The sequence below is a fragment of the Collinsella sp. SGI.184 genome (assembly GCF_050313415.1).
In the GTDB taxonomy this organism is placed as follows: domain Bacteria; phylum Actinomycetota; class Coriobacteriia; order Coriobacteriales; family Coriobacteriaceae; genus Collinsella.
The window spans coordinates 1-57,671 of sequence record NZ_JBNPLJ010000012.1; the positions used below are offsets into that span (position 1 = coordinate 1).

Below are 57,671 nucleotides of genomic sequence, written 5' to 3' on the forward strand. Positions count from 1 at the left end.
CCCCGCACTACCCTGACAATCTAAAGTAGCTAAAAAAGCCCCGTCCCAAATTGACTACTTAGTGGGAGGAGAAGCGTGATTGGCGGCCGAAGGATAGGGCGGTGTCGCCGAACTTGTCTCGGACTGCGTCGATGGCGACGGAGAGGTCACGGCGGTCGCTGGATTGGGCTCCGCGGTCGTCGACTTCGCAAAACAGGTCGGTCTGTATGCCGCCTTGATGATTGAAGTCACTCATGCCTATGCCGGCAAGGCGTACATGCATTCCTTCCTGCCAGATGTTGTCGAGCAACTCGATCGCTACCGCCACAAAGATGTTCTCGTCGTCGGTGGGATGGGGGAGTCGTCGCTGTGCCGAGCGACCGCTGCCGTACGAGTACTTAAGTTTGAGCGTCACCGTGGCGCCGGTAAGCCCCTGGCGGCGCAGGCGACGTCCGACGGATTCGCCCAATAGTGCAATCGCCGCTTCGATGTCCCCGCGCTCGGTCAAATCTTTCGCAAAGGTGCGCTCATTGCTTACCGACTTGACCTCACGCTCTTCATCGAGGCTCGTGACTTCGGAAACCTCGAGCCCCAACGCACGCTGGCGCATGCGCTCGCCGTTAACGCCAAAAATCGCAGACAGTGTGGATTCCGGTGCGCGCGACAGCTCGCCCAGCGTGTAAATCCGCATGCGGCGCAGCCGCTCCTCGGCCGAGCGCCCGATACCGCTCATGGCAGAAACAGGTAACGGTGCCAGAAAACGCTGCTCAGTTCCCGGGCGTACGACCGTAAGCCCAAACGGCTTGTCTCGCTCGCTTGCAATCTTGGCCACCGTTTTGTTGCAACCGACGCCGATGGAGCAGGTCACCCCCAGTGCCGCCACGCGATCGCTGATGCGTCGTACGACGAGCAGTGGGTCCTCGGGCGCAAAGCGGCCCGGCGTGATGTCGATAAAGGCCTCGTCAATGGACACGCGCTCAACGCGTGGTGTCTCGTCGGCAAGAATATTCATGACCTGTGCGCTGACCTCGTGGTAGCGGTCGAAATGCCCGTGTGTCCAAATGGCCTGCGGACAGAGGCGGCGCGCCTCGGCCGAGGGCATGGCGGAGTGCACGCCAAGGCGGCGTGCCTCGTATGAGCAGGTGGAGACGACGCCGCGCGATTCGGCGTCTCCGCCAACGATAAGCGGCTTGCCGCGCCACTCGGGATGATCGAGCATCTCCACGCTCGCAAAAAACGCATCGAGATCCATCAGACCCACCGCCGGACCCGTCCAGGGCGGCGGCGTGACGCCCGCAGTATCCTCATAACCGTATGTATGTTCGCATCTTTTCATGGCATGAGTATACCGCGCAGCTCATGTGGGGTGCGTGGATGTGCTTGCAAATCGCGAATTCTTGTCTAAGATATGGATTTGCCTTCGACTACACCGAAGAAGTTGGTCTCACGGACTTCACCTGCCCGCGTCGATGGCGTATTATATTCAACTGTTTGTTTGTAGTTGCAGCCTAAAGCTGCTTGGTTGGAGGAGTTTCCTTTGGCAGTCAAGATTCGCCTTGCTCGTCACGGCGCTAAGAAGCGTCCGTACTACCGTGTCGTCGTCGCCGATTCCCGCGCCCCGCGTGACGGTCGTATCATCGAGGAGGTTGGCCGCTACAATCCGATGACCGCCCCCAAGACCATCAACCTCGATCTCGAGAAGATTGCTGACTGGCAGTCCAAGGGCGCTCAGCTCACCGACGCTGTCGCCGCCCTGGTCAAGGCCGCCAACGAGGGCGAGAAGACCGAGACCGTCGTCAAGAAGTCCAAGAAGCAGCTCGCCAAAGAGGCCGAGGCCGCTAAGGCTGCCGCTGAGGCCGCTGAGGCCGCTGAGGGCGCCGAGGAGTAAATCGTGCCTGAGGTTGACGCTGCACAGCTCGAGGGTGAGGCAATGCTCTCAGATCGCATCGCCGATCTCGTCGAATATCTCGTTGTTCAGATCGTCGACGACCCGGATTCCGTGAGCCTGGAAGTTATCGATGGCGACGATGCCTCAACTATTGAGGTTTCGGTCGCCGAGGATGACGTAGCTAAGGTCATTGGCCGTCGCGGCCGTACCATCAAGGCCATTCGCACGCTCGCCCGTGCACTGGCCGCTCGCCTCGACACTTCCGTCGAGGTAGAGGTTCTGGGCTAGGACCTTGAGGTCCCAGTACAAAAACATCGCCCGTGTGGTTAAGCCGCATGGAAGGAAGGGGGAGGTCCTCGCGCAGCCGCTGCGGGGGCTTCCTTCTGTATTGGAGCCGGGTATGCGTGTCGCCCTGACGCCACCGGCGCTCAAGCGTGACCGCTTTTGCACGGTTACATCCGTTACCGATACGGGCGATGGCGATCTGGTTTCGTTTGAGGGCATTGACGACTTGACGGCCGCCGAGGGCATCACGGGTTGTTTCGTTCTGGCGAACCGTGATGACTTTGAGCTCGATTCACTTGATGCCGCCTATACCGACCTTATGGGTCGAGAGGTGGTTGACGAGCGCTTTGGGTCGCTCGGAACGATCGTTGAGATTATGTCGACGCCCGCCAACGACGTTTGGGTTGTCGAGGGTGATCGGTATGGCGAGGTGCTGATTCCCGTGATCGAGCAAGTTGTGCTCGATCTTCCCGATCGGGGAGCAATATCCGTCCACGTTATGGACGGCTTGATCGATATGGACAAGTAGGGAGGACAACATGCTGATCGAGACCCTTTCGGTCTTTCCCGAGATGTTTGAGCCCGTCATGTCCACATCGATTTTGGGCCGCGCCCGCAAGGCCGGCCTTTTTGATTTTAAGGCGTATAACCTGCGCGACTGGACGCACGATCGCCATCGTACCGTCGATGACGAGCCGTACGGCGGCGGTCAGGGCATGCTCATGAAGGTCGAGCCTATTGCCGAGGCAATCGAGGCCATTAGCTCTGAGGGTCCCAAGCCCACCGTGGTGTTCTTTACGCCCTGCGGTGAGCCTTTTACGCAGCATGTAGCCGAGCGCCTGCTCCAAAGCGAGCGCCTGCTGTTTGTGTGCAGCCGCTACGAGGGTGTCGATGAGCGCGCGTATGCCTATGCCGACGAGCGCCTGTCGATCGGCGACTATGTGCTCACGGGCGGCGAGCTGCCTGCTATGGTTGTTGCTGACGCCGTCGTGCGTCTGATTCCCGGCGCGCTTGGTGACGAGATGAGCAACGTTGACGAATCATTCTCGACCGCCGAGGACGGAGGCCTGCTCGAGTACGCGCAGTACACCCGCCCCGCCGAGTTTAACGGCGAGGGCGTGCCTCCCGTGCTTGTAAGTGGTGACCACGCCAAGGTTGACGCTTGGCGCCGCAAGAACGCCATCGAGCGCACCTGTCGCTGGCGTCCCGACTTAATTGAGACGGCGCGGCTTACGCCTAAGGAACGCGCGTATGCGCAGGAGATTTTGGACGCTTCGTATTCGCAGAGCGAGGAGTGAGAATGGTTCCGTCGCAGCATTCCATGCTAAAGGGCGCGTTTGAGTGGGTCGTGATCGTCGCAATCGCGCTCGTGGCCACCTTCTTGATTCGCACCTTTGTGGTCGAGCCCTTTGTGGTTCCCACCGGTTCCATGGAGCCCACGATTGAGATTGGCGACCAGATCCTGGCGCAAAAGGTGACGCTTGAGCTCGGCCAGCCTGTCAAACAGGGCGATATTGTGGTGTTCCACAACCCCGATGGCACCTCTGAGCATGATGTGCTCGTTAAGCGCGTTATCGCTACGGCCGGCCAGACGGTCAACCTGCAGGACGGCAAGGTGGTCGTTGACGGCCAAGCGCTCGACGAGGACTATACGACAGGCATGAGCTGGCCACTGTCGGTCCAGGCGCCTGGTGCTCAGGTGAGCTATCCCTACACCGTCCCTGATGGGTGCGTGTGGGTGATGGGCGACAACCGCGAGAACTCAGCCGACTCACGCTACTTTGGTCCGGTCGACCGTTCGGACCTGATCGCCGTGGCGCTCGTGCGTTACTGGCCGCTCAACCGTCTGGGCGCTATCGACTAAAAACCGCTATAGTACAGTACCTAACCGTGTAATCGTTTCGACGAGGGGATATTAGAGGCATGAACGCTTCATCGCTTTCCTTCCAAGACATCATCCTGCGCCTCCAGCAGTACTGGGGCGAGCAGGGCTGCGTCATTATGCAGCCCTATGACTCCGAGGTCGGTGCCGGTACCTTCCATACCGCGACCACGCTGCGCTCGCTCGGTCCTGCCGAGTGGCGCACCTGCTATGCGCAGCCCTGCCGCCGTCCCGCCGACGGCCGCTACGGCGAGAACCCCAACCGCATGCAGCACTACTATCAGTTCCAGGTGCTCATCAAGCCTTCTCCGGTCAACGCCCAGGAGCTTTACCTGGGGTCTCTTGCCGCCATTGGCCTGGACCCCAACGACCATGACGTTCGTTTTGTCGAGGACGACTGGGAGAGCCCGACGCTCGGCGCCTGGGGCCTTGGCTGGGAGGTCTGGCTCAACGGCATGGAGGTCACGCAGTTTACGTACTTCCAGCAGGTGGGCGGCATCGAGGTCGACCCCGTGCCCGTCGAGATCACCTACGGCCTGGAGCGCATCGCAATGTACGCCCAGGGCGTCAACTCCGTCTATGACCTGGTGTGGAGCTACCTGCCCGACGGCACGCCCATGACCTACGGTGACGTGTTCCTGGAGAACGAGCGCGAGTTTAGCGCCTACAATTTTGAGGTCGCTAACGTCGAGATGATGCGTCAGAAGTTTGACGACTACGAGGCCGAGTGCCACTCCTGTCTGGAGCGCAAGCTGCCGCTGCCCGCATACGACTGCGTCATGAAGTGCAGCCATGCCTTCAACCTGCTCGATGCCCGCGGCGCCCTGTCCGCAGTCGAGCGCGCCAACTACATCCTGCGCGTCCGCGCCGTCGCCAAGGCGTGCTGCGAGGCCTATATGGCCGAGGTCGCCGGAGTTAACGAGAATGCCGACCAGGAAGGCGAGGTGGCGTAAGCCATGGCAGACGCTAAGGATTTCCTGTTTGAGATCGGTACAGAGGAAATGCCCTCCGCACCGCTGAACAATGCCGTCAAGCAGCTTGGCGATATGATCGCCAAGGGCCTCGACGAGGCCGGCCTGGCCCATGGCGAGGTCCGCGTGATCTCGAGCCCGCGTCGTCTGGCTGCGCTCGTGACCAACGTCGCCACCGCGACCGATGAGGTCCACGAGGTCAAGCGCGGCCCTGCGGCAAACATTGCCTTCGATGCCGACGGCAACGCCACCAAGGCCGCCCAGGGCTTCGCCCGCAAGTGCGGTGTGGCTGCCGAGGACCTGATCCGTCGCGAGGACACCGACGGCCGCGAGTACGTATTCGCCGAGAAGAACATTCCCTCCGTGCCGGCTACCCCTATTCTGACGGCCCTGTGCGAGAAGACCATTGCCGGCCTGCAGTGGCCCAACTACCGCAGCCAGCGCTGGGGCCACGAGCACGCTACGTTTGTGCGTCCGGTCCGTTGGATCTGCTGCCTTTTGGGCGAGGACGTTGTGCCCGTGACGTTTGCCGATGTGACGAGCGGCAACACCACGCGCGGACATCGCGTGCTGGGCGCCGGTGACCATGTTGTCGCCAGCCCCGCCGTCTACGAGCAGGTGCTCGAGGACGCCGGCGTGCTCTCTGCCGAGCGTCGTCGTGAGGCCATCCTTGCCGGTATTGCCGAGGTCGAGGCCGCTCGCCCTGGCTGCCATGTCGACACGCCCAAGAAGGTTTTCGAGGAGGTCATTAACCTCTGCGAGTGGCCGACGGTGCTCGTCGGTACCTTCGACGAGGAGTTCCTCAAGGTCCCGCACGAGATCATCTGCGAGTCCATGCTCACCAACCAGCGCTACTTCCCGATCTATGACGGCGAGGGCAAGCTCACGCGTGAGTTCGTGGTCGTCTCCAACAGCAAGCCCGAGAATGCCGATCGTGTGATCGACGGCAACGAGCGCGTCGTGCGCGCCCGTCTGGACGATGCCAAGTTCTTCTACGAGGAGGACCTGAAGATCTCCCTCGACGAGTTCCGTGAGCGTCTGGCCAAGGTTGCCTTCCAGGAGAAGCTCGGCAGCGTGCTCGCCAAGTCCGAGCGCATTGAGCAGCTCGCGCTCGCTATTGCCCGCGAGGCCCATCTGGGCGCCCACCTCGCTGCCGATGCCGCTCGTGCCGCGCACCTGTGCAAGGCCGACCTGGTTTCCAACGCCGTCGTCGAGTTTACGAGCCAGCAGGGCGTGATGGGTGGCTATTACGCGACTGCGATGGGGGAGAACGACGAGGTCGCCCACGCCATTCGCGATCACTATCGTCCCCGCTTTGCCGGCGATGAGCTGCCCGAGGGCACCGCTGGCTGCATCGTGGCCTGTGCCGACAAGCTCGATACCATTGCCGGTATCTTTGCCATCGGTGAGCCCCCGACCGGCTCTTCCGACCCCTACGCGCTGCGTCGCGCCGCTATCGGCATTATCAACATCCTGCGCGATCGTCTGCCGATCGACCCCACGACGCTCATCGACTTTGCCCTTGAGCTCTATAGCGAGCAGGGCATCGAGTTCGACGCCGCCGAGGTCGCCCAGCAGGTCCGTGACTTCTTCCACGGCCGTCTGGTGAGCATGGCCCGCGACGAGAAGATTCCGGCGGATACCGTCGCCGCCGTCTCCGCGGTGCACATCATCGCTCCGTCCGTCTTCTTCGCCCGCTGCGCCGCGCTCGACGAGGCTCGTAAGAACGATGCCGAGACCTTCGACAACCTGGCTACTGCCTATGCCCGCGCCGCGCACATCTCCAAGCCCAAGCTGGGTATGGAGTACGATCGCAGCCTGATGGGTGAGGCCGAGCTCGCGCTTGCCGATGCCTCCGAGGCTGCTCAGACCGCTGTCGATGGCGCCCTTGCTGCCGAGGATTACCCGGCCGCATTTGCCGCCCTTGCCGCCCTGCGTGCCCCCATCGACCGCTTCTTCGACGAGGTTATGGTCATGGACAAGGACGAGCAGCTCCGCGATAATCGCCTTAAGCTGCTCAACCGCTTCGAGGCCGTTTTCTCTGGCATCGCCAACATCGGTGAGCTTGCCCGCAAAAAGTAAGCCAGCCTGCGCATAAGCGCAAAAGGAGCCCCGCATGGATTGCCCGGTCACCGCACGTCCCACCGTTATCGTTATCTCCGACTCGCTCGGTGATACCGCTTGTGAGGTGGTGCTTGCGGCGTCCGGGCAATTTGATGAAGGGGCTTTTCGTCTCTTGCGCTTGCCCAAAGTGAACTCTGTGGAGCAGGTCAAGTCGTTTGTGGGCCCGCGCGTCGATGCGGACCATCGTGATATCGCCGTGTTCCACACTATCGTCGATCCGGCGCTTCGCGCCCGCGTGCTCGATTACCTGGGTATGCTGCATATTCGCTCTGTCGACCTGATTGGTCCGACCCTTGCCGTGCTGTCGTCGCTCATCGGTGTTCCGCCCAAGGGCGTTGCGGGCGTTATTCACAAAACGGATGACCGCTATTTCCACCGCATTGAGGCTATGGAGTATTTTGTTGAGCACGATGACGGGCGCGGTTGCGACGACCTTTCGGGGGCCGATATCGTGCTGCTGGGCGTGTCGCGTACGTCCAAAACGCCGCTGTCGATGTATTTGGCCTATCAGGGTTACAAGGTCGCAAACGTTCCGCTGGCGCACGGCATGGAGCCGCCGAAGTCGATTTACGAGGTCGACCCGATGCGCCTGTTCGGCCTGATTTCGACCGTTGACGTAATTTCTGAGATTCGCGACAGCCGCTTGGGCGATGACTACGCTCGCGCCGTCGCCGGCTCCTATGCCGAGCCCGAGAGTGTGCGCAGCGAGCTTGAGGAAGCCCGTGCCCTCATGAAGCGCCTAGGCTGCTTTGTGGTGCGTACCGACGGTAAGGCGATTGAGGAGAGTGCATCCGAGATCATCGGTCATTTGGAGGAAATCCAAGAAGCTCGAGCCCGTCGTGCCGCTCGCCGAGCCCAACAAAAGTAGCTAATTTGGGACGGGGCTTTTTTAGCTACCCCGGCTGAGGCCGCGAGCTTTTTGGCCGATTGCCGACGGGGTAGCTAAAAAAGCCCCGTCCCAAATTAGCCACTTATGGTAAAGCGATTTAGCAAAGTTCTTTCAGTTGACCTGCAAGTCTCCTACACTGGTATCTTCATAAGGTAACCACCTTTATCTACCGTTTACCGTCAGTTTTACCACGTTTACCAAACCTCGCACCCTCTACGCAAGCACTTCCAATACCCGCCGTATAGTACCCTCACGGCTCGCATCCGGCGGGTCGATTCGTTACCACGGTCGTGCGCGACAGCGCATGGAAGGGGAGTATCGTGAGCGATTGCAAGAGGGTTTACCGTTTTGGAACCGACGCCCAGGGCACCTGTGTCACTGAGGGCGACAAGTCCATGAACTTCGTGCTTGGCGGCAAGGGTGCAAATCTTGCCGAGATGAGCCGCATCGGCCTGCCGGTTCCCGGTGGCTTTACCATTACCTGCCAAACCTGTGTCGAGTACTCTGGTGCCGGCAACGTGTGGCCCGAAGGCGCACTCGATGAGATTGTTGCCGCCGAGGCCGATCTCGAGGCCCGCTGCGGCAAGAAGCTTGGTGACGCATCCGACCCGCTGCTCGTGTCGGTTCGCTCGGGTGCTCCGTTCTCCATGCCCGGCATGATGGACACGGTCCTCAACTTGGGCCTTAACGACGACTCCGTTCTGGGCCTCATTGCCCAGACGCAAAACCCGCGTTTTGCCTGGGATAGCTACCGCCGCTTTATCCAGATGTTCTCCAACGTCGTTATGGGTGTCGATGCCGACTTGTTTGAGAACGCCCTGACCCAGGCTCGCTTGGTCGCCGGCGTTCGCGTCGATTCCGAGCTTTCGGCCGAGGACCTGCAGGAGCTCGTCGAGACCTTCAAGGGCATCTTCTCCGAGAACGTCGAGGCTGCCCTGTATCCCGAGCTCGAGGTTGTCGACGGCAAGCCCGTCTTCCCGCGCGATCCGGAGCTCCAGCTGCGCCTTGCCATCCAGGCCGTCTTTGGCAGCTGGATGAACGAGCGCGCCTGCATCTACCGCAAACAACATGGCATTTCCGACGAGCTCGGTACCGCCGTCAACGTTCAGGCCATGGCTTTTGGCAACAAAGGCGAGACCTCTGCGACCGGCGTCGCCTTTACGCGCAATCCGGCCGATGGCACCAAGGAGTTCTACGGTGACTTTTTGGTTAACGCCCAGGGTGAGGACGTCGTCGCCGGCATCCGCAACACTGAGCCCATCGCCGACCTCAAGACCACCCCGGGCCTCGAGTCCGCTGGTGAGGAGCTCGAGCGCGTTTTCCTGACGCTCGAGGATCATTACCGCGATATGTGCGATATCGAATTCACCATCGAGCAGGGTAAACTTTGGATGCTTCAGACCCGCGTGGGCAAGCGCACCGCTACCGCCGCGCTGCGCATCGCTATCGAGATGGTCGAGGAGGGCCTCATCACCCGCGAGGAGGCCGTGAGTCGCATCGATCCCGCGCAGCTCGACCAGCTTCTGCATCCGCAGTTCGACTCCTCCAAGAAGTACGAGGCCCTGGCCTGCGGCCTTAACGCCAGCCCCGGCGCCGCCGTGGGCGAGGTCGTGTTCTCGAGCGACGATGCCGTCGCGCGCGCCAACGAGGGCCACAAGGTCATTCTGGTTCGCTGGGAGACCAACCCCGATGACTTGAAGGGCATGGTCGCTGCCGAGGGCATCCTTACCAGCCACGGCGGCAAGACGAGCCATGCCGCCGTTATCGCCCGCGGTATGGGTACGCCCTGTGTCTGCGGCGTTGAGCGCTTCCATATTGACGCCGCCGAGAAGGTCGTGCGCATCGAGGGCAGCGATCGTGTGCTGCACGAGGGCGACATCATCTCCATCGACGGCACCCAGGGTATCGTCGTCGATGGCGCCGTCGATCTGGTCTCCGCCGAGCTCACCGGCGACCTGGACACCATTCTGTCCTGGGCAGACGAGATTCGCCTGGACGAGACCGACGGTCACGCCAACCACGTGCGCGTCAACGCCGACAACCCCGAGGATGCCGCGCTCGCACTCGAGTTTGGCGCCGAGGCCATCGGCCTGTGCCGCACCGAGCACATGTTCCTGGGCGACCGCAAGAACATCATCCAGAGTTTTATCCTGTCCGACGACGAGGCCGTGAAGCAGCAGGCCCTGGCCGACCTGCTCAAGGTTCAGACCGAGGACTTTCTGGCGATGTTTAAGACCATGTCCGGTCGCGATGTGGTCGTTCGCCTGCTCGATCCGCCGCTGCATGAGTTCCTGGATAATCCTCGCGAGCTCGAGGTCGCCATCACCAAGAAGGAAGCCGCCGGCGCCAGCGAGGAAGAGCTTGCCACCCTGCGTGCCCGCCTGCGTCGAATCGACGGCATGGTTGAGTCCAACCCGATGCTCGGCTTGCGCGGTGTGCGCCTGTCCGTTGTCTTTGGCGATCTGCCGCTCATGCAGGTTCGCGCCGTCGCCACGGCTGCCGCCCGCCTTATCAAGGAGGGCGTCGACCCGCGCCCCGAGATTATGGTCCCGCTCGTTTCCATCACAGCCGAGCATGTCCAGACCCGCGAGGTCATCGAGCGCGTGATCGCCGAGGTATCCGCCGAGGAGGGCGTCGAGCTCAATATTCCCGTGGGCACGATGCTCGAGCTGCCGCGCGCCTGCATGGTCGCCGACGAGATCGCCCACCATGCCGACTTCTTCTGCTTTGGCACCAACGACCTCACCCAGACAACCTTCGGCTTCTCGCGCGACGACGCCGAGGCCAAGTTCATCCCGCTGTATATGCACAAGAAGATCCTGAAGGATAATCCCTTCGAGACCATCGACGCGGCGGTGCTCGAGCTGGTGCGTATGGCCGTCGAGAAGGGTCGCGCCGCCAACCCCGATATGCACTTTGGCGTGTGCGGCGAGCACGGTGGCGACCCCAAGTCCATCAAGGGCCTGTTCAACGTGGCCGATGTGGACTACGTGTCCTGCTCGCCCTATCGCGTACCCCTCGCACGACTGGCTGCCGCCCAGGCCAAGCTCGAGGCCAAGCGTTCCGCTTAACTGAGTCGCGTTCCGTTTGCGCCTCTTACGCCCCCCTTCGCGCCGCCGCACCCCCTGTGGACGCGGCGGCGTTTTATATTGATTCTATTGGTTCAATACATTGGCAACTGACGGGAGGACTGCGATGAAAAACCTCACCAGGTATTTGCAACGAGCGCGTCGGGGAGCACAGATGACCCTGTGCTGGGTGGTCGTTGCGGTCACGGCGCTTTGCGGGATGCCGACGGCCGGTTTTGCCCTTCAGGATGAATCGCGCGACAAGCTTTATGGCGACGTGGTCAACCCGCTCACCATTACGGTCAATGATCGCGACTGCACGTTTGTAGATATCGATGACGGCAAGCTCGAGGGCCGTACCTCGATGTACGACAACGTCTCGTTCTATACGGCCGCCGTCAAAAAGGTGTTGCCCAACTGGGCATCGCTTGCCTATAACATCCTTGGCTATGGTGGAGGCGACGACTCCGGGGACTTTTTGTACTGGGACCACGCCGGCAAGGGCTTTGAGAAGGACTTCGGTAAGGGTCACTACATCTATCTGTATGATGCGCTTTCGGGCGGCAACGGTGAGCATTCCGACGGCGCCGACAAATCGAAACAGAGTGGTCTGACATCGGCAAAAAGCCTCAAAGCTGTCTACGATCGCTTGACCGACGATATCGCCGGCTGTATCGGTCACAAGCTGACGGGCTCCGATTTCCGTGAAAACGTGCCGCTCGACGGACTGTCGAAAGACACGACTGAGCAGGACGTCATCTATGCCACCATTGCTTGTGTCGACAAGCTCGGCGGCACCTATCAGTATGATTTCAATGGCTTTGGCATCGCGTTCTATAACTTTAGAGTTCAGCAGCTCAACAGCATGAACAAGCTTAACTGCGCGCCCGAGGACGCGCCGGGCTATTCCTTTGTCGATTCTAAGACTGAGCAGGAGCTCGTTACCTCGGCACTTAACGTCGGCTATGAGGACGCCTCGCAGAGCATCACGCTCGCCCGCGGTACCGAGGAGACGGTCGGCACGAGCACTTCTGAATCCTCATCGTATTCCAAAGGCGGCTCGTGGGGCGCATCGGTGAGCCTCAAGGAGTCGCTGGGCGTGCCCGCAACAGCGAGCGAGGAGATCGAGACTTCGTTTTCGGCCGAAACCACGATGTCCCAGTTGTGGGAGGCGAGCAAGACCGAGGAACAGTCGATCACCACAACGGACAATCAGTCGGTCACCGTCGATATGACGATCCCTGCGCACACGCAGGTCAATAGCAAGCAGACGAGTTCTACCACGACGCTGTCCGAGGACTATGACCAGCCGGTGGGCGTGACGTTCGACGTGATTATCTTTAACATGAACGGCGAGTGCTACGACGACAACGCCGCCGTGCAGGAGTTCCATACCGCCGGTTATGACCAGCGCTCGTTCTACACCACCTTTGGCGATCAGTCGACCGACGCCGTGCAGAACCTGTTCCTGCGCTCAATCGCCCATCGTGGCGACGACGGCTACGATACCACCGCCGGAAACGTTACGAGCTGGTCGCATCGCACCAACAACCACATGGTGCGCGCCATCGATTGGAATTCTGTCCTGGCCGATCGCGAGGTGCCTTCGCGCAACGGCGGCGCCCCGCGCACGTGCAATGTGCTCAACGACATGGCAGCCACCTACCCCATGTCCATTACGGGTTCCAATCTGTCGTTTGAGTCGGTGACGGTCGATACGCAGTTGGGTACGCCGCAGCCCATTAAGCCCATTTCCAAGATTCTCGTATCGCTGCAGACCGATAAGACCCGAAGGCTTACGGTGGGAGACGAAGACCCCATCTCTTCCTATCGCGTGCGTGCAAGGGACGAGGACGATGTTGACTATTACGGCTTTGTGAAGTCGTCGGGCGACTGGCGCGTGGTCGATAAAAACGGCAAGAAATGCAAGTCCGACGTCATCGAGATCCAGACCGATCCTGTCACCCACGAGCAAGTCGTGGTGGGTAAAAAGGCCGGCACCGCCTACGTAAAGTACTTTATCCCCGAGGACACCTATGTGGACGTTAACGGGCATGTTTCGACCAATGACGAGATCGACGCCGCGGCCTACAAATATAAGGTAAGCGACGTGGCGCCCGAGTCGTTTAACGGCAGCATCAAACTCGAGGGCTCGGCACAGACCGTCGTCGGAGTCGAGGAGAATCTCAACGGCATCGACGGCCTAACGGCTACGGTCTATGACACGACGGGCAAGGAAGTCGATAGGGTCTGCAGCTGGGAGGCCCAGGAGCTCGAGAGCAAGGGCATTTCGGTCGCGACGGACGGCACGATGACCATCTCGCAACCGGGCACCTTCCATGTTCGCGCCTTTATTGACGGCGTGTATTCCGATTGGGCCGAGGTCATCGCCGCACCCGCACCGGTCGACCCGATGACGACCGTGGTCGAGACACCGGTGAGCGTTACGTCCGTTTCTTCGGGGGATTCTTCGGCAACGACGGATAGCGCGGCTCCTGCCCAGGGAGAGCAGGCGGCTTCCGATGCGAACGCGGCCGAGCCTGCTCCGGCGAGCGACGATGCCGCTGCAGTGACTGACGACACCGCGCCCGCTGCCGCAAAAGATGCCTCGCCGATTCCTACGGGCCTCGTTACCGTTTTGACCGATATCTGCCGCTACGGCATCGATCACGGCCTCATCGGCACATCAAACAAGGAAGAGATGACCAAGCAGGACTTCGACATCTTAGGCATCCTGTACCTGATGGCAGACAGCCAGGATCTGGTGCCCCAAGCCGCCGAGGATGCGATGAATGAATGGGCTCATGACAACTATAATGACGAAGAGCTTGCCACCTGGAAGCAGCATGCGCTTTCGGTGCTGCTCGAATACGGTTATATCGCGCCCGGAACGACCGTGACGACGCCGACGACTGATGCTGTGGACGGCGCATAAGTGCAGAAAGAGTGCGTGTTTTTGTCTTTTTGCGCACGGGCAAAATAGTTCTTGCAGCCAAGGTCGTGGCGTGTATACTCGAATACGTTTGTTCAACTACGTGCCGGCCAAGGTGGTACGGCACCTCTAGAAGAGTAAGGAATTGCACATGGATTACATCCGCGCAATCGAGCGTCAGCAGATCCGCGAGGACATTCCTCAGGTTCGCGTCGCCGACAACGTCAAGGTTCACTACCGCATTAAGGAAGGCGACCGCGAGCGTATCCAGGTTTTCCAGGGTGACGTTATCCGCATGGCCGGCGCCGGTGCCCGTGAGACCTTCACCGTCCGCAAGATTTCCTTCGGTGTCGGTGTTGAGCGTACCTTCCCGCTTCACAGCCCCAAGATCGCCAAGCTCGAGGTCGTCCGTCATGGTCGCGTCCGTCGCGCCAAGCTGTACTACCTCCGCGACAAGGTGGGCAAGGCTGCTCGCATCCCCGAGAAGCGCTAAGAAGATCGCAGCGTCGGTCCACTCGTTTGGACACAAGGGTCACCTTCGGGTGGCCCTTCTTTTTATCTGATTTCCATGCAAGGAGGGCCTGGTATGGCCAATATGACGAGCTCGATTTCGGCATCGCAGGTTGCCGGCGAGCTGGCGAGTGCCACGTTCGAGGAGATTCCCGCCCTCGTGGAGCACTATCGCGAGGATCCGCGCCAGCAGGTGATCAAGGCTTGCGAACGCGCACTTAAGCGCCATGCCAAGGAACTTTCCGAGCGCGAGCGCGTCAACGGCATGTACGAGCTTATGCATGAGCTCGGCGGCGATGGCGTGGTCGTTGGTGTTGACGAGGTGGGGCGCGGCTCTGTCGCCGGCCCGTTGACGGTCTGCGCTGTCTGCCTTCCCATGGAGCCGCGCGTTTGGGGCATTAACGATTCCAAAAAGCTCACGCCTGCCCGTCGTGAGCTGCTCTCGGTGCAGATTGCCGAGGTGGCTACGGCCATTGGTTTTTGCCATATCGCGCCTGCGGACATCGATGAGATGGGCATGGCCCGCGCCATCCGCGCTGCCGTCGCGGGTGCGGTGGCCGATACGGGGCTCGAGCCCGATTGCGTGCTTATGGACGGCAACCCTTTGGGCGCCGTCCCCAACGAGCGCGATGTGGTCAAGGGAGATGCCAAAATCGCCTGCATCGCCGCTGCTTCCATTATGGCCAAGGTCGCGCGTGACGAGATGATGGTCGAGTACGATGCCGAGTATCCCGAATATCATCTTGCTGAGTCAAAGGGCTATGCGAGCCCCGAGCACATTGAGGCTATTCGTAAACATGGCCTTTCTCCGTTGCATCGTGTGAGCTTCTGCGGAAATTTTTTGCAGACGGAGCGTCTTTTTTAAGGCAAATATGGAGACAGGGACTTCTGGGATTTTATAAACCAGCTGGTGGGGACCGCATGCAACGCAATTGTTGCATGCGGTCCCTTTTTTGTTTGTTTTTTGTTGGACTTTGGTTTTCTTTTGGTACTTACCCGCAAGAAAGGCGGCCCCATGATCGGGTCAATATCGTGCGCGGGAAAGGAGACCCCATGTGCGCCGCAAGTGCAAAGAGCAAGACGCAACAGCTCAAAGAGCTTTGGGAGAGCGGGGAGATTGATTGCGCGTCGATTACGCCTGGGTTCATTAAGGGCCTCAGTCCTCGAGAACTGGGCATGCTGGGCGAGCTTATTGCAATCGATTACTTTCGTGAGCGCGGTTATGCCCTCTTGGAACAGGGCTACCGGTGTCCCGAGGGCGAGGCCGATCTGGTACTGCTTGATGAACTTGATGATGTCGTGGTGATGGCTGAGATCAAGACAAGGCGCGTCGCCCTAGATTGCAACACGCGGGTCTTTCCCGAGGAGGCGGTGGACGCCCAAAAGCAGCGTCGCTACCGCCGTATCGCGAGTTGTTACCTTATGGATCACTATCCCCTTAAGGCGATTCGCTTCGACGCGGTGGGCGTTACTATCCGCGGCGGTCATATTGCGGAGATTGAGCATCAATACAACGCATTCGATTGGCAGGTATCGTGATGGCGTTTGACACCTTTGCCGTCCACGCTGCATGTATTCGTGGCGTCGAGGCGATTCCCGTCACGGTCGAGGTCTCGCTTGCCGGCGGTATTCCGGGTATCCAAATGCTTGGCATTCCAAGTATGGAGGTGATGGAGTCGCGTGGCCGCATACGCTGCGCAATGCGCTCGGCGGGATTTGAGATTCCACGAGCGGGCATTACCGTCAACTTGGCTCCGGGCGACATCCGTAAAACGGGCAGTGGTTTTGACCTGCCGATTGCCATCGCGGTACTGGCGGCCGATGGGCAGATTCCCCGCGACCATCTAGACCATTGCCTTATTGCCGGTGAGCTCGGGCTGGATGGTAGCGTGCTGCCCGTAAAAGGCGAGGTTGCGTTTCAGTTGTTGGCGCGTGATATGGGTCTGTCCTTTATCGCAGGAAGGTCGGATCAACATGTACCGCTTGCCGGTGTGGACTGTGGCTTTATCGACCATCTGTCTCAGCTCGCCCGCGGTATGGGCCAGGTGGCTCGGCATTATCTGGATTCCGAGGGTGTCGAGGCGTCGTTTGAACCAGAACTTGATTATGCCGATGTGCTGGGGCAGGAGGTTGCCAAGCGCGGCATTGCGCTCGCGGCGGCGGGGGAGCTCGGCCTGCTTATGATTGGCTCGCCGGGTTCGGGCAAGACCATGCTTGCACGCCGCATGACGGGCATCTTGCCCGAGCTTTCTCTCGAGGATCAGCAAGAGGCGCTGTGCATCCATTCCGTCTTGGGCGAGAACATCGATGGTTTGCTGGCGGGACACCGGCCGTTCCGTAGCCCCCACCACAGCATTTCGACTGCGGGCCTTATTGGCGGCGGTCGGCCGGTGCACCCGGGCGAGATTAGCCTAGCGCACGGCGGCGTGCTCTTTTTAGACGAGCTTGCCGAGTTTCCCAACAGCGTGCTGCAGACGCTTCGCCAGCCCATCGAGCGCGGCTACGTCAAGATCGTACGCGTCGATGGGACTTTCACGTTTCCCTCGCGGTTCCAGCTGCTTGCCGCGAGCAATCCCTGTCCCTGCGGCTTTTTGGGCGATCGCGAGGTACCGTGCCGCTGCTCGGCTTCGATGGTTGAGCGCTATCGGTCTAAGCTACGTGGTCCCTTGGCCGATCGTATTGACCTTATGATTGACGTGACCCGACCCGACCCGCAGGTAATTATCGAGGGCGCCGAGGGTATGTCGTCAGCTGAACTACGTGACTATGTTGTGCGGGGTCGGGCATTTCGCGCCTGGCGCGAGTCCCGTATGGACGATGCAGATGCCGAGGCCGAGGACGATGAGTCACGTTCCATCGACGGCGTCGTTTCGACCTTTGCGCTCGATGGGGCAGCGGAAAAGTGCGTGCTCGGCCTGTCGAGGCGCACACATCTCACAGGGCGCGGCATCGTGCGCTTGGTGCGTATCGCGCGCACGATTGCCGATGTCGCCGAAAGTGAGCGGGTAACCCAAGACCACGTGCTCGAGGCGGCGATGTACCAGGGGAGGAGGGACCAGTAATGCCCGAGGAGACTTTTGAGCTGCATCCCGGTGATGCGTTGTATCCAGCTACCGTTTTGGAGCTCTCCGATGTACCCCAGACGCTTTATGTGCGTGGCGATCCCGCCGCACTGTCGACGCCCGCGCTCTCCATCATCGGCGCTCGCAAGGCCTCGCCGTACGGCCTTGCCGTGGCAGAGCTGGCCGCGAAAGTTGCGGTCGAGGCGGGGGTGACGGTGGTCTCGGGCGGTGCGGTCGGCTGCGACCAGGCCTCGGGTTGGGCCGCGGTCAACGCTGGTGGCAGGCACGTCGTGGTGTTGGGTACGGGCGCCGACGTGGTTTACCCGCGTTCGAGTGCAGGGCTCATCGCGCGCACGATCGATACGGGCGGCGCGGTCGTGTCCATCTCGCCTTGGGGTATGGGGCCACGCAAGTTTGCCTTTCCGCGGCGTAACCGGGTGATTGCCGCGCTTTCGCAGGCGCTGTTCGTGTCGGAGGCCGGCATGCCCTCGGGCACGTTCTCGACAGCGGAGGCCGCCATGGACCTGGGGCGCGAACTGCTCGCGGTACCGGGCTCCATTTTGTCACCAGAGTCGCGTGGGACCAACTACCTCATCGCCAACGGGGCATGCTGCATTGTTGACGAGGAGTCTATTGAGATGGCCATCTCGCGAATATACGGCACCCTGCGCTATTCGCGTCCCGATGCGCCCGGTATCGCCGATCTGGACCCCACGCAGCAGGCCGTGATGCACGCGCTCATTGCCTCGCCGCTTAAGGTCGATGACATTGCCGCGCTCGTCTCCCTCGATGCCGTCGGCGTGCTCAAACTCCTGGGCTCACTCGAGCTCGAGGGACTCATCGAGCGCATGATGGATGGAAGGTATGCGCCCTCAAAGTTTGCGCTTCACGCTCAGACGCCCTTCGGTCACAATGGAAAGCGTGTCAATTAGAAAGGTGTTTGCAGATGCTGTTTGATCAAGTGACGGTTATCGGTGGCGGTCTGGCGGGATCGGAATGCGCGATTCAGCTGGCAGATCGCGGGTTTGCCGTAAAGCTGTGCGAGATGCGGCCGCTGGTGACCTCTCCTGCCCACCATACCGATCACTTGGCGGAGCTCGTCTGCTCCAATTCGTTTAAGTCGACCCGACCCGATTCCGCCGCCGGCCTGTTGAAGGCCGAACTCGAGCGTATGGGTTCGGTGCTGCTCGACTGCGCTCATCGCGCTGCCGTTCCCGCTGGTGGCGCCTTGGCGGTCGACCGTGTTAAATTCTCCGAGCTCGTCGAGGCCGAGGTTGCCGCCCGTCCCAATATCGAGGTCGTTCACGGCGAGGTCACCCAGATTCCCGAGGGCCATGTGGTTATCGCCGCGGGTCCCTTGTGCTCGCCGGCGTTGAGCGGGGAGGTCATGAAGCTCGTCGGTGGTGATTCCCTGGCGTTTTTTGACGCCGCGGCCCCGATTGTCGATGCCTCGACGCTCGATATGGATGTGCTGTTCTCGCAGTCGCGCTACGAGGAGCAGGGGAGTGGCGACTATCTCAATGCCCCGCTCAACAAGGAGGAGTACGAGGCCTTTATCGAGGCGCTTACCACGGCCGATCGCGTGGTGCTCAAGGACTTTGAGGGCGGGGACCTCTTCCAGGCCTGTCAGCCAGCCGAGGAGGTTGCGCGCACGGGCAAGGATGCCATCCGCTTTGGCGCTATGAAGCCCGTCGGGCTCACCGACCCGCGCACCGGTCGCCGTCCCTGGGCGGCGATTCAGCTGCGCGCCGAGAACAAGGAGAAGACCGCCTATAACCTGGTTGGTTTTCAGACCAACCTGACCTTCGGCGAGCAGAAGCGCGTTTTTCATATGGTTCCCGGTCTGGAGAATGCCGAGTTCTTCCGCTATGGCGTCATGCATCGCAATACCTTTGTCGATGCTCCCCATGTGCTCGATGGGACCTTCGCCGTACCCGGCACGGGCGTGCGCCTTGCCGGACAGATTACCGGTACGGAGGGTTACATGGAAGCGGTCGCGACGGGTCTCCTCGCTGCGCTCAATACCTATGCCGAGGCTATCGAGGTTGCTCCTGTCGAGCTGCCGCGCGTGGGCGCTCTCGGCGCGCTCGTGGGCTATGCGACCGATCCTGCTACGGTCGGATATCAGCCCATGCATGTTAATTTTGGCCTGGTGCCTCCCCTCGAGGACGGTAAACGCCGCAGCAAACGTGAGCGCTATCAGGCCTATGCGGATCGCGCCCTTAAGGCCCTGGATTCCTATCTGGAATCGCGCTCCGACCTGTTTGGGGGCGACCGGCCATAGCCTTTGACCTGTACGGTGCCGTCGACTCGTTCATAGCCTATATTGCACGCGTCGAGGGGCTTTCTTCTAACACTGTTATTGCTTACGGCTCTCGTCTGGAGCGTTTTGCCGCTTGGTGCGAGCGTGGGGATATCGATGCACGCACGGCGGACGTGCGTACCGTTCGCATGTATCTGGCGGAGCTGTCGCGCGAGCAGCTGGCGCCCAGGACGATTGCGGCGCACCTGTCTGCCATTCGTTCGTTCTATCGATGGATGGCTGCCGAGGGTCTTATCGATGGAGACGCTGTCTCTGCGATTGCCTCGCCCAAGCTTCCACGCGATTTGCCCGGAGTGCTGACCACCCAGCAGGTTAAGGCACTGCTTGCAGCGCCAGACGTTTCAACGCCTGCGGGACTGCGCGATGCGGCGATGCTCGAATTGCTCTATGCATCTGGGGCTCGCATCTCTGAGCTTGCGGCACTCAATGTTGAGTCCATTGCTTGGTCCGAGCGAACGCTGCGGCTTTGGGGTAAGGGGAGCAAGGAGCGTATCGTGCCCCTGTATCGGCGTGCTCTCGATGTGACCCGCCGCTATATTGAGGAAGGAAGACCGTTGCTTCTTGCTCAGGCAAAGCGTGGCGACGGTACGAACGGTGTGCATCCGCTGTTTATCTCGGCACGCGGCAACCGTATGAGCGCCGCCATGCTTAGGCGACGGTTTCATATGTTGGCGACGCTTGCGGGTATCCCTTCCGATATCGCCCCGCATGCGATGCGCCATACTTTTGCGACCGATTTGCTCGAGGGCGGAGCGGACTTGCGCTCTGTCCAGGAGTTGCTGGGGCATGCAAGCTTGTCCACCACGCAGATTTATACGCATCTCACGCCCGATCGGCTCAAACGCGCCGTTACCCAAGCTCTTCCGCGCGGCGAATAAGGCAGGAGATGGGTTCTATCCAATCGATCGCGCGTCCGTGTGTGTGGTTTTGATTTCGGGTTGGCAGAAAGATGTAATCCTGCTATCATTCATCGGGTTGCTTCACGGCAACAGGTTTTTATCACGCACGCGCGGCTACTTCATACCGTGGTGCCCGGGCTTTGGTAGCACATGTCCGGGTTGGTTTTGGAGGATGACCCCGCGCGGAGGCAAACCACAGGAGGTTTAACATGGCTACCAAGATTAATATCCGCACCCTGCTCGAGGCCGGCTGCCACTTCGGTCACCAGACCCGTCGCTGGAACCCCAAGATGAAGCCGTTCATCTTCGGTGAGCGCAACGGCATCTACATCCTCGACCTCAAGCAGACCATTCTTGACGCCGACCAGGCTTACACCTTCGTCAAGAACGTTGCCAAGGGTGGCAACGTGCTGTTCGTCGGCACCAAGAAGCAGGCTCAGGAGGCCGTCAAGAACGCCGCTGAGCGCGCCAACATGCCTTACATCAACCAGCGTTGGCTCGGCGGCATGCTGACCAACTTCGTCACCATCCGCTCCCGCATCAACCGCATGGAGGAGCTCGAGGCCATGGTCGAGGACGGCCGCATGGCTGTTCTTCCCAAGAAGGAGCAGGCTGTTCTGGGTAAGGAGCTCGCTAAGCTCCAGACCAACCTCGGTGGCGCCCGCGACATGAAGGGTCTGCCCCAGGCTCTCTTCGTCATCGACACCAAGCGCGAGGAGAACGCCATCAAGGAGGCCCAGCGCCTGAACATCCCCGTCGTCGCTCTGATCGATACCAACTCCGATCCCGACGAGGTCGAGTACGGCATCCCCTGCAACGATGACGCCATCTCCGCTGTCACCCTTATGTGCGAGCTCATGGCCGACGCTTGCCTCGCTGGCTCCGGCAAGGAGCAGGTCTCCGAGGCCGAGATGGCCGCTGAGCCCAAGGCCGAGTAAATCAGTCCTAATTAAGTCTTTTTCATCTCTTTGAAAGGAACCACAATGGCCCAGATTACCGCCGCTATGGTCAAGCAGCTCCGCGAGATGACCGACTCCCCGATGATGGAGTGCAAGAAGGCTCTCGTCGAGGCTGACGGTGACATGGACGCCGCTGTTGACGTTCTGCGTAAGAACGGCCTCGCTAAGGCTGCCAAGAAGGCTGGCCGCGAGACCAACGAGGGCGCTGTCGCCGCGTTCGTCTCCGAGGATGGCAAGACCGGCGCTCTGCTCGAGCTCTCCTGCGAGACCGACTTCGTCGGCTCCAACGCCAAGTTCACCGGCTTTGCTTCCAAGGTCGCCGAGGTTGTCGCCACCACCGAGCCGGCCGATGTCGACGCTCTGCTCGAGAAGCCGATGGGCGAGGAGACCGTTTCCTCCGAGCTCACCGAGATGATTCACATCATGGGCGAGAACATGAAGATCTCTCGCTTCGCCGCCCGCAAGGCCGAGAACGGCGCTCTCGCTTCTTACATCCACATGGGTGGTAAGATCGGCGTTCTCGTCGAGTTTGCTTTCGAGAAGGCTGAGACCGCTCAGGCTGAGTCCTTCAAGACCTTTGCCCACGACGTTGCCCTTCAGGTTGCCGCTGTCGCTCCGATCTGCGCTACCCGCGATCAGGTTCCGGCCGAGACCGTCGAGCATGAGAAGCAGATTTACATGGCTCAGGCTGCCGAGTCCGGCAAGCCCGAGGCCATCCAGGAGAAGATGGCTGTTGGCCGTCTGGAGAAGTTCTACAAGCAGTCCGTGCTCACCGAGCAGGAGTTCATCAAGGACAGCTCCCTCACCATCAAGAAGTACGCTGAGCAGGTCTCCAAGGAGCTCGGCGATACCATTACCGTCGTTGCCTTCGACCGTCTGGTCCGTGGCGAGTAAATAAGCTCTTGTAGCTGGTAATGAGCAGGCTGTGGGTTTTACTCACAGCCTGCTTTTTCATGGCTCTAAGCAGAGCCTTTGATATCATATTGAGAGTCTAATTAAAGGAGGATCGCTTTGTCCGACATCCGATATAAACGCGTGCTTTTGAAGCTTTCCGGCGAAGCACTGATGGGCGATGGCCACTATGGCATCGACCCCAAGATTACCGACCATCTTGCCAAGCAGGTCAAGGAGCTGCTTGCCGTTGGCCATGAGGTCGGCATCGTTGTCGGCGGCGGCAATATTTTCCGCGGCATGGCTGGAGCTGCCGGCGGTATGGAGCGTGCTCAGGCCGATTACATGGGCATGCTTGCAACCGTTATGAACGCGCTCGCCCTGCAGGATGCCTTCGAGCATAACGATGTTCCCTGCCGCGTTATGAGTGCCATCCAGATGAACGAGATTTGCGAGCCCTATATTCGTCGTCGCGCCATCAATCACCTGTCCAAGGGCAATGTCGTTATCTTCGCGGCCGGCTCGGGCAATCCGTACTTTACGACTGACACCGCCGCGGCCCTTCGCGCCTGCGAGATCGGTGCGGAGATTCTGATTAAGGCCACCAAGGTCGACGGTATCTACGACAAAGATCCCGTCAAGTGCGCCGATGCCGTCCGCTTTGACAAGATCACCTATCACGAGGTGCTCGTCCGCGGCCTGCAGGTTATGGATTCCACGGCTACGGCCCTGTGCCAGGATAACCGTATGCCCATTTTGGTCCTCAACATCGATGGCGAGGACAACGTCAAGCGCGCGCTTTCGGGTGAGCCCGTCGGCACGCTCGTCTATCAGGAGGATTAAGCATGGCAGAGAACATCACCGCCCACATGGACAAGTCGCTCGAGTCCCTCAAGCATAACTTCTCCAAGGTCCGTACCGGCCGAGCCAACGCTAACATTCTGTCCGACATCACCGTCGATTATTACGGTGTTCCCACGCCGGTCACGCAGGTTGCCGCCGTAAAGACCCCCGAGGCCCACATGCTGCTCATCGAGCCGTGGGATAAGGCGCTTATCAACGCCATCGTCAAGGCCATCGGCGCTTCCGATCTGGGTATTACCCCCAACTCCGATGGCACCGTTGTTCGTCTTCCGTTCCCGGCTCCCACCGAGGAGCGCCGTCGCGAGCTCGTCAAGGAGTGCCGCGAGTACGCCGAGCAGGCCAAGGTGTCTATCCGTAACATCCGTCGCGACTTTAACAACAAGCTCGAGCGCGATGAGGAGCTCACCGAGGACGACGTCCGCCGTGAGCAGGCCAAGGTGCAGAAGCATACCGACGAGTATGTCGCCAAGGTCGAGGAGCTTCTGAAGGAAAAAGAAGCCGAGGTCATGGAGATCTAAGGTGCAATACGACGAGAACAAACTGGTCGAGTACTTTGCCGACGCCCCTGCGGGCGTCGGTTTTTCCGACCTTGACCTCAATAACATTCCGCGCCATATCTCGTGCATCATGGACGGTAACGGTCGCTGGGCTACGGCGCGAGGTCTTGCCCGTACCGAGGGTCACAAGGCGGGTATCGTCTCCCTTCGTGAGATCATTACTGCCTGCGTGCGTCTGGGTGTCGACGTGCTTTCCGCCTATGCGTTTTCAACCGAAAACTGGAACCGCCCGCAGCATGAGGTTAACGTCTTGATGCATCTGTTTGCCAAGACGTTTATCGATGAGCTGCCGCTTCTGAAGCGCGAAAACGTCCGTGTTGTCTTTTTGGGTGATATTTCCGCGCTGCCCAAGAAGACCCGCGACGTTTTTGAATGCGGTCTTGCCGAGTGCGCCAATCACACCGGTATGACGCTGGCGCTCGCCGTCAACTACGGCGCGCGTGCCGAGATTACCCGTGCCGCCCGTCAGCTTGCGCTCGATGCCGCCTCCGGCAAGATCGACCCTGCTGCTATCGACGATGATATGGTTGCTTCGCACCTGTACACCGCCGGTCTTCCCGATCCCGAGCTGGTCATTCGCACCTCTGGTGAGCTTCGCCTTTCGAACTATCTGCTGTGGCAGGTGGCTTATTCCGAGTTCTATGTCACCGATACCTATTGGCCTGACTTTAATCGTTGGGGCCTTGTTGACGCCATTTTGGCCTATCAGGGCCGTGACCGTAGGTTTGGTGGACTGAGCAAGACCGAGGAGGCTTAATCGTGTCCGATCGTCCCAAGGCATCTGCTCCCAAGACGCCTGCGCGCAAAGCTGCCACTGCGGGAGCGCCTGCAGCGAAGAACGGCACCGGTTCGTGGCTTGCGGGCTTTATTACCCGTGCCGCCGCCGGTATCGTCTACGCCGTCGTCTTTATCCTGTGCCTGGTTTTGGGTATCGTGCCCACCGCCATTTTTGTCTCTGTCATGAGCGGGCTTTGCTGCTTTGAGTTTTTCCGTATGACGAGGCTCGATGGCAAGGTCGCCAACGAGCATCTGGGCATTATTGCCGCCGTGCTCTTTCCGTTATCGGCGCTTGGCGATTCGCTTTTGCTGAACGCCCTGCTTTTTGCACTGATGCTCGCGGTGGGCATTTGGTATGTTTGGTCGCCGCGTACCCGCATCTCTGATGTGGCCGTGACGCTCATGGGTCCCATCTACACAGGCTTTATGCTGTCGGCTATTGTGCTGCTGCGCGATGCCGTGCCCGGTTTTGCCGGCGCCCTGCTTTCAGTGGGTGTTTGCGCGTCCCTTTGGGTCTCCGATTCGTTTGCCTACATCGTGGGCAGTCGTATCGGCAAACACAAGATGGTCCCCAAGATCTCTCCCAAAAAGAGCTGGGAGGGCTTTGTTGGTGGCATCTTGGGCTCGGTTCTCATCTGGCTCATTTTGTGGGTGACGCATTTCTATAAGCTGAGCTTGCCCTATGCGCTGCTTTGCGGCGTGGTTGTGTCCATCCTGGGCGTTATCGGCGACCTTATCGAGTCGCGCATCAAGCGCGGTGTGGGCGTCAAGGATTCCGGCAACCTTATCCCGGGCCACGGCGGCATGCTCGATCGTAGCGATTCGCTTATCTTCGGCTGCATCACCGCGCAGCTGATGCTGATGATCGGAGGCGTGCTGTAATGTCCTTCCAGACGACCTATGGCTCCGATGGACGTCTCCGTGTTGCCATCCTGGGCTGTACGGGCTCTATCGGTACCCAGGCGCTCGATGTTTGCCGTCAGCATGCCGATCGTCTGCAGGTGACGGCTCTTTCCGTTAATTCCAGTACCACTGAGCTCGTTGCGTTTGCCCGTGAGTTTTCGGTTCCGGCTGTTGCCATCGCAGATACCGCTCACGGGTCTGATGCCGTGCTGCAGGAGCTGCCTCAGGGCACGAACGTCGGCGTTGGTGCGCAGGCGGTCTGTGATCTCGCGTGCCGTGATGATGTCGATTGCGTGCTCGTTGCCATTGTTGGCGCGGCTGGTCTCGAGGCAAGCCATGCTGCCTTGATCTCGAATAAGCGCCTTGCCCTTGCCAATAAGGAGTCGCTCGTTGTTGGCGGTGACCTGCTGATGCCGTTGGCACAGCCCGGTCAGCTTATCCCGGTCGATTCCGAGCATTCTGCAATTTACCAGTGCTATCTGGGTGAGAATCCGCGCGAGGCCCACTGTATTTGGCTTACCTGCTCGGGCGGTCCGTTCTTTGGCCGTTCGCGCGAGGAGCTCGACCGTGTGACCCGTAATGACGCCTTGGCGCATCCCACTTGGGCTATGGGTGCCAAGACCACGATCGACTCGGCTACCCTCATGAACAAGGGCCTGGAGCGTATCGAGGCGATGCGCCTGTTCGGTTGCGGCCTCGACGTTATCAACGTGGTCGTGCAGCGCCAGTCAAAGATCCATTCGATGGTCGAGTTTGCCGACGGCTCCGTGATGGCGCATCTCGGGGCATCTGACATGCGCATTCCCATCCAGTTTGCCTTCTCGTATCCCGAGCGCTGGGATACTCCGGCTCCGCGCATCGATTTCCGCGAGTTGGGTCAGCTTACCTTTGCTGCGGCCGACATGGATACGTTCCGCTGCCTGGCGCTGGCCGAGCGTGCGGGCAAGACGGGCGGCACCATGCCGTGCGTGCTCAATGCCGCCAACGAGGTCGCCGTCGATGCCTTCCTGCATGATGGCTGCAGTTTTACCGATATCGATCGCATTGTGGAATCCTGTATGGATGCGCATGATGCGCAGACGGTCGATTCGTTTGAACAGCTTCGCGGTATCGATGCGTGGGCGCGTGAAAAGGCCGCGCAAGTGCTCGCCGCAACCCGTTTTTAACCCATAAGGATTGCTTTTTCGTTTTATGGAAACTGTTCTGAGCGTTCTCTCATCGGTCTTTTGGGGCCTGCTGATGCTTTCCGTCCTCGTGTTTTTGCACGAGGGCGGCCACTTTTTGGCGGCGCGTGCCTGCGGCGTCCGGGTGACTGAGTTCTTTTTGGGCCTGCCGTGTCGCTTTGATATTCACCATACGTCTCGTCGGATCGGCACCAAGTTTGGCGTGACCCCGCTGTTGCTGGGTGGGTATGCTGCCATCTGTGGCATGGATCCGACCGATGTCTCGTATGCCGATCGCGTGCTTGCCGCCATCTATCGCCACGGCCGTGTGACGGTGGCCGATCTTGCCGTCGAGCTTGAGCTGTCCGAGGAGGATGTGCTCGAGGCCTGTGCTTTGCTGCTGGGTTGGGGCTCCATAGCTCCTTGGTATGAAGAAGGAGAAAAGCCTTCGCCTGGTTACTATCCCACCAAGTACCAGACCCTGCCGCGTGATGCGGCGGGTTATACCACCTTTGACGGCCGTCGGTTCGATCGCGAGCACGCGACTGCCGAGGGTGATGTATGGGAACTGCCGTGCGGCGAGGCCGAATTCCTTGCACGCGAGCGCTCGCACACCTATTTGGGTCAGGTCTTTGTCAAGCGTGCCTTTATGCTGCTTGCGGGCATTATCGTCAATATCCTGACGGGCTTTTTGCTCCTTATGAGCATCTATTCCATCGCGGGTGTCACGGTGCCGGTGGACACCAATGTGATCGGCCAGGTTGACGAAGGCTCGATTGCCTCCGCGGCGGGAATCGAGGATGGCGACGCGATTCTTTCGGTCGACGGAGTATCGTGCTCTACCTGGATGGACGTTTACGATGCCATTGGCAAGGCTGCCGGTAAGGACGATATAGCCATTGAGTACGAGCGTGACGGCAAGAAGCATTCGACCACGGTCGCGCTCAAAGAGGACGAACGCCTAGGTGTGTATGTCTCTACGCAGGTGGTCCGTTTAGACCCCATCACGTCGGCTCGCCTGTCGTTCTCCTATGTCGTGCGGACAGCGGAGGGCGTGATGCGCCTGCTCCAGCCTCAGCATACGATGGAGATTCTCGATCAGTCCTCTTCGATCGTGGGTATTAGCGTTATGTCCTCACAAGCTGCTGCTGCCGGCCCTGCCACGTTCCTTTCGTTTGCCGCCCTCATTTCGTTCTCGCTTGGCTTTATGAACCTGCTGCCCATCCCGCCACTCGATGGCGGCAAGTTGGTCATCGAGATCATTCAAAAGATTGCGGGCCGCGAGCTTCCGCTTAAGGTCCAGACGATTGTGAGCTATGTGGGCATCGCGCTCTTTGCGCTGCTGTTTGTCTATATGCTTCGTTCCGACATCCTTCGATTTATTCTGTAGGGGAGTGTTTGGATTGTCTTCATCCCATCCTTTGCCTCGCGAGTTGACGCGCCCCGTGCATGTGGGCGGCGTGCAGATCGGTGGAGGCGCGCCGGTGGCGGTCCAATCCATGACCTGCACTGATACCGCTGATGCCCAGGCAACGCTTGCGCAAGTGCGCGCGTTGGCGCAGGCTGGCTGCGATATCGTGCGCGTGAGCGTGCCCACCGAGGCCGCGCTTGAGGGTTTCCGCGCCATCTGTGCCGAGTCTCCGGTGCCGATCGTTGCCGATATCCACTTTAACCATAAGCTCGCCATTGGTGCCGTTGAGGCCGGTGCTGCCAAGCTGCGCATCAATCCCGGCAATATCGGCGATTGGGCCAAGGTTGACGCGGTGATCGATGCTGCGGGTGCCGCGGGCTGTGCGATTCGTATCGGCGTCAATGCTGGTTCTCTTGAGCAGGATATCGCTGAGCGCGACGACCTCACGCAGCCCGAAAAGCTCGTGATGTCGAGCGAACGTTTCGTCAAGCATTTTGAAGACCGCGGCTTTACGAACATTGTGCTTTCGGCCAAGGCCCATAGCGTGCAAACGACGCTCGACACCTATCGTGCCCTGTCGCGTGAGATTCCCCACGTTCCGCTCCACCTGGGCGTAACCGAGGCGGGTACCAAGCTGCAGGGCACCATCAAGAGCTCGGTGGGCCTTGGCATCCTGCTGTCCGAGGGAATCGGTGACACCATGCGCGTTTCGCTCACGGCCGATCCGGTTGAGGAGCCGCCGGTCGCCTGGGGAGTTTTGCAGTCGCTGGGCCTGCGTCGCCGCGGCCCCGAGATTGTCTCGTGCCCAACGTGCGCCCGCTGTCAGGTTAACCTGATCGCAATCGCCGAGGAAGTAACCGAGCGGCTTAAGAACTATGCCGCGCCGCTTTCGATTGCCGTCATGGGATGCGCCGTCAATGGCCCCGGTGAGGCTTCTGATGCCGACCTGGGCGTTGCTTGCGGACGTGGTCAGGGCCTGCTCTTTTCGCACGGCCAGATCATTGGTAAAGTAGCGGAGGACCAAATTGTCGACGCGCTTATGGCCGAGGTCGACAAGCTTATTGAGGAGAAATAAATGACCCGAGCAATGTATATGTCTAAGCTGTATGCTCCGACGCTCAAAGAGGATCCAGCCGACGCTGAGCTTGCGAGCCATCGCCTGCTGCTCCGTGCCGGTATGATCCGCAAGGAGGCTGCCGGTCTCTATTCCTATCTGCCGCTCGCGTGGCGCTCGATTCGCAAGATTGAGAACATCGTGCGCGACGAGATGGACGCCGCCGGCGCTCAGGAGCTCATGATGCCCATCATGGTCGATGCCGAGCTGTGGCGTGAGTCCGGCCGTATCGATGCCTATGGCAAGGAGCTCGTGCGCTTTGATGACCGCCACGGCCGCGAGTTCGTGCTCGGCCCCACGCACGAGGAGACCGTGACTGCCCTGGTGCGCAACGAGCTGCGTTCATACAAGCAACTGCCGGTGAATCTCTATCACATCCAGGACAAGTTCCGCGACGAGTTCCGTCCCCGCTTTGGCCTGATGCGCGGTCGCGAGTTCATCATGAAAGACGCCTACAGCTTTTCTGCCACGCAGGAGAGCCTGCAGGAGGAGTACGACAAGATGAAGCAGGCCTACGCCAATATCTGCGAGCGCTGCTACATCAAGGCCCTGCCCGTCGTCGCCGATTCCGGCGAGATCGGTGGCGACACCTCCGTCGAGTTCATGGCGCTGGCAGATGCCGGCGAGGCTTCACTGGTCTACTGCGACGATTGTGGCTTTGCTGCCGATGACGAGGCGGCAAGCACCAAGGTCGTTGTGACCGAGGGCCCCGGCGACGGCACACTCACCAAGGTCGAGACTCCGGGTATGGGCACCATCGAGGCCGTCGCCAAGTTCTTCGGCTTCCCCGAGAACGGTACGCGCAAGTCGCTGGCTCTCATCGACGCCGAGGGCAAGCCGGTTGTGGCCATCGTTCCGGGCGATCATGAGCTCAACGACTGCAAGGCCGAGCATGTCTTTGGCAAGGGCTATCGCATGATGACCGACGAGGAGCTCCAGACCTACGGTCTGCATAAGGGCTTTATCGGACCGGTTAACCTGCCCGAGGGCATTCGTCTGGTCTGCGACGAGAGCCTGCGCGAGTCCAAGCAGTGGGCCTGCGGTGCCAACGAAGTCGACTATCACTTTACCGGTGCCTGCCCCGAGCGCGACTTTACCGTCGACGAGTGGGCCGACCTGGTTACCGTCGTTGCCGGCGACCCTTGCCCGCACTGCGGCAAGCCGCTCTCCGCTGCTCGCGGTATCGAGGTTTCCCAGGTCTTCCAGCTGGGCACCAAGTACTCCGAGGCCATGGGTGCCACCTTTATGGACGAGGACGGCAAGGAGAAGCCGCTTATCATGGGTTGCTACGGCGTGGGCGTGTCCCGCTCGCTCGCTGCCGTCGTGGAGCAGCACAACGACGAGCACGGTATCGTTTGGCCGGTCTCCGTTGCCCCGTACGAGGTTGCGGTGATTCCGCTCGACCCCAAGAAGGAGGAGTGCGCTTCTGTTTGCGATCAAATCGTCGAGGGTCTGTGCGCCGAGGGTATCGAGGTTGTCGTTGACGACCGTGACGAGCGTCCCGGCTTTAAGTTTGCCGACAACGACCTTATGGGCTTCCCTTATCAGGTGGTGCTCGGCAAGCGCGGCCTTAAGAACGGCACCGTCGAGCTCAAGGATCGTGCCACGGGCGAGCGCGAGGATGTGGCGATCGATGAGGTTGTCGCCAAGGTGGCTGAGCTTGTGAAAGCAGCACGCCGTTAATCGAGTCCGCTGCGTTTAGTGCACTTGTTTTAGTGCACTTGTTAAACGGCCCTGCGTCTCTCGAGGTAGAGATGCAGGGCCGCTTTTGCGTCTAAGGGACATTTGTTGCTAAAAGGAAAACCCCGCAGCCCATGCGAGCTGTGGGGTTTTCCTTTGTGCCTCCGATGCGAAATAAATCGCTCAGATATTACTGATAATCGACGACGTCGATCCAGTTCTTCAGGAACTCATCGTTCACGTTGCGCTTACGAGCGAGCTCGGAAGCGGCGACGATGCTCGTCCACTGACGCACGACCTGCATGGGCATGTCGGCGCGATCGCAGTAGAGCTCCAGGTAGGCCTCGGCCTGATCCTTGCTGTTGAGGGCAAAGAGCAGGTAGGTGGTGGCAACGTCGGCAGCAGGGGAGCCCTGGGTGGCGTGTGCCCAGTCGCAGACGTACAGCTGGCCGTCGTCGCCAACGATGACGTTGGAGGGGTTGAAGTCACCGTGGCAGACCTTGAACTCCTTGGTCATGCCGTCCAGACGCTCCTGAAGGTTGTAGCGCGTGGTGGCATTGAGCTGATCGAGGCTGTCGATCATGCGGGCGAACTTGTCGCGCTGACGGTTGAGCAGCGGGGAGGTGTAGCCGTGGATCTCGATCTGGAGGTCGACGAACATCTCGAGGTACTCACCAAAGCGCTGGGGCTCGGCAGTCATCTTCTCGGCAAGGGTGGTGCCCGGAACCTTCTCGGTCACGAGCGCCCAGCCGTTGGCGTTCTCGAGCTGAGAAACCTCGAGAGCCTTGGGGCTGCGGATGCCGCACTCATTGATGCGGGCAAGATTCAAAGCCTCGTTGAACACGTCGGAGACGGGCTTGGTCTCGTTAAAGACCTTGACGATCTTGTCGCCCAGGTCGTAAACGACTTTGTTGCCGCGACGGACGAGCTCGGTCTTGGATTCGGGGAGCAGCATGATTGCATCCTTTCAACGATGCGATAGAAGCAGCGGCGGGGGCGTGCGTGCGCCCGTTCACCCCCGCCGAAATAACCGTGCTAAAAACTAGCAGACGGCGTAGTCCTGGGGCTCGCGGCCATAGTAGGCGTCCAGGTAGAGCTCCTTGATCTCGCTCATGAGCGGGTAGCGCGGGTTAGCGCCGGTGCACTGGTCGTTGAATGCCTGCTCGGTCATCTCGTCGAGGGTGTCGAGGAAGTACTGCTCGTCAACACCGTAGTCGGCGATGGTCTTCTTGACACCGATGAAGTCCTTGAGCTCCTCGAGCTTCGTGATGAAGTTCTCGAAGACCTCCTTGTCGTCCTTGCCCTCGATACCGCAGTACTTGGCCATCTCGGCGTAGTTGTGCAGCGCGTTGGGGTAAGGATACTGGGAGAACGTGCCCATCTTGACGGGGGCCTCGGCGGCGTTGTAGCGCATGACGCGAGTCAGGATGATGGCGTTGGCGATGCCGTGGGGCAGGTGATGGAAGGCACCGAGCTTGTGGGCCATGGAGTGGTTGAGGCCCAGGAAGGCGTTGGCGAAGGCCATACCGGCCATGCAGGAGGCGTTGTGCATCTCCTCGCGGGCATGCGGGTCCTTGGCGCCGTTTTCGAAGCTGGAGGGCAGGTTCTCGAAGACGAGCTTGGCAGCGCGCTCGGAGAGGCCCTTGGTGTAGTCGGAGGCCATGATGGAGACATAGGACTCGATGGCGTGGGTCATGACGTCGATGCCGGAGGCGGCGGTCAGGCCGCGCGGGGCGGTCATGCAGTTGTCGGCGTCAACGATAGCCATGTTGGGGAGCAGCGCGTAGTCGGCGAGCGGCCACTTGATGCCGGTCTCCTTGTCGGTGATGATGGCGAACGGCGTGCACTCGGAACCGGTGCCCGAAGAGGTCGGGACGGCGACGAAGTAGGCCTTCTTGCCCATCTCGGGGAAGGTGAAGATACGCTTGCGGATGTCCATGAAGTCCATGGCCATGTCCTCAAACTTGCACTCGGGGTGCTCGTACATCATCCACATGATCTTGCCGGCGTCCATAGCGGAGCCACCGCCGACGGCGATGATGACGTCCGGCTCAAAGAGAGCCATCTGCTTGGCGCCGCGACGTGCGCACTGCAGCGACGGATCGGGCTCGACGTCGTAGAAGCAGTCGTGGGCGATGCCCATCTCGTCGAGCTTGGCCTCGATGGCGCGGGTGTTGCCATTCTTGAAGAGGAACTGGTCGGTGACGATAAAGGCGCGCTTCTTGCCCATGACGCTGCCCAGCTCGTCGAGAGCGACGGGCGTGGAACCCTTCTTGAAGTAGACCTTCTCGGGAGCGCGGAACCACAGCATGTTCTCACGGCGCTCGGCCACAGTCTTAACGTTGATCAAGTGCTTCACCCCAACGTTCTCGGAGACGGAGTTGCCGCCCCAGGAGCCGCAGCCCAGGGTCAGAGACGGCTTCATGCCAAAGTTGTACAGGTCACCGATGCCGCCGTGCGAGGACGGGGTGTTGATGACGATGCGGCAGGCCTTCATGACATGCTCGAACAGGCTGATCTTCTCGGCCTGGGCGGGATGCACGTACAGAGAGGCGGTGTGGCCCGGGCCACCGGCGAGTACCAGGTGCTCGGCCTTGTCGACGGCCTCCTGGAAGTCCTTGGCGTGATACATGGCCAGGACAGGGGAGAGCTTCTCGTGGGAGAACTCCTCCTTGGCGGGGTCGGTGGAGGTGACCTCGGCGATCAGGATCTTGGTCTTGGCGGGAACCTCGATACCGGCGAGCTCGGCGATCTTGGCGGCAGCCATGCCGGGGATGCGGTGATCGAGAGCGCCGTTCTTGAACATGGCGCCGCGCAGGGCCTCCATCTCGGCACCCTGCTTGACGAAGTAGCAGCCGCGCTTCTGGAATTCGGCCTTAACCTGGTCATAGATGGTGTCGATGACGGTCACGGACTGCTCGGAAGCGCAGATCATGCCGTTGTCGAAGGTCTTGGAGTGGATGATGGAGTTGACGGCGAGCAGCACGTCGGCGGTGTCGTCGATGACGACCGGGGTGTTACCGGCGCCAACGCCCAGGGCGGGCTTGCCCGAGGAGTAGGCGGCCTTGACCATGCCCGGGCCACCGGTGGCGAGGATGATGTCGACATCGCGCATGACCATGTTGGTCAGCTCGATGGAGGGGACATCGACCCAGCCGATGATGCCCTCGGGGGCGCCGGCCTTGACGGCGGCGTCAAGCACGAGCTTGGCGGCGGCGATGGTGCACTTGGCGGCAGCCGGGTGCGGGGAGATGATGATGGCGTTGCGGGTCTTCAGGCTGATCAGCGTCTTGAAGATCGCGGTGGAGGTGGGGTTGGTCGTCGGGATGACGGCGCCCACGATGCCGATGGGCTCAGCGATCTTGGTGATGCCGTAGGCCTCGTCGCGCTCAATGACACCACAGGTCTTGGTGTTCTTGTAAGCGTTGTAGATGTACTCTGCGGCGTAGTGGTTCTTGATGACCTTGTCCTCAAGAACGCCGCGACCGGTCTCCTCGATGGCCATCTTCGCCAGCGGGATACGAGCCTTGTTGGCGGCCATGGCGGCCTCGTAGAAGATCTTGTCGACCTGCTCCTGCGTGTACGTAGCAAAAAGCGCCTGGGCCTCTCGCATCTGAGCGAGCTTAGCCTCAAGCGCCTCTACGTTGTCCACAATTGCGGGAGTAGTGTTTTCCGGTGACTTTTTCACCATTTGTGTCTCCTTGCGATCGGAGATTTACCCTACGTGTTGCATGATAGCAAGAAATTATTCGGCGAACGGTAAGATTCCCGTAAAAGGCACACTAAAACGCTTCAATCTACTGAAGCGTTTTAATTATAAATATCAGCCTGGCATCGGCCTGCTCATTGGGGACAGACTTATATGAGTGCTTTCACTCATTTGGGACAGACATCGTTTTGCCATTTCGCTGTTCTGGACCTGTTATTGCCGCTTATTGGATATAAATAGATCACAGGCTCAGCATTTCGCGTTGCTTCTCTCCTTTTAGGTGTTGCCTGTACAGTTTTGAAAGGAGAGATTATGCCCCGATGTGCCCGCGCCGTTTCGATCACCGGCTATTACCATGTTTATGACCGCGGCAATTCCAAGCAGATTATTTTTGAAGATGACTCCGACCGCTATCGTTTCTTGTCGGATATCTCGGACAGGTTTGCACGCCATAAAGTGGCGGTGTTAGCTTGGTGCCTTATGGACAACCACTTCCATTTGATGGTTGATGACCCTTATGACAACCTTTCAAAGGCGATGCAGTGCGCATTGACGGCGTATGCTAAGTATTTCAATGGGAAAACGGGAAGAACGGGTCATCTATTTGACAATCGCTATTCGCGGGTCGCGGTTGAGTCGGACACTCAGGCGGTGCAGTTGCTCGATTATATCCATCTCAATCCTGTGAAAGGTTCGATCGACTCACTCGAGGCGTACCGATGGTCAAGCTTCAAGGCATATCAGCTGGGCTACGATCCCTTTGACATTTGTGATGCGGCCCCTATGCTCGATATTGTCGGAGGCTCCCGTTGCTATTGCGAGCATCTCAAGGAAGTTGCCGGCCGCATCTGGTCGGTGGAGGTTCTTCCACGCCGTCGGATCCCCGATGAGGAGGCCCTTTCCGTTGCGCGCGAAGTCCTGCCGAGCATAGATCCTACGCTGCTTAAGGCCCTGCCACGCCCCGAACGCGATGCCTGCCTGCTGAGGCTCAGGCAGGCACATCTCACGGTCAAGCAAATTGCCCGTATCACCGGTATCGGCGCTACAAGTGTGACCAAGGCCACTGCGGGCTGGAAGGAAGCTGCGTGAGGCGGGGGCCGGAGCTAGTCGGGGCGCCGCAGACACGCATCATGTCTGTCCCCAATGAGTAAAAACACCCATGTAAGTCTGTCCCCAATGAGTGCAAAAAGGCGCCCTCCACAAGAGAGGACGCCTTTGGTAAGTTCTATGTGAACGCGAGGTCTTTGACCCGGAGAGTCCGAGGTACTTGTTGGTAAGACCTTATTTAGGAGCGCGCAACCTTGCCAGACTTAAGGCAGGTGGAGCAAACGTTCATCTTGCGACGGTGACCATCGACGACGACGTAGACACGCTGGATGTTGGGGCGGAACTTACGGTTGGTGACGCGGTGAGAGTGGCTGATGGAGCGACCGGCAACGGGGTGCTTACCGCAAACTTCGCAAACTTTGGACATAACTGACCCTCCTTGGGCGACAAACGAACATGTCGCGTTAACAAACAAGCCTGAACTATAGCACAGAAGCAGCTCCCTGTGCGTAATCTACACAGAGATATTTCTCTTATGGCGATAGTGCCCACGCTACGGCCCTGGACGTAGATCCGATTTGCGTGTAGCAGAGGGGATTATGCCAGCTCGCATCGACGTTTTCAAGCTTGTCCCGCAAATATATATAGGTTTATGGAACGTTGAGTCCGTTTGCGGATTGCTCCGTATTAATGCTCGCAATTAAGCTCGGGGTTGGCTACACTATCCCTTGACCATTAAAGGGGTACGAGATACCCACATGGATTTATATTGCTGCCATAGAGCAGTCCTTCCTGTGGGTGTCTGGTCCGCTTTGAGCGGTCGGGCATCTATTTTTTTTGACTGTATCAGCAGTCAAGACATGTGAGGAAGGAGATCGATGGGCACGACTTCCCCCAAGGCGGTCATCATGGACGAGACCGCCGTCAACCGAGCGATGACCCGCATCGCGCACGAGATTCTCGAGCGCAACGAGGGCTGTGAAGACCTCGCTCTGGTCGGCATCGTCACGCGCGGCGACCTTCTGGCAAAGAAGCTCGCCGAGGCGATCAAGGAGATCGAGGGTGTTGACGTTCCGCTCGGCAGCCTGGACATCAGCTTCTATCGCGATGACTATGCGACTAACTTCGCTCCCGCGATCCACGCTACCAACATTCCCTTCAGCGTCGACGGCAAGCGCGTCGTTTTGGTGGACGACATCCTGTACACGGGTCGCACCATCCGCGCCGCTCTGGACGCCGTTATGGACCTGGGCCGTCCGAGCCGCATCGAGCTGGCAGTTCTCGTTGACCGCGGTCACCGCGAGCTCCCTATCTCGCCGGACTTTGTCGGCAAGAACGTTCCCTCGTCGCACGAGGAGAACGTGCACCTATATATGAAGGAAGTCGACGGCCGTACCGCTGTCGAGATCAACGACGTCGCGCCGGGTTCCCACGTGGGCTCCGCGCCGCTGGGAGGTGAGTAGTACCGTGGCGTTCAATCATAAGCACCTGATCGACATTACCGAGTACTCCGAAGAGGACATCAAGCTCATCCTCGAGACCGCCAAGGCGTTCTCCGAGGTCAACGAGCGTGCCATCAAGAAGGTCCCCACGCTCAAGGGCAAGACTATCGTCAATATGTTCAATGAGCCCTCGACGCGTACCCGCAGCTCCTTCGAGCTCGCCGAGAAGCGTCTTTCGGCCGACAGCCTCAACTTTGGCGGCTCCTCGACCTCCACGGTCAAGGGCGAGAGCCTCGTCGATACCGTCGAGACGCTCAACGCCTACAAGATCGACTGCATCGTCGTGCGCGACAAACATGCCGGTGCTCCCTACATCGTCACGCAGAATTCGCCCGCGAGTGTTATCTGCGCCGGTGACGGTAAGCACAATCACCCCACGCAGGCTCTGCTCGACCTGTACACCATCTGGGAGCACAAGGGTGACTTCCACGGTCTGAAAGTCGCCGTCGTCGGCGACATCGCCCACTCCCGCGTCTGCGGCTCGCTGATCCCCGCGTTGAAGATCATGGGCTGCGAGACCTACGCCGTCGCCCCCGGCACGCTGCTGCCGCCGGCGCCCGAGGTTCTGGGCTGCGACCACGTGACGAGCGACCTCGATTCCGTCCTGCCCGAGCTGGACGTCGTCTACATGCTGCGCGTACAGCAGGAGCGCCTCGAGGGTGCCCCGTTCCCGACCATTCGCGAGTACCACAAGCTCTTCGGCCTGACCAAGGACCGTGAGAAGCTCATGAAGCCCGACGCGATCATTTGCCACCCGGGCCCCATCAACCGCGGCGTCGAGTTCGACTCCTATATGGCCGACCACCCGCAACGCTCCGTCATCCTGGAGCAGGTCTACGCCGGTATCTGCGTGCGTATGGCTATCCTGTATCTGCTGCTTGGAGGTGCCGATAATGGCCTTGCTTCTTAAGAATGCCCACGTCGTCGATCCGTCCGTCGAGCTTGACGGGGTCGTTGACGTCCTAATCGACGGCGACAAGATCGCCGAGGTCGGCGAGAACCTCGCCGCCGAGGGAGCCGAGGTCCGCGACCTTTCCGGTAAGTATCTTGTCCCTGGCCTGGTGGACATGCACGTCCACCTGCGCGAGCCCGGCTACGAGGTCAAAGAGGACATCGAGAGCGGCACCCGCGCAGCTGCCAAGGGCGGCTTCACTGGCGTGTGCGCCATGCCCAACACCGACCCCGTTACCGATAACGGTACCGTTGTTGAGTTCGTCAAGTCCCGCGCTGCCGAGGTCGGCCACTGCCGCGTCTATCCTTCTGGCGCCATGACCCGCGGTCTTAAGGGCGAGGCTATGTCCGAGATGGGCGATATGGTCGCCCACGGCGCCGTCGCCTTCACCGACGACGGTCGCGGCGTGCAGGGTGCAGGCATGCTCCGTCGCTGCATGGACTACGGCAAGATGTTCGGCAAGGTCTTCATGAGCCATTGCCAGGACGAGGACCTGGTCGGCCACGGCCAGATCAACGAGGGCAAGGTTTCGACTCGTCTGGCCCTCGAGGGCTGGCCGGCTGCCGGCGAGGAGCTCCAGATCGCCCGCGACATCGAGATCGCCAAACTGACCGGTGCCAAGCTGCACATCCAGCACATCTCCACCGCCCATGGCCTGGAGCTCGTGCGTGCCGGCAAGGCCGCTGGCGTTCAGGTTACCTGCGAGGCCACCCCGCATCACATGTTCCTGACCGAGAACGACCTGGACGAGACCTACAACACCTCGCTCAAGGTTAACCCGCCGCTGCGTACCGACGAGGATGCCGAGGCCATCCGCCAGGGTGTCATCGACGGCACCGTCGACGTCATCGTCACCGATCACGCTCCCCACACGCCGTGGGAGAAAGCCCGTGAGTTCGAGCTCGCGCCCTTTGGCATGATCGGCCTCGAGACCTCGCTGTCGCTCGTGCTCACCGAGCTGGTCAACACGGGCAAGATGGGTATGGGCCGCATGGTCGAGCTCATGGCTATTAAGCCGCGTGAGATCCTGGGCCTCGACCAGGTTCAGGTCAAGGCGGGCTCTGTTGCCGACCTGACCGTCTTCGACGCGTCTGTCACCTGGACGGTCGGCGAGGACGGTTACGAGTCGCGCGCCGAGAACTCCGGTTTTGCCGGCCGCACGCTCACCGGTCGTGCCACCGATGTGTTTGTCGGCGGTAAACAGACGCTTGCCGACGGCTGCATCTGCTAGCATAGCCTTATCGCTTTTGCGCGCGGTGCCCTTGCGGTGCCGCGCTTTCTGTTCGTTTGGTCCATGCAACTGCATGGGGGATTGGAGCGTCTATGCCCACACCTTCCACTGCACGCATGCACGACTTCGAGGTCGTCTCGAACCAGGAGATCGCCGACGGCATCTTCTCGCTCGTTATTTCGGCCCCCAAGCTTGCAAGTGCGCTCAAGCCCGGTCAGTTTGTGAACATCGCCGTGCCCGGCGATGCCTCTTCGCTGCTTCGCGTGCCCTTGAGCTTCTATCGCTCTGACGCCGAGGCCGGTACCGTCGAGCTGTGGTACGCCGTCGTGGGCGACGACACCCGTCGTCTGTCGCAGATGGGCCCCGGCTCCAAGTCCAACCTGTTGGGCCCTGGCGGCCGCGGCTGGCTGGTACCCGAGGGCACCAGGAAGGCGCTGCTCGTGGCGGGCGGCATCGGTGTTCCGCCCGTGCTGTGCCTCGCTGGCATGCTTGCCGAGCAGGGCGTGGCCGTTGACGTGTGCCTGGGTTTTGGCACCGCGTCCAAGGTCGTGGGCGTCGATGAGTTCCGCGCGCTGGGAGCCACGGTCAACGTGTGCACCGACGACGGCTCGTTGGGTACGCACGGCTTATGCACCGATCCTGCCGCTGAGCTGCTCGGCAAGGGCGGTTACGACTACGTCGCCAGCTGTGGTCCCGCCGTTATGATGAAGAAAGTCGCCGCCGCTGCCGCCGAGGCCGGCGCGTACTGCGAGGTGTCGCTCGAGCGCATGATGAGCTGCGGCTTTGGTGCCTGCAACACCTGCAATGTCGAGACGGTCGACGGTATGAAGGGTGCCTGCATGTGCGGCCCCGTGTTTGATGCTTCCAAGGTGGTGGTCTTCTAGTGGGTACCGTGAACATGTCCGTCGATTTCGGCGGCGTCAAGATGCAGAACCCCATCAACACCGCAGCCGGTACCTTTGGCTACGGTTGGCAGTTCCAGAACTTCTTTGATGTCTCCCAGCTGGGTGCCATCACCACCAAGGGTTGCGCTGCCGAGCCCTGGCCCGGCAATCCCGCACCCCGCATGGCCGAGATCCCCGGCGGCATGATCAATTCCGTGGGCCTGCAGAACCCCGGTGTGGCCGCTTTCGCCCGCGAGTCCGGTCCGTGGCTCGAGCAGCTCTCCAAGGACGGTTGCCAGGTCATCTGCCAGGTTGCCGGTCACTCCGTTGATGAGTTCGTGCGCGCGCTCGAGATGTATGTCGAGCTGTGTCCCTGGGCTGCCGGCTATGAGATCAACGTGAGCTGCCCCAACATTGCCGCCGGCGGTGCCGCCATGGGCTCCACGCCCGAGGGCGCCTCTTCCGTTATGGCTGCCTGCCGCAAGGTGACCGATAAGCCGCTGTTCGTTAAGATGGCTCCGGTCAACGTCGCCGAGATCGCCCGCGCCCTCGAGGCTGCCGGCGCCGACGGCCTTTCGGTCATCAACTCCATCCAGGGCATGGCCATTGACGTGCACACCCGCAAGTCCCGTGTGGCCAAGCCCAAGGGCGGCCTTTCGGGCCCGCTGTGCCACCACATCGCCGTGCGCATGGTCTGGGAGGTCGCCCAGGCCGTCGATATCCCCATCAACGGTGTCGGTGGTGTCATGACCGGCGAGGATGCGGCCGAGTTTATCCTGGCCGGCGCCACCTGCGTGTCGGTCGGCATGGCCAACTTCGTCGACCCGTGTGCTTCGCTTAAGATCGCGCACGAGCTCGAGGCCTGGGCGGAGTCCCAGGGCGTAAAGGACATCAACGAGCTGGTAGGTGCGTTCGAATGCTAGAGACCGATGCCCGCGACCGTGTTATCGTCGCCCTCGACTGCGACCGTGAGCGTGCACTCGAGCTCGCCCACGAGCTTTCGGGCCATGCCGCCTGGCTCAAGGTGGGCATGACGCTCTATTACGCCGAGGGTCCCGAGATCGTCAAGACGTTCAAGGATTTGGGCTTTAAGGTCTTCCTCGACCTCAAGTTCCATGACATTCCGCATCAGGTGCGCGGTGCCGCTCGCTCGGCCTCGCTTGCCGGTGCCGACCTGCTCTCGGTCCACGGCTTGGGTTCGGGCGCCATGCTCGCTGCCTGCCGCGAGGGTGCCGAGGAGGCGCGCGAGGACCGCGCCAAGCTCGTCGCCATCACCGTACTTACGAGCATGAATCAGGATGCGCTGGCGGAGATCGGCGTCGAGTCGCCCGTGGCCGAGGAGGCCGCTCGCCTGGCAAAGCTCGCTCAGGCCAACGGCATCGACGGTATCGTGTGCTCGCCGATGGAGGCTCACGACATGCGTGAGCTACTCGGCCCCGACGCGCTGATCGTGACTCCGGGTGTGCGTCCGGTGGGTGCCGCCCTGGGCGATCAATCCCGTGTGGCGACACCTTCCCAGGCTATCGAGCGCGGTGCGAGCCACATCGTGGTGGGCCGTCCTATTACCGGCTCCGACGATCCGGTTGCGGCCTTTGACGCCATCGTCGCCGAGCTGGTCGAAAACGTCGCGTAAAAGATTCCCTCAAGTCACCACTTTTGGGTCTTATTAGCACAAATTAGCCCTTGTGCCTGCGAAAACTTTCCCATCCTTTGTGTGGAATCACAGGTCAGGGGCTCAACTTTGACCTCCGTATATTGCACTTTTCGCAGGTATCGTCTAACCTATGGAGCCGTCGATTGGGCATTTAGTGCGTTTGACGTGCTAAAATACCAATTATTGCATCAGATATAACCCAACTATTTGGAGGTTCGAATGGCACTCCCTCAGCTTACCGACGAGCAGCGTAAGCAGGCTCTTGAGAAGGCTGCCGCCGCACGTCACGCCCGCGCTGAGCTTCGCGAGCAGATCAAGAAGGGCGAGAAGTCTCTCGAGTCCGTGCTCAACTCTGATGACCCCATCGCTTCCCGCATGAAGGTTTCCACCCTCATCGAGTCTCTGCCCGGTTATGGCAAGGCCAAGGCCGCCAAGATCATGGAGGAGCTCGGCATCTCCGCTACCCGTCGCGTCCAGGGCCTCGGCGTCCGTCAGCGCGAGCAGCTCCTCGAGCAGCTGACCAAATAAGTGAGCGCTCAGGATTCAAAGCTCTTTGTGATTTCTGGACCGTCAGGTGCAGGCAAGGGCACGCTCGTCACTCGTGTGCGCGAGCGCCGCTCGAACCTGGGCCTGACGGTTTCGGCTACCACGCGAGCGCCACGTAAAGGTGAGGTCGACGGCGTCAACTACTTTTTCCTGACGCGCGAGGAGTTCGACCGCCGCGTGGCAAACGGTGAGTTTGTTGAGTGGGCCGAGGTCCACGGTAACTGCTACGGTACGTTGGTGAGCGAGGTCGCATCCAAGCTCGCCTCTGGTTCGTCTCTGATCTTGGAGATTGACGTCCAGGGTGCCCTGCAGGTCAAGGAGCGTTTCCCCGAGGCCGTGTTGATCTTTATCAAGCCGCCTTCGCTTGAGGTGTTACGCGATCGCCTGGTCGGTCGCGGTACCGAGACGCCCGAGACGATCGAGCTGCGCATGGCAAACGCCGCCGATGAACTTGCCCTTGCCGACCGCTACGACGACGTCGTGGTGAATGACGATCTCGACCGCGCGACCGATGAGCTCGTTCGCGTTCTCGATATGCATGAAAGGATCTGAGGTCCGTGTCCGTTGTAAAGCCTTGTATTGACGATCTTCTGGAGAAGACCGATCACAACCGCTTCCTGCTCGCCTCGCTTGCCTCCAAGCGCGCCTGCGACATTAACAGCATGCTGCGCGGCCAGCACAACCGCGTGCTTGCCGTTCAGGATGTCGATGACATTACCATTGGCCTCTCCGGCGCCGATACCATCTCGATGGCTATGGACGAGATTGTCGACGGCGATATCTCCTACGACGAGGCTCGTTACAAGAAGGCGCTCGGCCACAAGGTTGCTGAAGCCTAAATGGCAGCTCGCGTCTGCCTGGTCCACTATCACGAGGTTGGACTGAAGGGCAAGAACCGCGCACATTTTGAGCATATCCTCATGGATAACATCAAGGCGGCCTTGGCCGCCTTTTCCGTGAATGCCGTGTCTCGAATTTCCGGTTATATCCTCGTGACCTTTAACGAGCATCAGGCCGACGAGGCGGCGCGTGTCATTCGCACCGTCCCCGGCGTTGCCCGCGTGTCCCTGGCATATCACACCAACCGCGACCCGCAGGAGTACTGCGCCGCCGCCGTGAAGGCGCTGCGCGAGTTTGGTCCTTTCCATTCGTTTAAGGTGCATGCCAAACGCTCTAACACCGACTACGAGCTCACCTCGATTGATATCAATCGTCAGGTTGGCGAGGTACTGTGCGAGGCCTTCCCTGATAAAAAGGTCCAGATGCACGACCCCGACGCGATGGTGCACGTACTCGTGGTCCAGGGTAGCGTTTACGTGTATGCGCACTCCGAGCGCGGCGTGGGCGGTCTGCCGGTGGGTTCCGCCGGCAAGGTTGTGACGCTTCTGTCGTCGGGCATCGATTCTCCGGTGGCGACCTGGATGCTCGCGCGTCGCGGCGCGGTGTGCGTGCCGGTACATTTCTCCGGTCGTCCGCAGACACCCGATACGAGCGAGTATTTGGTGCAGGACATTATCCGTGCGCTTGCGCCGGGCGTCCAGATCGGCCGCCTGTACGTGGTGCCGTTTGGCGATTGCCAGCGTGAGATTTCCGTCACCTGCCCCAGCAACCTGCGCGTGATCATGTATCGCCGCATTATGTATTCGGTTGCCGAGCGCATTGCGCATATCGAGGGCGCCAAGGCTATCGTGACCGGTGAATCGCTCGGTCAGGTTGCCTCCCAGACGCTCGAGAACATTATGGCCGTCAACGAGGCCGTCAAGATCCCCGTGTTCCGCCCGCTGATCGGTTCGGACAAGCAGGAGATCATCGCGCGTGCCGAGGAAATCGGCACCTTCGATATCTCGACCGAGGCTGCTCCCGATTGCTGCACGCTCTTTATGCCGCGCCGCCCCGAGACGCACGCAAAACTCGATGCCGTGCATGAGGCGTGGGAGCTGTTCGATCACGAGGAGATGATTGAGCGCTTGCTCAAACAGACCGAGTACATCGACTTCGAGAGCAACACGTACAGGGCCCCTAAGACCTTAAAACGTAAACATCCTCAGCTTGCTCCACGTGAGATTTACCAAGATCACGAATAATGTTGTGTATAGACCGGCGGTGCATTTGCATCGTCGGTCTTAATCTGCCTGGTCATTAGGCGATAAACGGTTCATTTGTCGACGTGTATCTGAATAAATGGACACTATCCTGCAAGGTTTTGGTCAGCTTTTGGTTTGACTTCGATAACCGGTGTGGGCGTGCGGAGGCTACGGCGCTCGTTTCCTGACACGATGGTGTTGGGAGGTGTTTGCTATGGCGCAACGCGAGCAACACGAACGGGTTAAACGGATGGACCGCTGGGCAGAAAAGCTGCTCGGCCATAAGGCGATGGTCGTGGCGATTCTGATTGTCATTGCCGCCGCGAGCGGCTTGGCGATGGCAAGTTTTGGTAGCCGCTCCAGCGGCGTGTCGTTTGAGCGTGGTGATGAGGCGGGCGCCTCGGATGTGCGCGGGGCCGGGGATGGGTTACCTGATGATGCCGATGAGTCGTCTGCCAAGAGTTCTTCTGCTGCTGAGGTGTACGTCGATGTCGATGGCGCCGTTGCGAGGCCTGGCGTGTACCGGCTCAAAGACGGAGCGCGGGTGTCCCAAGCGATCGATGCCGCCGGTGGGCTTACGGCTGAGGCGGATGTGACAGGGCTTAATCGTGCGTCCAAGATCACAGATGGTCAAAAGATCTATGTTCCGATGGTGGGGGAGCAACAAGCGGCTGCGGCGGTCGGCGGGGTCGATAGCGGTGCTGCCATGACTGCTGGTGCGGGGTCTTCGTCGGGGCTTGTGAATATCAATACGGCAAGTGCGGCGGAACTGCAGACGCTTTCGGGCATCGGGCCTTCTACGGCCCAGTCGATTATCGATGAGCGGACTCAAAACGGGGCCTTTGCCTCGGTCGATGACCTCATGCGCGTATCGGGGATCGGTGAGAAAAAGCTCGCCAAAATTAAAGATTGCATCTGCGTATGAGTGTGTCCGAGTGCGAGCATGTGATGCCGCCGCGGCCCCTGATGCCGTGGACGATGGCCCTTTGTTCTGGCTTGTGTGCGAGCTGCGGCCTGGTGCTTAACGTGGCAGCCGATTTGCTGCTGGGAGAGCGGGCAGCGCCCGTCACATTGCTTATGGCCATTCCCGTTGCGGCTGCCGCGTGCATCGTATTGGCTCGGTTTTGTATGCGTCTTGTGCGGTGGAGGCGATGGCTGTATGCCGCGGCCCTCGGCCTCCTGGCGGGAGCGGTCGTGTCCGCGGGTTGGGCGATAGGGGCGCTGCGTGCTTCGACGGCACTGGATAATCGAGCTGCGAGCAGTCTCGAGTTTGTTGTACAGGGTGACCCATCCATCAATGACGGGACGTACTCCTATACCTGTGATTCATATGCGGGTGGAAAGCGCTTGGGCGAGATACGGCTGTCGTGTGACCGTGATCTCGGCGCCGGTTCGCATGTGCATGCTATCGGTCGAATTTCGCGTTTTGAGAATGATGCGTATGGGCGCTCGCGCGTGCTTCGGGGCGAGCTTCGAAAAGTTAAGGTCATCCGGTTGGTATCGGTTGACGAAGGCTTTCCGGGGCCGTTGCCCTGGCTGCGAAACGAGCTCCTTGCCACTATCGCGCCCGAGACCGATCCGGCGCGCTCGCTCATTGCCGGCGTTGTCTGCGGACGCTCCTCCGAGCTGCGTGCTCAGCCGGCGGGCGATTTGTTTTCGGTAACGGGCACCGCACATCTTATCGCCGTCTCGGGCAGCCATCTTGCCATCGTTGGGTTTGTGATTGAGAGCGCCCTGCAAAAGACTCGCCTCTCTCGTGGGCTGCAGAGAGGGCTGTTGGTGCTGGCCCTCGCTGCCTATGCCGTCTTTACGGGCGCTTCGCCCTCGGCCGTGCGCGCGTGCTGTATGGTGGCGGTGACGCTTATCGTCAACGGCGCCGGACGTCGTCGGCATGGCCTTTCGGCTCTATTTTTGACCATGACAATCTTTATGTTGCTGCGGCCGACAGTATTGTTCGAGATGGGTTTTCAGCTATCGTGCGCCAGTGTTTTTGCCATCCTTTGTTTTTGCCCCTACGCTACCTACGCCTTGGGCGAGCTGAGCGTGCCATCGGGGGTTGCCAGTATTTTGTCCGTCACGCTGTGCTCGCAGATCGCGACACTTCCCGTAACCATTCCCGCATTTGGGATGTTTTCGCTCATTGCCCCGCTTGCCAATGCCGTGATCGGTCCGGTGATAAGCGTTCTGCTCGCATCTTCGGTTGTGCTGGTGCCTTGCTCGCTTGTGCCGCTCTTGCGCCACGGGGCGCTTGTGGTGCCCATGGCTATCGCTCGCTGTGCCCTGTTCTTTGAGCAGCTCTTTGCTGCCGTTCCGGGCGCATCCGTAAGCGTGCCGCCCGATACGCCCTTGGTATACGTGGTGCCTTTTTCGCTGGTGGTCCTCTTGGTTTTGTGGCCACGCCCCAGCGCGCGGCCCATGGCGGTGGGGCTGCTGTGTTTGATGCTTGCAGCGGGCGTTCCGTATGTCTATTGGGATCGATGTGCGCCGCCTTCGGTGACAGTCCTTGATGTTGGCCAGGCCGATGCGATTCTGGTTCGTCAGGGTGGCGCCGTGGCGCTCGTCGACTGTGGGCTCGACGCGCGCGTGGTGTCGGCGTTGGTTCGCAATAACGTCCACCATATCGACGCCGTCTTCGTGACGCATTGGGATGAAGACCATTGGGGCGGTCTTCCCGACGTACTCGATCGGTTTTCGGTAGGAACCATTGCGGTTGCGGCGGATGCGCTGGGCAGCGCGCCTGCTGAGGTTCTGAATCGCCCAAGCGTCACGTATCGGCAGGTGGCTCGCGGAGACACAGTCGATATCGGCGCATTTCGGGCTCGTGTGATGTGGCCGTTTGATACGGTTGACGGTGAGGGCAATGAGGACTCGCTTGTCTTGCTGCTCTCCTATGCTCAGGAAGGCAAAAGCCTGCGTATGCTCCTCACCGGTGATGCCGAGCTCGATCAGGAGTGCGAGTTTGTACAGGAGGTGGGTGATATCGATGTGCTCAAGCTGGGGCATCACGGCTCAAAAGATTCTGTCGATACAGACCTGCTGGAAACCCTTAAGCCCGAGCTCTCTATTGCGAGCGCGGGCGAGGGCAACCGCTACGGCCATCCATCCGATGCCTGCATCGATGCCGTTAGCGATGCGGGCGGCGCGTTCGCATGCACTATCGAGAGAGGCGACATTACCGTCTCGCCGACTGCGGCCGGTTTTGCCATGCGATGTCAGCGACCGTGATGCTGCCGTTGGCGCGGGACCAACCCGTGGGATAGAATGGCACGGTACGAACAGGAGAGCCTGCGGGAGGGGGCGCGATGTCTGAAACCGGTCTGCTGCCGGCATATCTGATCGTCGGTACCGACGGAGTCAAGCGCGACCACGCCGTCTCGCGTATGAAAGCACGTCTGGAAAAGTCGGGTATGGTCGAGTTCAACCTCGACGAGCGCGACATGACCAAGGACCCCGATATCGAGTCCATTATCGGATCGCTCAACACTTTTCCCATGGGCAGCGAGTTTCGCTTGGTAATCCTTGACGGCTGCTCAAAGCTCGCCAAGGCGGTCTCGGAGCCGCTTGTCGAGTATTTAGCGAGTCCAAGCCCCACAACGGTCTGTCTCATCATCGCCGACTCGCTTGCCAAGAACACGCGCCTGTATAAGGCGATCGCCAAGATCGACAAGAAGGCCGTGATCGATTGCTCCGGCACCAAGCGCTGGGAGCTACCGCGCCGCGTGCAGCAGATGGCGACGCAGCACGGCAAGTCGATCTCGACGGCGGCCGCCGAGGAACTCGTCTCGCGTTCGGGTGAAAACACTCGCATGCTCGATAACGACTTGGCCAAGCTTGCCCAGATGGTCGATGCGCCGCAAATTGAGCTTGCCGATGTGGAACGCTGGATCGTGCGCACGGCCGAAGTTCAGCCCTGGGATTTTCTCAACGCTGTCTCGGCTCGTGATATGCGCCGCTCGCTTGAGCTCTTTGGGCTGCTACCCGCCAAGAGCTATGTGTGGACCTACACGCTGCTGTGCGGACGCATTCGCGAGCTTATCGTCGCCAAGGCGCTCGATGCGCGTGGGCAGGGTCGCGAGCTTGCCGCGACGCTCAAGCTTCAACCCTGGCAGGTTAAGAATCACCTGACCTGGGCACGCCGCTTTTCGATGGCGGAGCTCGTCGCGGCGCTCGAGGGCGCGGTCGATGTTGAGCTCGCTCTTAAGGGTTCGGCCGATTCTCAGAACGCGCTTTTGCTCTGGATTACGAACATCTTGAGAAAATCGTGATGATACCTGTCTATTTGACAAATTCGTTCTATCCCTTTGAGGGGGAGCGTGCTATAGTAGGCGCTTGCATGACCTCACCGTGTCTCAGAGGTGTCATACATTTTTTGCAAGGAACTCGAAAGGAACTCCAGAAGTGGCAAACATCAAGTCTCAGAAGAAGCGTATCCGCACCAATGAGGCAGCTCGCATGCGTAACAAGGCTGTCAAGTCCGAGCTCAAGACGCTGACCAAGCACGTCCAGTCCGCCGTCGCCGAGGGCGACGCCGAGAAGGCCCAGGCTGCCCTCAAGACCGTCACCAAGCGTCTCGACATGGCTGCCGCCAAGCATGTTATCCACAAGAACCAGGCTTCCAACCGCAAGTCCGGTCTTGCCAAGCTCGTGAACAGCATCAACGCCTAAGTTGTAAATTTCACACCACACAGATTACGCGCATAAATGGAGCCTGTTTTATGGAACAGGCTCCATTTTTTGTACCGCTCGGGTAAGATAGTCCGCATGAATACTTCAATTGACATTTCCCACATCCGCAACTTCTCGATCGTTGCGCACATCGACCATGGCAAGTCCACGATCAGTGATCGCATCCTCGAGCTCACCCATACCGTCGACGAGCGCGACATGGAATCGCAGCTGCTCGACACCATGGATATCGAGCGCGAGCGCGGCATCACGATCAAGTCCAATGCCGTTCGCGTTTCCTATGACGCCGACGATGGCGAGACGTATCAGTTCAACCTGATCGATACGCCGGGCCACGTGGACTTCACCTACGAGGTCTCGCGTTCGCTTGCCGCTTGCGAGGGTGCGGTGCTCGTCGTCGACGCCACGCAGGGCGTTGAGGCGCAGACCGTCTCCAACGCGACGCTCGCCATGAACGCCAACCTGGATATCGTGCCCGCTATCAACAAGATCGACTTGCCGTCGGCACACCCCGACGAGGTTAAGACCGAGATCGAGGATGACCTTGCGATTCCTGCCGACGATGCCGTATGCGTATCGGGCAAGACCGGCGAGGGCATCCATGATCTGCTGGAGTCCATCGTCTTTTTGATCTCACCGCCCAAGGGCGATGCGACGGCGCCGCTCAAGGCGCTCATCCTGGATTCGTATTTTGACGAGTACCGCGGTGTCGTCGCCACGGTCCGCGTCTTTGACGGCTCCATCAAGAAGGGCGATACCCTGCGCATGATGCAGGCCGAGGGCGACTTTTTGGTCGATGGCGTGGGCGTCAAGCGTCCCGCCGAGACTCCGGTCGACGCGCTGACGGTCGGTGAGGTGGGCTACGTGGTCACGGGCCTGAAGGACCCTGAGGCCGTTCGCGTGGGCGATACCCTCACGTGGGCGTCGAATCCCTGCCCTGAGCCGCTTCCCGGTTACCGTGAGGCCAAGCCCATGGTCTATACGGGCTTGTTCCCGATCGACAACAAGGATTACGAGAACCTGCGTGACGCTCTCGATAAGCTGCATGTCAACGACCCGTCGTTGGTGTGGGAGCCCGAGACCTCGGTGGCGCTCGGCTTTGGCTTCCGCGTTGGCTTCTTGGGCCTGCTGCATATGGAGGTCGTCAAGGAGCGTCTGGAGCGCGAGTTCAACCTGGACCTCATCGCCACGAGCCCTTCGGTGGACTACCACGTCTACAAGACCGACGGCGCGATGATTGATGTCCGCAGCCCGCAGGATCTGCCCGAGGCTACGCGCATCGAGCGCATTGAGGAGCCCTACCTCAAGGCCAAGATTATCTGCCCGCCCGAGTATACGGGAGCCGTCATGCAGCTCGCTATCGAGCACCGCGGCATTACGACCGACATGATCCACCTCACGAGCAAATCGGTCGAGATGCGCTTCGACATGCCGCTCGCCGAACTCATCCTTGACTTCTTTGACCAGCTCAAGAGCCGCACCAAGGGCTATGCGTCGCTCGACTATGAGTTCAACGAGTATCGTCCCTCCGAGCTCGTCAAGCTCGATATCCTGCTTTCGGGCGACGAGGTGGACGCGCTTTCGTTTATCGTGCACAAGGACAAGGCCTATGGCCTGGCCCGCGGGTTGTGCGACAAGCTTAAGGAAATTATTCCGCGCCAGCTGTTCGAGGTGCCCATTCAGGGTGCCATCGGCAACAAGATCATTGCCCGCTCGACCGTCAAGGCGCGCCGCAAGGACGTTTTGGCCAAGTGCTATGGCGGCGATATCTCGCGTAAGCGCAAGCTGCTCGAGAAGCAGAAAGAGGGCAAGAAGCGCATGAAGGCCATCGGTTCGGTCGAGGTCCCGCAAGAGGCCTTTATGGCGATCCTCAAGGTGGACGAGTAGTTCCATGGCGCTTTCTGAATACAGTACGCGGCTGCTGGGTGCCTATGCCGAGCAGCCGTTCCTTATGGCTCCCATGGCCGGCGTGACCGATCCCGCCTATCGCATCATGTGCCGACGCCGCGGCGCCAATCTTGCCTATAGCGAGATGGTGAGCGTGGCGGGCCTTGCCTATGCCAGCAATAAGACGTGGCGCCTGGTGCTGCCGGCAGACGAGGAGCGGCAGATCTGCGTACAGCTCTTTGGCTCCAAGCCCGATCAATTTGCGAGTGCCGTCGCTGCCGTCGAGGAGCGTGTGGGCGATCGCCTGTCGCTGATCGATATCAACATGGCCTGCCCGGCTCGCAAGGTCGTCACCAAAGGCGAGGGCTCGGCGCTCATGCGCACGCCCGAGCTGGCCGAAAAGATCGTCGAGGCGGCGGTGGGCGCGGCGCACGTGCCCGTGACCGTTAAGATCCGCAAAGGCTTTTACGCCGAAGATCGCAATGCCGCGACGTTTGCCCAGATGCTCGAGGGGGCGGGCGCCGCTGCTGTGGCGGTGCATGGTCGCTGTGCCACGCAGCTCTATACGGGTCAGGCCGATTGGTCGGTCGTCGATGAGGTGGCCGATGCCGTCGAGATTCCCGTTATCGGTTCGGGCGACGTGTTCTCGGCCGAGGATGCCGCGGAGCATCTGCGCAACTCGGGTGCCAGCGCGGTGTTTATCGCACGCGGTATCTACGGTAATCCCTGGGTCTTTGGTGATGCTCGCGCCCTTGCGCTCAATGGCGTACAGGTGCCGGTGCGCAGCTCTGTCGAGCGCCTGGACGCCCTGCGCGAGCATCTCACGCTGACGCATGAGCTTCTGCCGCTCATGTCTCGTGCCCGTACGTATGCAAGCTGGTATCTAAAGGGCATGCCCCATGCTGCCGCCTGGCGTGCCCAGGTGGTGCGTTGCTCCACATATGAGGAGTTCATGGCATTGGTCGATGATATCGAGCACGATGTGGTGGCCTGCGAGGCCGCACTTGCCGCTGGCGAGTCGGTGCCCGCTCATCCGCTGGAGGCCTAACGGTGGCCGTTACCGCGCTGTACGTGCATGTGCCGTTTTGCGCTCAAAAGTGTCGGTACTGCGACTTTGACTCACGCAGCTTTGCTCCGTGCGACCTGAGCGCTGCGCTCGATGCCTATTTTGAGCAGCTGTATACGCGCCTAGATGCCTTTGGAGACACCGGGGCGCTTGCGCAAGTCCGCACCGTCTATGTTGGCGGCGGCACACCGTCGCTGGCGGGAGAGCGTCTGGTGGAGCTTGCCCGGCGTATTTGCATGTGGTGCAAGCCCGTTGAGTTTACCTGCGAAGCTAATCCTGAGTCGCTGACCGCCGAGCTTGCCGCTGCGCTTACCAAGGTTGGTGTCACACGTGTCTCTCTGGGTGTGCAAACGCTCGATAATGCCGAACTTACCGCCATCGGCCGTATTCACGATGCCGATCGGGCGCTCGCTGCCATCACGACGGTTAAGGACGCTGGACTCGATGTGTCGTGCGACCTTATGTGCGGCCTTCCCGGGCAGACCGCAGCGAGTTGGAAGCGCACGCTCGATGGCATGTTGACAGCGGCGCCGCATCATGTGTCGGTGTACCCGCTCACGCTCGAGGAAGGCACGCCGCTCTACCGCATGGCGTTCTGCGACGAGTCGCTCGAGCCCGACGAGGATTTTCAGGCTGCGTGCATGGAAGCGGCGCGTGAGCGTCTGGGTGCGGCCGGCTATCACCCGTATGAGGTGGCAAGCTATGCACTCGACGATCATGAGTGCTCGCATAACATCGCCTATTGGACCGGACGGGGCTATCTGGGCCTGGGTCGCTCTGCCGCCGGTATGCTCGACGCTGAGGATTTCGATCGCTTGGCCGGGCTTTATCCCGACGTGCCCGCTCGCGGCGATGCTTATCGCGTGCGCTTGGTGCAACGCGACGATGCCGCGACGACGTTTGATGCCGAGTATCTGTCACGGCGCGAGGCGGCGGCGGAGGATTTGATGCTTGCCTGTCGCATGACGCGTGGCATTGGGCCCGACCTGTTGGTTCGCTCGGCAAGCGTGATTCCTGCAGACGAGCTGGCGGCGTCCTGTGACCGTGCGCTCGAGTTGGGCCTTGCCACCTGGGTACCCATTGATGTCGAGGGGCATGCGGGGCGCATCACCTCAAAAGATGTTGTAGCAGGTCGCGCCCGCGCCCGTTTAGCGCCCACCCACTTGGGCTGGCTCGATGGAAATATGCTGTTCGAGCTGTTTTGGGGTCTAGCTTAGGCCGCTCGGGTAGAATTACCGCAATATATACGCTGCTGTGAGCAGGAGGTTGCCGCGCATGGCGACGATGAACGAAAAAGATTACTACGAGATCTTGGGTGTCTCCAAGGACGCCACCTCGCGTGATATCCAGAAGGCCTTTCAGCAAAAGGCCCGCAAGCTCCATCCGGACGTCAACAAAGAGCCGGATGCCGAGGAAAAGTTTAAAGAGGTTTCCGAGGCCTATGCCGTGCTTTCGGACGAGCAGAAGCGCGCGCGCTATGATGCCATGCGCTCGGGCAATCCCTTCGCCGGCGCTCCTTCTGCTTCGCCCTATGGCGGCGGCTACGCCGGCAGCGCAGGCTATGGCAATCCCTTTGAGGGCGGCTTTCCCTTTGGTGGCGCCTGGGGCCAGCAGCGTCGCAGCCAGGCTGCCTATAATCCCGAGAACGGCGCCAACGTGGTCGTCGATATTAAGCTCGACGCCAAGGAGGCCAAGGGCGGTGCCCGCAAGACCGTCCGCTATACCCGCTTCGATACCTGTGGTCATTGCGGAGGCTCGGGCTCTGTCTCGTCCGAGCATGCACATACCTGTCCGAGCTGCGGCGGTCGCGGCCACATCGACGTCGACCTGTCCTTCCTGTTTGGTGCCGGCACGTTCCAGTCGGTCTGCCCCGAGTGCGGCGGTTCCGGTAAGGTCGTCGCCGACCCCTGCCCCGATTGCGGTGGCAGCGGGCGGACCCGTGTGACCTCCGAGCAGACGATTGAGTTTCCTGCCGGCACGCATGATGGTGACGAGATCCATATTGACGGCATGGGTCACGCCGGCACCAACGGTGCCTCGGGCGGCGATTTGGTCGGGCGCGCCCATGTCGAGGCCGAACGCCTGGAGGGCAAGGCTCGTACCGGTTTTTACCTGATGGGCATCGTGGCGCCTTTTTTGGTGCTTTCGGCCATCTCGGGCGTGTTCTCGGCCTTTGCCATGATGTGCTTTGTTCCGTTTGCCATGGGCTTGTTCATGGTGCTCTCGGACGGCGTGCTTCACCGCAGCCTGCTGTGGTGGAAGCGCGGCGCGATGCAGTTTGCCAACGGTTTTGCCAACGGATTTATGTTCGCGCTCGTGTCGGTTTGGTTTGCGAGCTGCTCGCAACGTGCCATGCTTTCGCCCTACGCAATGCAATAACATCAAACCCCTTGTTTGCGGTCGGCCCAGCTTGGGTATAGGACGCACTGTGACAATAATGAAAGTCGGAAGGATTCGGTCGTGTCGGAAAATAGGGATTACTACGAGGTACTTGGCGTCGACAAGGATGCCGACGCGCGGACGATTAAGCGCGCGTTTCTAAAGAAGGCCCGTATCGTACACCCGGACGTTTCGGACGACCCCGATGCCGAGGCCAAGTTCAAAGAGCTCAACGAGGCATATTCCGTTCTTTCCGACGAGCAGAAGCGTGCAAACTACGATCGCTACGGTTCGCCCGACGGCCCCGGTGGCTCCGGCTATGTCGACATTAACGATATCTTTGGCGGCATGGGCATGGACGACCTCTTTTCGTCGTTCTTTGGCGGCGGTGCCGGCGGTGGCGCCCGAAATCGCCGCGAGCGTCGTCGCGGCCGCGATATGGCCATCTCCCTTTCGGTGACCCTTGAGGAGGCGGCGCTCGGTTGCAAAAAGACGATCAGCTATGACCGCCTTGCCCCCTGTGATGATTGCAATGGCACTGGTAGGGCGGAGGGTGCGGCCGAAAAGCAGTGCAGCCGTTGCCACGGCACGGGCTATGTCACGACGGTCCAGCGCTCGTTCCTGGGTCAGGTTCAGTCCTCTTCGCCCTGCCCCGACTGCCATGGCGAAGGCACGGTCATCGACCATCCCTGCGAGACCTGCGACGGTCAGGGCCGCACGCCTTCGCATGAAAAGATCGACATCGATATCCCTGCCGGCGTCTCGACCGGTCGCCAGCTGCGCGTGAGCGGCTTTGGCGAGGCAGGCCTTCGTGGTGAGCCCTCGGGCGACCTGATCGTCAACGTGCGCGTCGCCGATCACGAGCGTTTTAAACGCAACGGCGACGACCTGTACCTCGTGAGCGATATCTCGATTGCGCAGGCTGCACTCGGCTGCGAGATTAAGGTTGAGGGCATTTTGCCCGACGAGGTCGTCAAGGTGTGCGTCCCCGCCGGTACGCAGTACGGCGACACCGTGAGTGTCAACAACTACGGTATGCCCCGCATCGGCGGTGGCGGCTCGCGTGGACGCTTGATCGTTCAGCTGCGCGTGCTCGTCCCCACGAACCTTTCCGCCAAGCAGCGCGAGCTGCTCGAGGCTTTCGCCGCCGAGTCGGGCGACGATGTCGCTTCCGGCAAGAAATCGGTGACCGATCGCATTAAGAGCGCTCTCGACGACATCCTCGATTAAGGAGCCCGCGTGCTCGCACCTCATATCTCTGTTGTCAACCTCGGCTGCCGTGTCAACCGGGTTGAGTCCGACCGTATCACTGCCGATCTTATGCGCCTGGGTTTTGCAATGGTGGAGCCTCAGGATGCGGAGCTGATCGTCATTAACACCTGTGCCGTTACGGGTGAGGCCGAGGCCAAGACCCGTAAGGCCGTCCGCCATGCGCTGGCTCATCCAAAAGAGCCCTATGTGGTCGTGACCGGGTGCGTTGTCAATTTGCACCCCGAGGAGCTTCTGGAGCTTTCGGACCGCGTGATCGCGGAGCCGTCTAAGATCGATGTCGCCGAACGCGTCTGCGAGGTGCTGGGCGTTGAGTCCGATAGCGTGGCCGCCTGTAGCGACGGCGATGTGGTCGACGCGCTCGGTCGCTCGCGTCTGGGTGTGAAGATCCAGGACGGCTGCAACCATCGTTGCACCTATTGCATTGTGTGGAAGGCCCGCGGCCCCGAGCGCTCCGTGCCGGTCGAGTCTGTGCTCGAACAAGTTCGTGAGGCTCAGGAGGCCGGCGTGCCCGAGGTGGTGCTGACGGGCGTGAACCTGGGCGCCTACGATGGCAAGAGTGCGACCGACGAACACGTCGAGATCGATGAGCTGCTCGAGGCCATCATGGAGCGTACGTCTATTCCTCATGTGCGCATTTCCTCGGTCGAGCCCATGGATATCTCCGAGCCCCTGCTTAAGGTCATGGCGCGCTATCCGCGGCGCATCGCCCCGTTTTTGCACCTGCCCGTGCAGTCTGGCTGCACGGCGACCCTGCATCGCATGGGCCGTCCCTATAGCGCCGAGGCATTTGAGGAGACGGTGCGTATGATCCGCGCCAACTTGCCTCAGGCGTCCCTTTCGTGCGACGTCATCGTCGGTTTTCCCGGCGAGACGGACGAGGAATTTGAGGAGTCGCTGGCGTTGTGCCGTCGCGTGGGCTTTTCGCGCATGCATGTCTTCCGCTATAGCAAGCGTCCCGGTACCCTTGCTGCCGACATGCCCGACCAGGTGCCGCCCGAGGTTATGGCTGAGCGCAGCCGTCGTATGCGAGCCGCGGCGCAGGAACTCGCCATTGCCGACGCCCGCCGTCGCGTGGGCACCGTCGAGCGTGCCGTGCTCGAGTATGGCGACAACCTGACGCTCGGTTCGTTCCATCATGCCCGTCTTGACGATACCTGCGGACTCACAGCCCCGTGCCTGCTCGATGTTGCTATCATCGGAGTCGATGATTCCGGCTTGGTCCATGCACGCAGGGAGGTTCATGGAAGCCTCGAAGATTAGACTTACCGTTCCCGATGGAATTGATCCCTCGCGCGTTTTGGGTGCCGGCGACGGCGTCCTTCGTGCGCTCGAGAGCTTGGTTCGCGCCCACGTGGTCGCCCGTGGCGACAGTATCGCCGTGTGCGGTGACCCGGACGAGGTCGAGCTCGTGGCGCGCTTTTTCGAGCATGCTTTTCGCGAGGCTGCCGCCGGACGGACGCTGTCTGTCGATGATGTCTCTCGCTGCCTGGCCGTCTTGCGCGACGGTGAGTACGGGGCTACGTCGCTTCGCGATGATGTGCTGCTTTCGTATCGCGGTCGTGCCATTCGCCCCAAGACGCTCGGTCAAAAGCGCTATGTGGATGCCATTCGCTCGCATACCATCACGTTTGGCTTGGGTCC

53 protein-coding genes (1 of these 53 running past the window's edge) are annotated in these 57,671 nt (G+C 60.4%); 49 read left to right on the forward strand and 4 right to left on the reverse strand.

The window, feature by feature from the left end; genetic code table 11:
* Positions 1-58 precede the first annotated feature (58 nt).
* The gene (gene dinB, locus ACQRAJ_RS05275; RefSeq protein ID WP_427747914.1) at positions 59-1,315 is read right to left on the reverse strand and encodes a DNA polymerase IV; all 1,257 of its coding nucleotides are present in this window, start codon (positions 1,313-1,315) and stop codon (positions 59-61) included.
* Positions 1,316-1,516: 201 nt separating this feature from the next.
* Between dinB and rpsP the strand changes: the two genes are divergently transcribed.
* The 27 genes from rpsP to ACQRAJ_RS05410 all read left to right on the forward strand — a co-directional run bounded on the left by rpsP (position 1,517) and on the right by ACQRAJ_RS05410 (position 31,134).
* Positions 1,517-1,867, forward strand: coding sequence for a 30S ribosomal protein S16 (gene rpsP, locus ACQRAJ_RS05280; protein ID WP_427717582.1), 351 nt, complete (start codon positions 1,517-1,519; stop codon positions 1,865-1,867).
* Positions 1,868-1,909: 42 nt separating this feature from the next.
* Positions 1,910-2,155 (forward strand): KH domain-containing protein, encoded by a 246-nt coding sequence (locus tag ACQRAJ_RS05285; protein WP_154516529.1) that lies wholly within the window; start codon positions 1,910-1,912, stop codon positions 2,153-2,155.
* A gap of 34 nt (positions 2,156-2,189) precedes the next feature.
* On the forward strand, positions 2,190-2,681 hold the full coding sequence (gene rimM / locus ACQRAJ_RS05290; RefSeq protein ID WP_427717603.1) for a ribosome maturation factor RimM: 492 nt from the start codon (positions 2,190-2,192) through the stop codon (positions 2,679-2,681).
* 10 nt (positions 2,682-2,691) lie between these two features.
* On the forward strand, positions 2,692-3,450 hold the full coding sequence (gene trmD / locus ACQRAJ_RS05295) for a tRNA (guanosine(37)-N1)-methyltransferase TrmD (protein WP_427747915.1): 759 nt from the start codon (positions 2,692-2,694) through the stop codon (positions 3,448-3,450).
* A gap of 2 nt (positions 3,451-3,452) precedes the next feature.
* The gene (gene lepB / locus ACQRAJ_RS05300) at positions 3,453-4,016 is read left to right on the forward strand and encodes a signal peptidase I (RefSeq protein ID WP_427747916.1); all 564 of its coding nucleotides are present in this window, start codon (positions 3,453-3,455) and stop codon (positions 4,014-4,016) included.
* Positions 4,017-4,075: 59 nt separating this feature from the next.
* On the forward strand, positions 4,076-4,987 hold the full coding sequence (locus ACQRAJ_RS05305; RefSeq protein ID WP_006236091.1) for a glycine--tRNA ligase subunit alpha: 912 nt from the start codon (positions 4,076-4,078) through the stop codon (positions 4,985-4,987).
* Positions 4,988-4,990: 3 nt separating this feature from the next.
* Entirely contained in the window at positions 4,991-7,087 is a 2,097-nt protein-coding gene (gene glyS, locus ACQRAJ_RS05310) for a glycine--tRNA ligase subunit beta (RefSeq protein WP_427747917.1), read from the forward strand.
* A gap of 34 nt (positions 7,088-7,121) precedes the next feature.
* Positions 7,122-7,997, forward strand: coding sequence for a pyruvate, water dikinase regulatory protein (locus ACQRAJ_RS05315; RefSeq protein WP_154516238.1), 876 nt, complete (start codon positions 7,122-7,124; stop codon positions 7,995-7,997).
* A 341-nt stretch (positions 7,998-8,338) separates the two neighbouring features.
* The gene (ppdK, locus tag ACQRAJ_RS05320; RefSeq protein WP_427747918.1) at positions 8,339-11,089 is read left to right on the forward strand and encodes a pyruvate, phosphate dikinase; all 2,751 of its coding nucleotides are present in this window, start codon (positions 8,339-8,341) and stop codon (positions 11,087-11,089) included.
* Positions 11,090-11,261: 172 nt separating this feature from the next.
* On the forward strand, positions 11,262-14,021 hold the full coding sequence (locus ACQRAJ_RS05325) for a hypothetical protein (RefSeq protein ID WP_427747919.1): 2,760 nt from the start codon (positions 11,262-11,264) through the stop codon (positions 14,019-14,021).
* A gap of 148 nt (positions 14,022-14,169) precedes the next feature.
* On the forward strand, positions 14,170-14,511 hold the full coding sequence (gene rplS, locus ACQRAJ_RS05330) for a 50S ribosomal protein L19 (RefSeq protein WP_117583231.1): 342 nt from the start codon (positions 14,170-14,172) through the stop codon (positions 14,509-14,511).
* 93 nt (positions 14,512-14,604) lie between these two features.
* Positions 14,605-15,393 (forward strand): ribonuclease HII, encoded by a 789-nt coding sequence (locus ACQRAJ_RS05335; protein ID WP_427747920.1) that lies wholly within the window; start codon positions 14,605-14,607, stop codon positions 15,391-15,393.
* Positions 15,394-15,581: 188 nt separating this feature from the next.
* Entirely contained in the window at positions 15,582-16,067 is a 486-nt protein-coding gene (locus tag ACQRAJ_RS05340) for a YraN family protein (protein ID WP_154516246.1), read from the forward strand.
* The gene (locus ACQRAJ_RS05345; RefSeq protein WP_427747921.1) at positions 16,067-17,590 is read left to right on the forward strand and encodes a YifB family Mg chelatase-like AAA ATPase; all 1,524 of its coding nucleotides are present in this window, start codon (positions 16,067-16,069) and stop codon (positions 17,588-17,590) included. Before ACQRAJ_RS05340 ends, ACQRAJ_RS05345 begins: the two co-directional genes overlap by 1 nt.
* Positions 17,590-18,522: a DNA-processing protein DprA gene (locus ACQRAJ_RS05350; RefSeq protein ID WP_427747922.1), complete on the forward strand. Its 933-nt coding sequence runs from the start codon at positions 17,590-17,592 to the stop codon at positions 18,520-18,522. Before ACQRAJ_RS05345 ends, ACQRAJ_RS05350 begins: the two co-directional genes overlap by 1 nt.
* Positions 18,523-18,536: 14 nt before the next feature.
* A complete protein-coding gene (gene trmFO / locus ACQRAJ_RS05355; RefSeq protein WP_427717560.1) occupies positions 18,537-19,874 on the forward strand; it encodes a methylenetetrahydrofolate--tRNA-(uracil(54)-C(5))-methyltransferase (FADH(2)-oxidizing) TrmFO in 1,338 nt (445 codons plus the stop codon).
* 8 nt (positions 19,875-19,882) lie between these two features.
* Positions 19,883-20,791, forward strand: coding sequence for a tyrosine recombinase (locus ACQRAJ_RS05360; protein ID WP_427747939.1), 909 nt, complete (start codon positions 19,883-19,885; stop codon positions 20,789-20,791).
* A 230-nt stretch (positions 20,792-21,021) separates the two neighbouring features.
* Positions 21,022-21,750 carry a 30S ribosomal protein S2 gene (gene rpsB, locus ACQRAJ_RS05365; protein ID WP_055285135.1) on the forward strand — a complete coding sequence of 243 codons (729 nt, stop codon included), beginning with the start codon at positions 21,022-21,024 and terminating at the stop codon, positions 21,748-21,750.
* Between the two features lie 45 nt (positions 21,751-21,795).
* Positions 21,796-22,665, forward strand: coding sequence for a translation elongation factor Ts (gene tsf, locus ACQRAJ_RS05370; protein ID WP_022094736.1), 870 nt, complete (start codon positions 21,796-21,798; stop codon positions 22,663-22,665).
* Positions 22,666-22,782: 117 nt separating this feature from the next.
* Positions 22,783-23,505, forward strand: a complete 723-nt coding sequence (gene pyrH, locus ACQRAJ_RS05375; RefSeq protein ID WP_154516255.1) for a UMP kinase — start codon at positions 22,783-22,785, stop codon at positions 23,503-23,505.
* Between the two features lie 2 nt (positions 23,506-23,507).
* Positions 23,508-24,044 (forward strand): ribosome recycling factor, encoded by a 537-nt coding sequence (frr, locus tag ACQRAJ_RS05380; protein WP_006236112.1) that lies wholly within the window; start codon positions 23,508-23,510, stop codon positions 24,042-24,044.
* 1 nt (position 24,045) lies between these two features.
* Complete coding sequence (locus ACQRAJ_RS05385) at positions 24,046-24,840, forward strand: isoprenyl transferase (protein ID WP_427726874.1); 795 nt, start codon at positions 24,046-24,048, stop codon at positions 24,838-24,840.
* Positions 24,841-24,842: 2 nt separating this feature from the next.
* Positions 24,843-25,742 carry a phosphatidate cytidylyltransferase gene (locus tag ACQRAJ_RS05390; RefSeq protein ID WP_427726872.1) on the forward strand — a complete coding sequence of 300 codons (900 nt, stop codon included), beginning with the start codon at positions 24,843-24,845 and terminating at the stop codon, positions 25,740-25,742.
* Entirely contained in the window at positions 25,742-26,929 is a 1,188-nt protein-coding gene (gene dxr / locus ACQRAJ_RS05395; RefSeq protein ID WP_427747923.1) for a 1-deoxy-D-xylulose-5-phosphate reductoisomerase, read from the forward strand. Before ACQRAJ_RS05390 ends, dxr begins: the two co-directional genes overlap by 1 nt.
* 25 nt (positions 26,930-26,954) lie before the next feature.
* Complete coding sequence (locus ACQRAJ_RS05400; RefSeq protein ID WP_427747924.1) at positions 26,955-28,316, forward strand: M50 family metallopeptidase; 1,362 nt, start codon at positions 26,955-26,957, stop codon at positions 28,314-28,316.
* A 13-nt stretch (positions 28,317-28,329) separates the two neighbouring features.
* Positions 28,330-29,412: a flavodoxin-dependent (E)-4-hydroxy-3-methylbut-2-enyl-diphosphate synthase gene (ispG, locus tag ACQRAJ_RS05405; protein WP_427747925.1), complete on the forward strand. Its 1,083-nt coding sequence runs from the start codon at positions 28,330-28,332 to the stop codon at positions 29,410-29,412.
* 12 nt (positions 29,413-29,424) lie between these two features.
* Complete coding sequence (locus ACQRAJ_RS05410) at positions 29,425-31,134, forward strand: proline--tRNA ligase (RefSeq protein WP_154516538.1); 1,710 nt, start codon at positions 29,425-29,427, stop codon at positions 31,132-31,134.
* A 187-nt stretch (positions 31,135-31,321) separates the two neighbouring features.
* On the opposite strand, the gene ACQRAJ_RS05415 is transcribed toward ACQRAJ_RS05410, so the two are convergent.
* Positions 31,322-32,086: an aminoglycoside phosphotransferase family protein gene (locus ACQRAJ_RS05415; RefSeq protein ID WP_154516259.1), complete on the reverse strand. Its 765-nt coding sequence runs from the start codon at positions 32,084-32,086 to the stop codon at positions 31,322-31,324.
* Positions 32,087-32,173: 87 nt separating this feature from the next.
* The gene (adhE, locus tag ACQRAJ_RS05420; protein ID WP_154516260.1) at positions 32,174-34,822 is read right to left on the reverse strand and encodes a bifunctional acetaldehyde-CoA/alcohol dehydrogenase; all 2,649 of its coding nucleotides are present in this window, start codon (positions 34,820-34,822) and stop codon (positions 32,174-32,176) included.
* 330 nt (positions 34,823-35,152) lie between these two features.
* Here adhE and ACQRAJ_RS05425 point away from each other — a divergent pair, with 330 nt between their 5' ends.
* The gene (locus ACQRAJ_RS05425; RefSeq protein ID WP_427726860.1) at positions 35,153-35,929 is read left to right on the forward strand and encodes a transposase; all 777 of its coding nucleotides are present in this window, start codon (positions 35,153-35,155) and stop codon (positions 35,927-35,929) included.
* 196 nt (positions 35,930-36,125) lie between these two features.
* Here the strand turns inward: ACQRAJ_RS05425 and rpmB are convergent, their stop codons facing one another.
* The gene (gene rpmB / locus ACQRAJ_RS05430) at positions 36,126-36,314 is read right to left on the reverse strand and encodes a 50S ribosomal protein L28 (RefSeq protein ID WP_022094725.1); all 189 of its coding nucleotides are present in this window, start codon (positions 36,312-36,314) and stop codon (positions 36,126-36,128) included.
* Between the two features lie 451 nt (positions 36,315-36,765).
* Here rpmB and pyrR point away from each other — a divergent pair, with 451 nt between their 5' ends.
* From pyrR to ACQRAJ_RS05535, 21 genes are all read left to right on the forward strand, one after another.
* A complete protein-coding gene (gene pyrR / locus ACQRAJ_RS05435) occupies positions 36,766-37,350 on the forward strand; it encodes a bifunctional pyr operon transcriptional regulator/uracil phosphoribosyltransferase PyrR (RefSeq protein WP_138374176.1) in 585 nt (194 codons plus the stop codon).
* A 4-nt stretch (positions 37,351-37,354) separates the two neighbouring features.
* Positions 37,355-38,299 (forward strand): aspartate carbamoyltransferase catalytic subunit, encoded by a 945-nt coding sequence (locus ACQRAJ_RS05440; RefSeq protein ID WP_035138537.1) that lies wholly within the window; start codon positions 37,355-37,357, stop codon positions 38,297-38,299.
* A complete protein-coding gene (locus ACQRAJ_RS05445; protein ID WP_154516264.1) occupies positions 38,283-39,572 on the forward strand; it encodes a dihydroorotase in 1,290 nt (429 codons plus the stop codon). The genes ACQRAJ_RS05440 and ACQRAJ_RS05445 overlap by 17 nt, the downstream gene beginning before the upstream one ends.
* 116 nt (positions 39,573-39,688) lie before the next feature.
* Positions 39,689-40,456, forward strand: a complete 768-nt coding sequence (locus ACQRAJ_RS05450) for a dihydroorotate dehydrogenase electron transfer subunit (protein WP_154516544.1) — start codon at positions 39,689-39,691, stop codon at positions 40,454-40,456.
* A gap of 14 nt (positions 40,457-40,470) precedes the next feature.
* Positions 40,471-41,379 (forward strand): dihydroorotate dehydrogenase, encoded by a 909-nt coding sequence (locus ACQRAJ_RS05455; RefSeq protein ID WP_427717595.1) that lies wholly within the window; start codon positions 40,471-40,473, stop codon positions 41,377-41,379.
* A complete protein-coding gene (pyrF, locus tag ACQRAJ_RS05460; RefSeq protein ID WP_427747926.1) occupies positions 41,373-42,089 on the forward strand; it encodes an orotidine-5'-phosphate decarboxylase in 717 nt (238 codons plus the stop codon). The genes ACQRAJ_RS05455 and pyrF overlap by 7 nt, the downstream gene beginning before the upstream one ends.
* 240 nt (positions 42,090-42,329) lie before the next feature.
* Positions 42,330-42,638, forward strand: coding sequence for an integration host factor, actinobacterial type (gene mihF / locus ACQRAJ_RS05465; protein ID WP_006236130.1), 309 nt, complete (start codon positions 42,330-42,332; stop codon positions 42,636-42,638).
* Positions 42,639-43,208, forward strand: a complete 570-nt coding sequence (gene gmk / locus ACQRAJ_RS05470; protein WP_370450596.1) for a guanylate kinase — start codon at positions 42,639-42,641, stop codon at positions 43,206-43,208. It abuts the gene before it with no gap.
* 5 nt (positions 43,209-43,213) lie between these two features.
* Positions 43,214-43,495 (forward strand): DNA-directed RNA polymerase subunit omega, encoded by a 282-nt coding sequence (locus ACQRAJ_RS05475; RefSeq protein ID WP_370450597.1) that lies wholly within the window; start codon positions 43,214-43,216, stop codon positions 43,493-43,495.
* Positions 43,496-44,740 carry a tRNA uracil 4-sulfurtransferase ThiI gene (gene thiI / locus ACQRAJ_RS05480; RefSeq protein ID WP_427747928.1) on the forward strand — a complete coding sequence of 415 codons (1,245 nt, stop codon included), beginning with the start codon at positions 43,496-43,498 and terminating at the stop codon, positions 44,738-44,740.
* A 214-nt stretch (positions 44,741-44,954) separates the two neighbouring features.
* On the forward strand, positions 44,955-45,665 hold the full coding sequence (locus tag ACQRAJ_RS05485; RefSeq protein ID WP_427747930.1) for a helix-hairpin-helix domain-containing protein: 711 nt from the start codon (positions 44,955-44,957) through the stop codon (positions 45,663-45,665).
* A complete protein-coding gene (locus ACQRAJ_RS05490; RefSeq protein ID WP_427747931.1) occupies positions 45,662-47,965 on the forward strand; it encodes a DNA internalization-related competence protein ComEC/Rec2 in 2,304 nt (767 codons plus the stop codon). The genes ACQRAJ_RS05485 and ACQRAJ_RS05490 overlap by 4 nt, the downstream gene beginning before the upstream one ends.
* A gap of 77 nt (positions 47,966-48,042) precedes the next feature.
* Positions 48,043-49,005 carry a DNA polymerase III subunit delta gene (holA, locus tag ACQRAJ_RS05495; RefSeq protein WP_427747932.1) on the forward strand — a complete coding sequence of 321 codons (963 nt, stop codon included), beginning with the start codon at positions 48,043-48,045 and terminating at the stop codon, positions 49,003-49,005.
* A 133-nt stretch (positions 49,006-49,138) separates the two neighbouring features.
* Positions 49,139-49,405 (forward strand): 30S ribosomal protein S20, encoded by a 267-nt coding sequence (rpsT, locus tag ACQRAJ_RS05500; RefSeq protein ID WP_022094714.1) that lies wholly within the window; start codon positions 49,139-49,141, stop codon positions 49,403-49,405.
* A 96-nt stretch (positions 49,406-49,501) separates the two neighbouring features.
* On the forward strand, positions 49,502-51,313 hold the full coding sequence (lepA, locus tag ACQRAJ_RS05505) for a translation elongation factor 4 (protein ID WP_427726840.1): 1,812 nt from the start codon (positions 49,502-49,504) through the stop codon (positions 51,311-51,313).
* A 4-nt stretch (positions 51,314-51,317) separates the two neighbouring features.
* Entirely contained in the window at positions 51,318-52,361 is a 1,044-nt protein-coding gene (dusB, locus tag ACQRAJ_RS05510) for a tRNA dihydrouridine synthase DusB (protein ID WP_427726838.1), read from the forward strand.
* Positions 52,362-52,363: 2 nt separating this feature from the next.
* Complete coding sequence (locus tag ACQRAJ_RS05515) at positions 52,364-53,596, forward strand: coproporphyrinogen-III oxidase family protein (protein ID WP_427747933.1); 1,233 nt, start codon at positions 52,364-52,366, stop codon at positions 53,594-53,596.
* A 58-nt stretch (positions 53,597-53,654) separates the two neighbouring features.
* Complete coding sequence (locus tag ACQRAJ_RS05520) at positions 53,655-54,758, forward strand: DnaJ domain-containing protein (protein ID WP_427747934.1); 1,104 nt, start codon at positions 53,655-53,657, stop codon at positions 54,756-54,758.
* Between the two features lie 81 nt (positions 54,759-54,839).
* Positions 54,840-55,988 carry a molecular chaperone DnaJ gene (gene dnaJ / locus ACQRAJ_RS05525; protein ID WP_427726832.1) on the forward strand — a complete coding sequence of 383 codons (1,149 nt, stop codon included), beginning with the start codon at positions 54,840-54,842 and terminating at the stop codon, positions 55,986-55,988.
* Positions 55,989-55,997: 9 nt separating this feature from the next.
* Positions 55,998-57,290, forward strand: a complete 1,293-nt coding sequence (locus ACQRAJ_RS05530; RefSeq protein WP_427747935.1) for a MiaB/RimO family radical SAM methylthiotransferase — start codon at positions 55,998-56,000, stop codon at positions 57,288-57,290.
* On the forward strand, positions 57,271-57,671 hold the start of the coding sequence (locus tag ACQRAJ_RS05535; RefSeq protein ID WP_427747936.1) for a PhoH family protein. It continues 586 nt past the right edge of the window; 401 of the gene's 987 nt are visible here — the first part of the coding sequence; its start codon is at positions 57,271-57,273; its stop codon lies off the right edge, out of view. The genes ACQRAJ_RS05530 and ACQRAJ_RS05535 overlap by 20 nt, the downstream gene beginning before the upstream one ends.

Coding starts and splice junctions, on each gene's coding strand:
- dinB (WP_427747914.1), bottom strand. CDS start 1,315: ATGAAAAGATGCGAACATACATACGGTTATGAGGATACTGCGGGCGTC.
- ACQRAJ_RS05285 (WP_154516529.1), top strand. CDS start 1,910: ATGCTCTCAGATCGCATCGCCGATCTCGTCGAATATCTCGTTGTTCAG.
- trmD (WP_427747915.1), top strand. CDS start 2,692: ATGCTGATCGAGACCCTTTCGGTCTTTCCCGAGATGTTTGAGCCCGTC.
- lepB (WP_427747916.1), top strand. CDS start 3,453: ATGGTTCCGTCGCAGCATTCCATGCTAAAGGGCGCGTTTGAGTGGGTC.
- ACQRAJ_RS05305 (WP_006236091.1), top strand. CDS start 4,076: ATGAACGCTTCATCGCTTTCCTTCCAAGACATCATCCTGCGCCTCCAG.
- glyS (WP_427747917.1), top strand. CDS start 4,991: ATGGCAGACGCTAAGGATTTCCTGTTTGAGATCGGTACAGAGGAAATG.
- ACQRAJ_RS05315 (WP_154516238.1), top strand. CDS start 7,122: ATGGATTGCCCGGTCACCGCACGTCCCACCGTTATCGTTATCTCCGAC.
- ACQRAJ_RS05325 (WP_427747919.1), top strand. CDS start 11,262: ATGACCCTGTGCTGGGTGGTCGTTGCGGTCACGGCGCTTTGCGGGATG.
- rplS (WP_117583231.1), top strand. CDS start 14,170: ATGGATTACATCCGCGCAATCGAGCGTCAGCAGATCCGCGAGGACATT.
- ACQRAJ_RS05335 (WP_427747920.1), top strand. CDS start 14,605: ATGGCCAATATGACGAGCTCGATTTCGGCATCGCAGGTTGCCGGCGAG.
- ACQRAJ_RS05340 (WP_154516246.1), top strand. CDS start 15,582: ATGTGCGCCGCAAGTGCAAAGAGCAAGACGCAACAGCTCAAAGAGCTT.
- ACQRAJ_RS05345 (WP_427747921.1), top strand. CDS start 16,067: ATGGCGTTTGACACCTTTGCCGTCCACGCTGCATGTATTCGTGGCGTC.
- ACQRAJ_RS05350 (WP_427747922.1), top strand. CDS start 17,590: ATGCCCGAGGAGACTTTTGAGCTGCATCCCGGTGATGCGTTGTATCCA.
- trmFO (WP_427717560.1), top strand. CDS start 18,537: ATGCTGTTTGATCAAGTGACGGTTATCGGTGGCGGTCTGGCGGGATCG.
- rpsB (WP_055285135.1), top strand. CDS start 21,022: ATGGCTACCAAGATTAATATCCGCACCCTGCTCGAGGCCGGCTGCCAC.
- tsf (WP_022094736.1), top strand. CDS start 21,796: ATGGCCCAGATTACCGCCGCTATGGTCAAGCAGCTCCGCGAGATGACC.
- frr (WP_006236112.1), top strand. CDS start 23,508: ATGGCAGAGAACATCACCGCCCACATGGACAAGTCGCTCGAGTCCCTC.
- dxr (WP_427747923.1), top strand. CDS start 25,742: ATGTCCTTCCAGACGACCTATGGCTCCGATGGACGTCTCCGTGTTGCC.
- ACQRAJ_RS05400 (WP_427747924.1), top strand. CDS start 26,955: ATGGAAACTGTTCTGAGCGTTCTCTCATCGGTCTTTTGGGGCCTGCTG.
- ACQRAJ_RS05410 (WP_154516538.1), top strand. CDS start 29,425: ATGTATATGTCTAAGCTGTATGCTCCGACGCTCAAAGAGGATCCAGCC.
- ACQRAJ_RS05415 (WP_154516259.1), bottom strand. CDS start 32,086: ATGCTGCTCCCCGAATCCAAGACCGAGCTCGTCCGTCGCGGCAACAAA.
- adhE (WP_154516260.1), bottom strand. CDS start 34,822: ATGGTGAAAAAGTCACCGGAAAACACTACTCCCGCAATTGTGGACAAC.
- ACQRAJ_RS05425 (WP_427726860.1), top strand. CDS start 35,153: ATGCCCCGATGTGCCCGCGCCGTTTCGATCACCGGCTATTACCATGTT.
- rpmB (WP_022094725.1), bottom strand. CDS start 36,314: ATGTCCAAAGTTTGCGAAGTTTGCGGTAAGCACCCCGTTGCCGGTCGC.
- pyrR (WP_138374176.1), top strand. CDS start 36,766: ATGGGCACGACTTCCCCCAAGGCGGTCATCATGGACGAGACCGCCGTC.
- ACQRAJ_RS05445 (WP_154516264.1), top strand. CDS start 38,283: ATGGCCTTGCTTCTTAAGAATGCCCACGTCGTCGATCCGTCCGTCGAG.
- ACQRAJ_RS05450 (WP_154516544.1), top strand. CDS start 39,689: ATGCACGACTTCGAGGTCGTCTCGAACCAGGAGATCGCCGACGGCATC.
- ACQRAJ_RS05455 (WP_427717595.1), top strand. CDS start 40,471: ATGTCCGTCGATTTCGGCGGCGTCAAGATGCAGAACCCCATCAACACC.
- pyrF (WP_427747926.1), top strand. CDS start 41,373: ATGCTAGAGACCGATGCCCGCGACCGTGTTATCGTCGCCCTCGACTGC.
- mihF (WP_006236130.1), top strand. CDS start 42,330: ATGGCACTCCCTCAGCTTACCGACGAGCAGCGTAAGCAGGCTCTTGAG.
- thiI (WP_427747928.1), top strand. CDS start 43,496: ATGGCAGCTCGCGTCTGCCTGGTCCACTATCACGAGGTTGGACTGAAG.
- ACQRAJ_RS05485 (WP_427747930.1), top strand. CDS start 44,955: ATGGCGCAACGCGAGCAACACGAACGGGTTAAACGGATGGACCGCTGG.
- ACQRAJ_RS05490 (WP_427747931.1), top strand. CDS start 45,662: ATGAGTGTGTCCGAGTGCGAGCATGTGATGCCGCCGCGGCCCCTGATG.
- holA (WP_427747932.1), top strand. CDS start 48,043: ATGTCTGAAACCGGTCTGCTGCCGGCATATCTGATCGTCGGTACCGAC.
- lepA (WP_427726840.1), top strand. CDS start 49,502: ATGAATACTTCAATTGACATTTCCCACATCCGCAACTTCTCGATCGTT.
- dusB (WP_427726838.1), top strand. CDS start 51,318: ATGGCGCTTTCTGAATACAGTACGCGGCTGCTGGGTGCCTATGCCGAG.
- ACQRAJ_RS05520 (WP_427747934.1), top strand. CDS start 53,655: ATGGCGACGATGAACGAAAAAGATTACTACGAGATCTTGGGTGTCTCC.